The organism is Pseudomonas sp. D8002, from assembly GCF_013385695.1.
Lineage (GTDB): Bacteria > Pseudomonadota > Gammaproteobacteria > Pseudomonadales > Pseudomonadaceae > Aquipseudomonas.
This window is the reverse complement of the sequence record NZ_JACAPM010000006.1, coordinates 161,345-215,054: the sequence shown is the minus strand read 5'-3', so window position 1 is coordinate 215,054 and position 53,710 is coordinate 161,345. Positions and strand designations below refer to the sequence as shown.

The following is a 53,710-nucleotide window of genomic DNA, read 5'->3' as shown; positions in this document are numbered from 1 at the left end:
CGCGGAGCGTGGGAACGATCTATCTACAGCCGTTACATCGGCGGTGTCACGCCATCCTTACCCGCGGAAATCGCCTGGGCCGTCACGCTCCCGTCCGCGCCCTTCGCCGCAAACATCACCACCTTCACCCCAGGCTTCAGCAAGCTGCGATCACCCGGTTCCAGGTTGACGATCGGCACATCATCCGGCACCACGATCTTCTGCTCGCCGCCCTTGTACTTGACGGTCAACGTGCGGCCATCGCTCACCACCAGGTCACCCACGGTGCCGTTGGTCATGCTGCTGCCTTCCTTCAGGTCGAACGCACGGTGCCCATCGCCTGTACCGGCCATCGCCGGTGGGAATACATGCACTTCCAGCGCCGTCAGGGTGCCATCCGCGTTGGGCATGGCCGCCGAACCGATGTAACTGCCGGGCTTGATGTCTTCGATTTTTGCCAGGGTGACCGCACGCACCTGCGTGTCCTTGGTCAGGTGCACGGTGACGTCTTCACCGCTGTTGACCTTGACGTGCATCGCGTCGCCGTCCATCGCGGTAATCGCACCCCGCACGCCGACACGCGGGGCATCTGCGGCCTGGGCAACGCCCACGGTCATCAGCGCAGCCAGGCTGGAGGCCAGGAGCATCTTGTTGAATGTCGTCTTCATGGCAGTCGATTTCCTGTTTATGCAGTTGTGACTGAATGTATCATCGACCTTCAGCGCGAAAGTTAACGTTTCAGTCATTAATTCCCGGCATGAGTGTTATCACCACAGACAGGCTACTCGCGCCCGTGGCCAGTCTTTATCCTCGCTCGCCACAATCCTTCGCTTTTATGAGAACGCCATGAACGCCACGCCCCCCGCTACAAGCACGATGACCCGAGGCATGGTGATGCTGTTTGCGTTCTGTTGCGGCGCCATCGTCGCCAACATCTACTACGCGCAACCGATCATCGAGCTGATCGCCCCGGACATCGGCCTCACGCCGGCCATGGCCAGCCTGATCGTGTCCCTGACCCAGATCGGCTATGCCCTGGGCCTGTTCTTCCTGGTGCCGTTGGGCGACCTGCTGGAAAACCGCCGGCTGATGATCATCACCACCGTGGTGGCCATCGCCAGCCTGCTGGGTGCGGCGTTCACCGAACAGCCGAACCTGTTCCTGCTGGTGTCGCTGCTGATCGGCTTCAGCTCGGTGTCGGTACAGATCCTGATTCCGCTGGCGGCGCACCTGGCGCCGGCTGAATCCCGTGGCCGGGTGGTCGGCAGCATCATGGGCGGCTTGCTGCTGGGTATCCTGCTGGCGCGGCCAGTGTCCAGCGTGGTGGCTGACCATTTCGGCTGGCGCGCCATGTTCATGGCCGCTGCGGCACTGATGGCGTTTATCAGCGTGGTGCTGATGCTGACCATCCCCAAGCGCCAACCGGATCACGCGGCCAGCTATGGCCAGTTGCTCGCCTCGCTGGGCACCTTGCTGCGCCGCCAGCCGGTGCTGCGCCAGCGCGCGTTTTACCAGGGCTGCATGTTCGCCACCTTCAGTCTGTTCTGGACCGCCGCCCCGCTGGAACTGTCCCGCAACCACGGCCTGAGCCAAAGCCAGATCGCCCTGTTTGCCCTGGTCGGTGCCCTGGGCGCCATCGCAGCACCTATCGCCGGGCGCCTGGCGGACGCCGGCCACACCCACCGCGCTTCGCTGCTGGCGATGCTGTTTGCCGCACTGAGCTTCCTGCCGGCCTTCGTGCACCCGCTGTACAGCGTGATCGGCCTGGCGGTGACCGGCGTGGTCCTGGACTTCTGCGTGCAGATGAACATGGTCCTTGGCCAGCGCGCCATCTACGCCCTCGACGCCAACAGCCGTAGCCGACTGAACGCGCTGTACATGACCAGCATCTTCATCGGCGGCGCCTTCGGCTCGGCGATTGCCAGCAGCGTGTACGAACACGGCGGCTGGCTGGGGGTGATGCTGGTGGGCAGCGCATTCCCGCTGGTGGCGTTGCTGCGCTTCCTGAGCGCCTCGCGGCAAGGGGCGGTGGCGACTGCCTGACCCACCTTACAACCGCATCAACGGCTCCAACGCCGCATCCGCCAGAAATGACGAGTGACGAGGTCAAGGGCTTGCTGACTGATTGGGAATTACCGCCCAGGGATTTATGGGCGGTATCCCCTCCAGGAAGATGGCGAGCGCCCTGGCGCGTTGCTTTTCAGCGCAGGTGAGTAGACAGACCGATCACGTCCTCTGGCCGGATCAAGCGTGTGCTTTTAAGCAGGAAGTTTGTCTGACGCCGTCCCAGTAAGTCGATGCCCACAAAGTAACGCCCGCTCTGCTGGTTGTATTTGACGACGGTATCTCCAATACGGCCCGTGTAGCTATCCACCAGCCGCAAGGGCGTTCCGACTTCTGTCATTAAACCCGTCAGATCAATTGTGTCTTGGCCACTGGTGAAATCCATGATCAGGTCAGCGTCGTCATAGGCCGAGTCGCTGGCCTTCTCATACCTGAACGTGTTTCTACCGCCCACACCCCAGAGCGTATCTCCACCTGCCCCGCCGGTGAGAACGTTATCCACCGTATTGCCTATGAGCGTGTCACGGCCTGAGCCGCCAATCGCATTCTCCACGGTGACACCTTTGGCTATACCAACGTTATTGCGCAAGCCGCCTACGCTGGAGGCTGCGCCCTCGCGCAAGTCGATGGTCTGGTTCTGCCGGAAGCCCGAAAAGTCCAGGGTGTCATCGCCACCTTTGTCCCTCACCAGGAACCTGGGAGCGCCACTCTGGGAATGCAGGCTAAGGAAGGGATCACCGGTGTTGGAGTTGAAGCCATAGACAGTATCGTGCGGAGCAGGAAAAGGTTCCGGATTCGGGTCCGGTTGAGGTTCTGGCTTGGGCTCTGGTTGGGGCTCCGGCTTGGAAACTCCAGGTTCGTGTGCCCCGCCAGTGACTATGTCACTGGCCTGAATGCCACCCACGCTCTTAATCAGAAAATCCGCTTTGCCCCTGCCAGTGGTGTCGAGACCCAGACTACCGTTTCCGCTGCGCGGGTCATGGCTCAGGACAATCTCGCCAGCACGCCCCGTAAACCGCTCAACAATGTTGAAATGCTTGATTGAGGTATTTTTCAATAAGCCCGAAAGGTCGATCTTGTCTGTGCCGCTGGTGAAATCCAGGATTTCGTCAGGCCTGGTGAGTGTCGAGTCACTCGCTCTATCGTAAGCAAACACGTCCACGCCTGCGCCGCCTGTCAACCTGTCTGAACCCGCTCCACCCTTGAGCCGGTTGCCGGCCTCATTCCCTATGAGCTCATCGTCACCTGAGCCACCTGTGGCATTTTCAATGACAACGCCCTTGGCGATAGACACATTACCCTTCAAGCCACCCACATTGGAAAACGACTCCGCATTCAGGTTGATCTTCTGGTTCTGGGAAAATAGCGAAAAGTTCAGCGTGTCATTCCCGCCCCCGTCCCATACCGAAAATATCGGGGCGTCCTTCGAGGACTCAAGGCTGAAGTGGTCACGGTCAGTATTGGATTCAAAGCCATAAGTAGTATCGGTATTCCGAATATTGAGATTGGCCCCGTAGAGTTTCTGTACGGCAGCAATATCATCTTTCATTGGCGTTGAAGGTTCGCGCGATTTGAAGTCATGGCCCGTATGATTGGTTTCTCGCCAGTAACTCATCACGCTGTGGGCTCTGGTGTCCTGCGTGTATAGGGCATCTGCATAAGAGTGCACACTTTCACCATAGTCCCCAGGGTGGCCAAGCCCCAGGGCATGTCCCAACTCATGTATGGCCGTTGATAAAAAAACATCGCCATGCCGTGGGGCATCAGAAGCGCCTTTCGTTCCAACCGTAGTGCTCATATCACCGTACCAGCGATTAGGCAGCCCCGACACCCCGCCATTGTCATCGGGATTGGCCTTGATGGTTATTGAACCATCCGGACCTGTCGCCCCCTCCTTGAAGACAATATTTGTCACGTCCTGCCAAGACGTCAGGGCTTTGCGCAAGGACGCTTTCTGTTGCACAGAGAATTGATCGTCAAGGGTGAAGGAAAGCTCGATTTTGTTATCGCCATTACGATCGTAATGCCTCGAACCCTCTCGCAGGATCTGCTTTGCAGCATCATCCGTGGTGAAGGTTTTTTTTGAGGTTGCGCCATCACTGGTAGTGGCCGCATTCAACGTAGATAGCTCATGACTTGATACAGGCGGATTAACAAAAGAAGCAGTGACTCTCATAAAAACAACATCCTTTTAGTTGAGACTTTCATTCATCAGGAAACAGACTTTCAACGCGACTGTTTCACTTAACAGCCGCCTTAAAATCTCACATGAAAAAACCGAATGTCACCCCTATGAACGTTTCAATTTAAATATCCAAACAGCCAGAAACACATCGCCAATTTTTTAAGCGCACTATATTTATATTCAGAAGTTTCAGATCAGGCCAGCTCTGCATTCAATATGCGATACGAAGAAAACCGGAGACATATAAACCTACAATTACCCATCGCCCTAACCCGGGCATGAAAACAATCTGCTACACATCCGGCTGCTGCACCACGTGGTGCTGAGGGCTGAGAGCCAGGCACTGGAAACAGGGCCAGACTCTGCCTTCACTCTGGCGGTTACCCAGGGGCGCCCGGCTGTTGAAGCAGACCTTTCAATAGCTGCAGCAACGTCGACAATGTCTTGGCGATCATCTCGTTCAACACTGCAAGCGTGGTCGTTTTCGAATCAGGCGCAGGGGGCGGCGCCGGGGACGGCACTACATTTGGCATGGGTAATGGCACCGGCTTGAACCCAGGCGTCGCCCCCGCCCACTGCACATCCGTCGACTTGATCTGGCCAACACTGTTGATCAACAACTCGGCTTTGCCACTGCCGTTCAGGTCAACTTCAAGGCTTGACCGGCCCGTGGCGGCGTCGTACTTGAGCAAGGCCTCGCCAGCGCGCCCCGTGAATCGGTCCGTGAACACCAGGGTGCCCACGCCGGCTTCTTTCAATGCGCCCGACAGGTCGATCTTGTCGGTACCGCTGGTAAAGTCCTCGATCAAGTCAGGATCCTGGGGCGTGGAATCACTGGCCTTGTCGTAGATAAACATGTCCGCTCCGCCGCCACCGCGCAACGTATCAGCCCCTGCTCCACCTTTGAGTCGATTGCCCGCCTCGTTACCGATCAGGGTGTCGCGACCGGCCCCACCTGTTGCGTTTTCAATTGTGCACCCCTTGGCAATCGAGACATTGCCCTTCAAGCCGCCCACGTCAGAGAACGACTCGGCATTGAGGTTGATCTTCTGGTTCTGTGAGAACCCTGAAAAGTCCAACGTATCGTCACCGCCGCCGTCCCATACGCAAAAAACGGGTTTGTCCGTGGCGCTCTTGAGCGTCATCGCCTCCCGCTCGGTGTTGGAGTTGAAACCATACGTGGTGTCGGTATTGCGGGTTTGGTGATTGGCCCCATACAACCGCTGCGCTGCCGCGATGTCGTCCATCATTGGCGCGGATGGATTCGAAGACTGAAAGTCGTGGCCGGCCTGGTTTTTCTCCGACCAGTAGCTCATGACGCTGCGCGCCTTGGTATCCCCGGCATAGACCGCGCCACTGTTGTAGGCAGAGCCGCCACCATTGTAGTTGCCTGGATGCTGCAGGCCGATGGCGTGCCCGATTTCATGTACCGCGGTCACCGAAAAGTGGCTGCCCAGGCCAGGTCTGCTCCCTGCTTTCAGCGTGCCTATCGTCGCGGTCGTGCTGGTGTTGGAGCGTGTAGGTGATGTGGCAACACCACGGTCACCGCGAGGGTTGTTTTTAATGTTTACCGTGCCGTCTGCCCCATCTGCCTGCTCCTTGAGGTTAATGTTGGCAACATCCTGCCAGGACTGCACCGCTTGACGAACGCGTTGTTGCTGCTGCGCGGTGAAACTGGGGTCGACGGTGTAGGACAGATCAACTTTCTTGTCGCCGTTACGATCGTGAAACCGCAGGTTGTCCCGCGAGATCTGCTTGCCGGCCTGATCCGTGGTGTAGGTCGGCTTGGCTTTCGCGCCGAAGCCAGTCGGACCGGGGTCAGACTCCGGCAAGTTTTGAAGCATGGGCCTGATGGAGATCGCGTCAAAAACGTTCATGAGAAAGAGCACTCTTTATTAATTAATAGACGAGCCGGAACAATCGGCATCAGCCATTAAGCTCCCATGCATGGAAAGCACGGGACAGCGCTTATTTAGTTCTCATCGAAACACTTAAAAGCGATGAAACACCCGCTAAGAAACTCAATAAATTACTTGCAATTTAAACAACTGAACACACACCAGCCGTTGCGGCAGCGCCTTGGTTTATCAGAAAAAAAACAAAAACCTACACAATGCCGCCAATATGAATACTCCAAACCGGCATCAACAAAGATACATCCACTCAAACTTTTCATCCAAATCCACCAGCGATCAGGACCTCACCGCTTGACATAACTTCCCACGCTAAATCACCCGCCCATCCCAGCCCACCGTCACATGCCGCGGCAGCTCCCGCCGATGCTGCAACAACCACGCATCCAGCGTATGCCCCACATGGGTCAGCACCCCCAACTGCGCACCCACCTCTTCAATACATTGCAACGCCAGCGTCAGGTCATTGTGATTGCGCGGTGCCTGCGGTTGCGGCGGCATGGAGCAATCGAGTACCAGCACATCCAGCGGCTCGCGTTGCAGCCAATCGCGGGTGGCGGGTGGCAGGCCGACGGTGTCGGTAAGGTAGGCAATGCGCCGCCCTTCACCTTCCAGCAGATACCCCAGGGTGGGCTTGGAATGCAGCAGCGGTAACGCGGTGACGCTCAGTTCACCCAACCGGCGGGTTTCAAACTCGGCAAACGGCTGGCTGAAATCGAGGATGCCGGGGTGCTTGTACAGGTCGGACAACCCTTCCGGATCCACCGGCCCATGCACCGGAATCACCAGCCCCTGGCCCCAGCGCAGATGCAGCAGACCCTGGGCATGATCGGCATGGTAATGGGTCTGGAGAATCCCGTTGAAGCTGCGCGGCGGGAAGCGCTCGGTGAGGTCGGGCAACCCGCTGTCGATCAACCAGCGCTGGCCGCCACACTCGATCAATGCGCTGCATGGGCGGCGGCGCAGGCTCTGGTCATGGCGGGCCAGGCCACAGGCGGCGCACTCACAGCCATACACCGGGACTTGCCGCGCGTCGCCGGTGCCCAGCAGTGTCAGGCGCATGCAGGTTGCCCGTCGAGGCAGCCCAGCAAGCGCTCGACCGTGTGTTCCAGTTGGCCGGAATTGTCGAGCAGGAACACGTCTGCAGCAGCGCTCAATCCCTCGGCGAATCGCGCATTGCGCGCCAGGCGCAGATCAATATCCGCCAGGGATTCGCGACCCCGCGCCAGCAAGCGCTGGCGCAACACCCCTTGGTCTACCGTCAGCAGCACCACCAGCAGGTTCGGGTAACGCAGCCGGGTTTGCGCCAGGTGGCCGCGGGAGCCGTTGACCAGCACATCGTGCCCCGCCGCCAGCCACTCATCGATTTCCCGTGGGATGCCATAGGACAACCCGTTGGCGTGCCAGCTGAGGGCAAATGCGCCCTCGGCCTCCATTGCGGCAAACTGCGCCGGGCTCACACCCTGCGCCGCTTCGCCCACCGCTTCCGCCGAGCGGGTGATGACCCGCCGCACAATGCGACAACCACGCTCGGCCAGACGCGGTCGTGCGGCATCCAGCAGGCTGTCCTTGCCCGAACCCGATGGTCCGATGAGATAGATCAACCTGCCTGCCATCAAAACACCCTCTTCGCTTGTCGCCACACTTGTTGGACCACGGGCAGTCCGTCGCGGCTCCTGGCTTGCACCAGGTCGGCCCGCAGACCCGTGGCGATTTCGCCGCGATCGCTGAGGCCCGCCGCGTGCGCGGGCGCCAGACTGATCATCCTGATTGCCCGCGACAGATCGCCGCCATCCTGTTGATCGGCCAGCACGAACGCCGCCTGCAACAGGCTGGCCGGGTAGTAGTCACTGGAAAGTATATCCAGCAATCCTTCGGCGGCCAGGCCGGCGGCGGCCACATTACCCGAGTGGGACCCGCCACGCACCACGTTCGGCGCGCCCATCAGAACTTTCATGTTCAGTTGCCGGCAGCCACGGGCGGCTTCCAGGGTGGTGGGGAATTCGGCGATAGTCATGCCGTAGCGCGCCGACTCCTCGACGTGAGCCAGGGTCGCATCGTCATGGCTGGCCACCGACAGGCCGCGCGCCAGGCAATGCTCGACGATCGCGGCGCGGTAGCGGTCGCTGTACTCCCTGGAGTTGGCCATTTGCAGCTTGATGAACGCGTCCATGGTCTCGTCGTTCAGGTGGTACTTGCCCATGTAGTACTCACGGTACTTGGATTCAAGCACGAACTGGCGCTGGCCCGGCGAGTGGTCCATCACTGACACCAACTGCACCAACGGGTTTTCCACCAGGTCGCGGAACACGCTCAGGGTGTCGGGGTGGCACAGCTCGCAGCGCAGGTGCAGGTGGTGTTCGGCGCGGGTCAGGCCGGCGCTTTCTGCTGCCGCGATGGCGTTGAGCATCGCCGGCAGTTTCTGCATGCGGTTGCCCTTGGGATTCACATCGCCGATGGACACCGCGTCGAACACCGTGGTGATGCCGGCCGCGATGATCTGCGCATCATGGCTGAGCACCGCCGAGGTCGACGGCCAGTCCACGCCGGGGCGCGGGGTCATGTGTTTTTCCAGGTTGTCGGTGTGCAGTTCCACCAGGCCCGGCAACAGGAAATCCCCGTCAAGGTCCTGGGCCTGGGGCAGTTGGCTGCGGCCTTCGGCGATGTCGACGATCAGCCCGTCACGCAGCACGACGCTGCCAAGGAACATACGGTCAGCCGTCACCAGCCGGGCATTACTGAGGATCTGTTCAGCGGGCATGGGCGTATTCCTCTTGGGCAACAGGCGCGGGGGTCATGTCGAAATGGCGGTCGGCGACCGCTTCACGGGCGGCGCGGTCGTGGAAGATGCCGATCAAGGCCGCGCCGGCAGCCTTGGCTTCGTTCATCAGTTCCAGCACCACCTGCCGATTGCTGTCATCGAGGGACGCAGTGGGTTCGTCCAGCAGCATCACCGGCCAATCCACCATGAAGCCGCGGGCGATGTTGACCCGCTGTTGCTCGCCGCCGGAGAACGTACCGGGTGCCAGCTGCCACAGGCGTTGCGGGATATTCAGGCGGGTCAGCAGATGCTCGGCGCGCGACTGTGCATTGGCCTTCGACCAGCCACGGGCCAGGGCGGGCTCCATCACCACATCCAGGCAGGCCACCCGCGGGATCACCCGCAGAAACTGGCTGACGTAGCCCAGGGTCTGCTGGCGCACCTGCAACACCTCCCGAGGCTCGGCACCAACCAGCTCCAGCCATTCGCCAAGGTGCTGTACCCGGATGCTGCCGCCCGCCGGCAGATAGTTACCGTACAGGGTGCGCAGCAACGTGCTTTTACCGGCGCCGGACTGGCCATGCAGCACCAGGCACTCACCGCCTTTCACGCTGAACTCCACCCCGCGCAGCACGTTCAGCACCACGCCGTTCTGCTGGTGCAAGGTGAAGGTTTTCGAGAGGTCACGGACCTCGATCAAGGCATTCATCATGGCTGCAATACCGAAGACACCAGCAGTTGAGAGTAAGGGTGCTGTGGATCGTCGAGGATCTGGTCCGTCAGCCCGGTTTCCACCACGCGGGAACGGCGCATCACCATCAGGCGGTCGGCCAGCAGGCGCGCCACGGCGAGGTCGTGGGTCACGATCACCACCGCCAGATCCAGCTCGCGAACGAGGCCGCGCAGCAGGTCGAGCAAGCGCGCCTGTACCGACACGTCCAGGCCGCCGGTGGGTTCGTCCATAAACACAAGGCGCGGGCTGGAGACCAGGTTGCGGGCGATTTGCAGGCGTTGTTGCATGCCGCCGGAGAAGGTCCGGGGCAAGTCGTCGATACGCTGCGGGTCGATTTCCACCTGGCCCAGCCAGTCGAGGCCGGCGCCACGCAGTTGCTCATAGTTGCGCACGCCCTGGGCCATCAGGCGCTCGCCGATATTGGCGCCGGCAGACACGCCCATGCGCAAACCGTCCCGAGGGTTTTGCTCGACAAAGCCCCATTCGGTGCGCAGCAAGGTGCGGCGTTCGGCTTCGCTGGCGCTGTACAGATCCAGCCATTCACCGTCCTTGCCGCGATAGCCGATGTGACCGGCCTGCGGTGGCAGACGCCCGCTGAGCAGCGAGAGCAAGGTGGACTTGCCTGAGCCCGACTCACCAACAATCCCCAACACTTCACCGGGGTACAAATCGAAGCTGACGTCCTGGCAGCCCTTCTCTTCCCCGTACAACAACGACAGGTCACGCACTTGCAAAAGAGGCTGGCTCACTGGTTGTTCTCCTTGACCCGTTGGGCGCAATACCAGGTGTCGGAACACACAAAACTCTGGGTACCGGCGTCGTCGAGAATCAGCTCATCGAGGAACGATTCATGGCTGCCGCAGATCGCGCAGGTGTGTTCCCACTTCTGCACTTCGAACGGATGGTCTTCAAAGTCGAGGCTGGTGACCTGGGTGTACGGCGGCACCGCGTACAGGCGCTTTTCGCGACCGGCACCGAACAGCATCAGCGCCGGGCTCATGTCGAGTTTCGGGTTGTCGAATTTCGGGATCGGCGAGGGGTCCATCACGTAGCGCTCATCCACCATCACCGGGTAGGCGTAGCTGGTGGCGATATGGCCGAAGGTGGCGATGTCCTCGTAGAGCTTTACGTGCATCACCCCGTAGTCATTCAGGGCGTGCATGGTGCGGGTCTCGGTTTCCGACGGTTCGATAAAACGCAGCGGCTCCGGGATCGGCACCTGGTAGACCATGATCTGGTCGGCCTGCAACGGAGTTTCCGGGATGCGGTGGCGGGTCTGGATCACCGTCGCGTCCGGGGTGCTTTCGGTGGTGGCGACGCCCGCCGTACGGGCGAAGAAGCGGCGGATCGACACGGCGTTAGTGGTGTCGTCGGCGCCCTGGTCGATCACCTTGAGCACGTCGTCAGCCCCCAGGATCGCGGCGGTCAGTTGCATGCCGCCGGTGCCCCAACCGTAAGGCAGCGGCATCTCGCGGCCACCGAACGGCACCTGGTAACCGGGGATCGCCACGGCCTTGAGCAAGGCGCGGCGGATCATGCGTTTGGTCTGCTCGTCGAGGTAGGCGAAGTTGTACGCCGGGTCACGCGCAGGCGCTTGAGTCAGGTCATTCATGGCGGGTGCCCTCGGCCGGTTGGCGCAGTTTGCGGATCAGTTCCAGCTCGGACTGGAAGTCCACGTAGTGAGGCAATTTGAGGTGGGAAACGAAGCCCGCCGCCTCGACGTTGTCGCAGTGGGACAGCACGAATTCTTCCTGCTGGGCCGGCGAGACGATCTCTTCGTTGAACTCATTGGCCCGCAGCGAGCGGTCCACCAGGGCCATGCCCATCGCCTTGCGCTCGGCGTGCCCGAATGCCAGGCCGTAGCCCCGGGTGAACTGCGCCAGCTCGGTGGCCGAGCCGACGAATTGGTTGACCATCTCGCACTCGGTGACTTCGATGCTGCCCAGGCAGACCGGGAAACCCAGCTCTTCCGGGTCGATCCACACCTCCACATCGCCGATGCGAATCTCGCCGGCGAACGGGTGGTTGCGGCCGTAACCACGTTGGGTCGAGTAACCCAGTGCCAGCAGGAAACCTTCGTCGCCACGGGCCAGGGCTTGCAGGCGCTGGGCGCGGTTGGCCGGGTATTCCAGCGGGTCGCGGGTGATGTCGGCGACGCTGCCGGTGTCGTCGGATTCGTTCTTGATCAGCCCTTCCTTGGCCAGCAGGCCGAGTACCCGAGGGCACGCTTCCAGAGTGGCATCCGGCGTGGTTTGCGGGCCGGGGTATTCACCTTCGGCCAGCAGCGCAAAGTCCAGCAGGCGGTGGGTGTAATCGAAGGTCGGGCCCAGCAGTTGCCCGCCCGGCACGTCCTTGAAGGTGGCCGACAAACGCCGACTCAGTGACATCTGCGCGGTATCGATCGGCAGGCTCGGGCTGAAGCGCGGCAACGTGGTGCGGTAGGCCCGCAGCAGGAAGATCGCTTCCACCAGATCCCCCGCCGCTTGCTTGATCGCAAGTGCAGCCAACTCCGTGTCGTACAGCGAGCCTTCGCTCATCACTCGCGCGACCGCCAGCGGCAGTTGCTCGCGGATCTGCTCCACGCTCAATTCCGCAATGGAAGTATCGCCCCGGCGTTTTTTCGCCAGCAGGCGGTGGGCATTGTCGATGGCCTGTTCGCCACCCTTGACGGCTACGTACATCAGGCATGCTCCTGTGCAATTCGAGTGCTGCGTGGCAGGCCGATCAGGTGATGGCCGGCGGCGAACAACACGTCCAGGCCACGGGGAAAGGTTTCCCGGCGTTGGCGTTCCAGCCAGAATGCTTGAGGCACCGGCAGGTTGACCTGACGCTGGGTCTTGATCCCCGGACCGCGCCAGTTCAAGGCGCGACCGGCTTCCAGGTCGGTCAACTGGACCAGCAAGGTGCAGGACTGATCCGGGTAACGGTCGTTGCCGTGGTTGAAGCCGCTGAGGTCGAGCAGCTCCTGTTCACCGAGCAAGGCGAACGCGGCCTCTTCCCGGTTGGCGGTCAGCGGGCAGCCGCAGTGGAAGGCCAGGTTGGCGCGGATCAGCGGCGTGTCGAAGCACGGCGCCAGCCACAGCGGTGTGTCCATATCCAGCAGCGCCAGGCACAGCGCATAGGTAGCCGGCGCCAGGCCTTCAAGGCTGGGGGCCGCGGGCAAGGACTGGATCAGGCCGGGCTCGGCGAGGGCCTTGAGGGCCCCGCGAAAACCGCGCTGGGCGTCCAGCACCGGGTCTACAAAGGCCGGTTGCAAGCGTTGGGCATTCATCAGTTTTCTCCTCGAACCAGGGTGAAGAACTCGACCTTGGTGGCGGCGGTGTCGGCCTCTTTTTGCGCCCGGCGCTCGGCCTGGGCGTTGGCCAGTGCGCCGATCAGGTCGCTGAGCCAGGGGCTCGGGTGTGCACCCTGCAAATGCGCATCCGCCAGGGCCGCCAGTTCGGCGTGGACCTTGTCGCGCCCGGCCAGGTAGCTGTAGCCGGTGCGCCCGTCTGCCAGGCGCACCACGCAGCGGGTCACGCTCATTTCGCCGAGGTTGAACGGCGCGCCATTGCCGCCCATGCGGCCACGCACCAGGGTCATGCCGATTTCCGGGGCGCGGATCAGTTGGTAATCCACGTCGCGCAGGGCGTCTTCATGGGGCAGCAATTCACTGCGAAAGGCGCGGGCGAGCACGCCGATCCAGTGTTGACGCGGGGACAGGTTCATCGGGGTCTCCATCAGGTCACCACTTGGTACTGGAAGCGATCCGAACGGCTGGTGGACTGCGCCAGCTCCACCGGGCGGCCGTCGCGATCGCGGGAAAGGGTGAATACGGTGAGCGCCGGCAAGTGCCGGGGCATCATCAGCAGTGCGGCTTCGTCGCGGTTGGGCAAACGCGCGCCGATCAGGCTTTGGGTACGGGTCAACGGCATGTCGCGCTCACGCAGGTAGTGGCGCAGCGAGCCGCCGTTGTAGTCCGCCAGCAGCGGCGCATGGCTGGCGCAGTAACGGTGGCGGATCAGGCTGACCGGCTGGTGGTCGAGCTTGCGCAGGGTTTGCAGCTCGATCATCGGCGCCATCTCGGCGATGCCCAGTTGCTGGGCCTCTTCGCGGCTGGCAAAGCAGTAGCGGCGCTTGAGCAGCATCGCTTCCACGCCCACGCCTTGGGCCGACAAGGACTGGCTGTAGGAGGTCTCGGCGCCCATCGGGTAAATCAGCGGGCGGTCCAGCACCTGGGTGCCCTTGCCCTGGCGGCGCAACAGGCTGCCTTCGAACACCAGCTCGTCGATGGCGCGGCGCAGGGTGTGGCGGTTGACGCCGAAGCGTTCAGCCAGTTGCACCTCGCCCGGCAGGAATTCACCGGCCTGGTAGCTGCTCAGTTCGCGGCGCAGGATGTCGGCGAGTTCGCGGTACACCGGCTCATCTTGTCTAGACAACTGCATGCTTAAAAAAAGCGCCCTGGGGCACCCCTCCGACGTCAGATGAACTGCTTGCGCAGGCGTTGGGACAGCACGTCGATACAGCTCACCACCACGATGATCACCAGCAGCACCGCGCAGGTCTGCACGAACTGGAACGCGCGGATGTTCTCCCAGAGGATCACGCCGATCCCGCCGGCACCGACCATCCCCACCACCGTCGCCGAACGCACGTTGGCCTCGAAGCGGTAGAGCGCGTAGGACACCCACAGCGGCATCACTTGCGGGATCACGCCGTAGATCACTTCCTGCAAGGCACTGGCACCGGTGGCTCGCACACCTTCAACGGGGCCCGGGTCGATGGCTTCGACGGCTTCGGCAAACAGCTTGGCGAGGACCCCGGTGGTGCTGATCCACAAGGCCAGGACACCGGCAAAAGGACCGAGGCCGACGGCGACCACGAACAACATCGCGAACACCATTTCGTTGATCGAACGGAAGGCATCCATCACCCGGCGCAGCGGCTGGTGAATCCACCATGGGGTGATGTTGTCGGCGCACAGGATGCCCAGGGGCACCGAGCAGACGATCGCCAGCACCGTGCCCCAGAGGGCGATTTGCACGGTGACGATCATCTCCTTGAGGTAGGAGCGCCATTCGTGGAAGTCCGGCGGGAAGAAGTCGGCGGCGAAGGTCGCCATGTTTCCGGAGTCGCGGTACAGCGCCAGCGGGTTCATCTCGGCGCCGTGCCAGGCCCAGGCCAGCAGGACCAGGAACAGGCCCCAGCCCAGGTATTGCGGCCAAGTCCTTTTGCCCACTGCTTCAGCATGCAAGGTAGTCATGGGTCACTCTCGGTGTAGGGTTGGAACTGGGCTTAATGTGGGAGCGGGCTTGCTCGCGAATGCGGTGACTCAGTCGCCGGATGCGTTGAATGACACACCGTATTCGCGAGCAAGCCCGCTCCCACATGAACCCGATTCCTACAGGGGGTTAGCCGTTGGCTGCGGTCTTCTTGTCCAGTTCGGTGATGCGCTCTTGCAGCTTGGCCAGGTCGGCGTCGATGTCGGCGAGCTTCCTGGCCTTGTCAGCCGCTTCCAGCTTGTCGTCGGCGCTGATGGTGGTGCGCTGCTTGAACAGTTCCAGTTGGCGGATCGGCAACAACTGGTCGTCGCTGGACTTGAGGAACTTGCCCAGTTGCATGTTCTTCAGCACGGCCTTCTCTTCGTCGGTGTCACCGTAGTTGGCGAAGAAGTCGCGGATCTTGGTCTTCTCGCTGTCGCTCAGGGCCTTGCTCCACACCATCGGGTCGGCCGGGATCAGCGGCGACTTCCAGATCACCTTGAGCATGGCGGCCTTGTCCGGCTGGGTGACTTCCAGTCGGTCCCAGCTTTCGGTGTTGAAGGTGGCGACGTCCAACTGCCCCTTGGCCACGCTCAATGCGTTGACTTCATGGCTGGAGTTGAGGGTTCGCTTGAAGGCGGTGGCAGCGTCGACGTGGTTCTTGGCGAACACGTAGTAGCCGGGCACCAGGTAGCCCGAAGTGGAGTTCGGGTCACCGTTGCCGAAGGTCAGGTTCTTGGCGTTCTTGAGCATGTCATCGACGTTGTTGATCGGGCTGTCCTTGCGCACGATCAGCACGCTCCAGTAACCGGCAGCCCCGTTGGCGGCGGCGGTCTGGGCGAAGATTTCGCCGTTGGAACGGTCCACCGCTTCCATCGCGGCCTTGTTGCCCAGCCAGGCCACGTCGACCTTGTTGAAGCGCATGCCCTGGATCAGGCCGGCGTAGTCGGAAGCGAAGGTGGCGTTGATGGTGAGGCCGGTCTTCTTGTGCATGTCATCCAGGAAGGGCTGCCAGATGCTCTTGAGGTTCTGCGAAGACTCGGTGGACATGATGCCGAAATTGATCGCCTTGTCGGCGGCCTGGGCAGTGCCCATGGCCACGCTGGCAAGCAGCACGGCAGACAGAAACACATGACCGATACGGTTCAACATGGAGAGGATTCCTGTGGGTCGTTAGTAAGGTTTCAAGCGCGGGCCAGGGCCAACCGTGCGGGGACGACGGGTGTGCGGGTCTGGTCGGAAAACATCAGGCTGGTGTCCACATCGGCACCGTACAAATCGTTGAGGAACTGGCTGCTCAGCTCGCTGGCCTGGCCATCGAAGTGAATCCGCCCGCCCTTGAGCGCCACGGCTCGGGGGCAATAACGCATGGCGTAATCGACTTGGTGCAGGGTGACCACCACGGTCTTGCCGTCGCGGCCGTTGATGTCGGCGAGGATCTCCATGACCTTGCGCGCCGACTCCGGGTCCAGGGAGGCGATGGGTTCATCCGCCAGGATCACTTCGGCGCGTTGCGTCAAAGCGCGGGCGATTGCCACGCGTTGCTGCTGGCCGCCGGACAAGGTGGAGGCGCGCTGGCTGGCCAGGTCTGCCAGGCCGACGCGGGCCAGGGATTCCATGGCGAACTGTTTTTCCTCGGCATTGAACAACCCGAGGTTGCCGCGCCAGCGCGGCATGCGGCCCAGGCAACCGAGCAGTACGTTGTCGAGCACGCTCAGGCGGTTGACCAGGTTGAACTGCTGGAAGATGTAGCCGATGTCGGCGCGCAGGCGCCGCACCTTGCCATTCAACCGCCCGCTGGCCTGCACTTCCCGGCCCAGCACCTTGACGCTGCCGCCGTTGCTCTTGTCGCAACAGGCCAGGCCCGCGAGGTGGCGCAGCAAGGTGGACTTGCCGGAGCCGGAAGCGCCAATCAGCGCGACCATCTCACCGGTGGCAACGGTGAGTTCGAGGTCGACCAGCGCGGATTTCTTCGCAAAGGTCTTGTTCAGATGATCGACATGGATAGCTGGAGTCATGGGCTTCTCTGTCTGGTTGAACAGCCATCCGTGGCTGCGTTTGAGTTCAAACGACAGTAGGCGCGGGCTGTGTCAGCCCTATGACTTGCACATGACTGGAGTAAAACCGTTTGATGAAGGTTTGATGAAAGGTTGGAAGTAGCTGTAGGACGTTGATCGTTCCCAACGCTCTGCGTGGGAATACCGCCTCGGACGCTCTGCGTCCATTGAAGTCTTGCGCAGTGGTGACGCGGAGCGTCACGGGATGCATTCCCACGCAGAGCGTGGGAACGATCCATACCTAACCTGTGGCGAGGGAGCTTGCTCCCTCGCCACAAGGTCTTCGCCCGGCATTGGAAATGTGCCGGACTGTGGTGCAATAGCTGGCCGCCAATATGTGCAAAAGGACAACGTGATGGGAAAAGACAAGGCATGTCCGGTCATCCTGCGAACCCGCCAATCCCTGGAAATCCTCGCCTTCAAACACCCACTGGCAGGTCTTCAACTGGTCAAGGGCAGCGTGGAGCCTGGCGAAAGTACCGAGGTTGCGGCAGTTAGAGAGTTGCTTGAAGAGGCCGGGATAACCGGCAAGGTGATACGTGACCTGGGCACTTGGCACTCAGCGTCCACGGGGCATACATGGGCCTTTCATCAATGCCTGATCCCTGAAGACCTGCCAGATACCTGGACCCATTTTGCAGAGGATGATGGCGGCCACGAGTTCCAGTTCTTCTGGCACCCGCTGGCGAGCGAACCGTCAGAAGAGTGGCATCAGGTCTTTAAAGATGCCCTGGAGTTTCTAAAGCCGCGCCTTGCCGAAGTATCGCTTCAGGAATAATCAAGATCCCGGTAAATCGGTGATTTTTCCTACGATCTCTATGGCTTGCAGCAGCCTTAACTCGCCGCTAGCCTCTCCAAGTCGCTGCTCATCAGCGATCGGGTTTGGTCGCCCGGGTTAGAATGGCGCACAGTGCCGCGCAAGCGGCATTATCGTGTTCGCTTTATGGCGAGCTGTGCGTGGGAGGGCCCTGGCCCTGCCGGGTTTCCATTCCCTGGTCGACCAACCTGCGTACAGCTCGCCACCCACCTGCTTGGTCGCAGATGTGGTGAGCTCCCACTGAATGGAGAGTCATTGCATGTACAAGGTCACGCCTAATCCGCCAGAAACGTCTGGCTCCAAGTCTGAAAAAAACAAGCTTCAGGACGCCGCCCAGCGGGCCATCGATCACTACCTGAAACCCGCCGAAACCAAAGCGTCCACCAATGAAAAAAACCACTTCAGTCTGTTCACCGTATCAGCCAACGTTGAAACGGAAGCACTGCTGAGCAACGCCTACGAAACACTCCAGTCTGCCAATGCAATGGCGTTGGACCTTTCCGAAAACATTGATGGCAAAGACCGCAGCCTGGTATTGGCGATGCAACAACTGCTGGAGTTGGGATTGTTGTTGGTGGATAGAGCGCTGGATCGAGAGTGCCCGGTGGCCTGATCAAAACCGAAATCCAACTGGCAACATAAATCCAATGTGGGAGCGGGCTTGCTCGCGAATGCAGAGGGTCAGTCAATACATCGGGTGACTGATCCACCGCTTTCGCGAGCAAGCCCGCTCCCACATTTTGATTTTCATCAGGTTCAAACTGCCCGGTGTTATTGAGCGATGCGGGCGCGCAATCGCGGCATTACAAAATCCAGAAACGCCCGCAGCTTCAGCGGCAACGGCGACTGCCCTTTGTGCACCAGGCTAATGGGCAGCGGCGCCGACTCGAACGCCTCAAGCACCACCGCCAACGCCTCCTCCCGCACTGCATCCGCCACTTGATACGAGAGCACCCGAATCACCCCAACCCCCAACGTCGCCGCCGCAATCGCCGCTTCTGCGGTGTTCACCGACAACCGCGAATGCACCGGTACCGAGAGCCCGGTTTTACCCGCGCCAAATCCCCACGCCCCTTGGGACGCCAGCACTTCGAAGGTGATGCAGTCATGCCCCGCCAAGTCCTGGGGCTCAGCGGGTATGCCGCGAGCGGCCAGGTATGCCGGGCTGGCGCACACCACCCGCCGCACCGTGCCCACCTGCATGGCCTTGAGCGAGCTGTCGGGCAACTCGCCAATGCGCACCGCGACGTCGCAGTGTTCTTCCATCAGGTGCACGACGCGGTCGGTGAGGATCAGGTTGATGTCGATCTCCGGGTACTGCGCGAGGAATTCCGCCACCACCGGCACGATGTGCAGCCGCCCGAAGACCACTGGCGCGGTAACGACCAGTTCGCCCCGGGGCTGGGAATATTCGCCAGTGGCCGCGCGCTCGGCCTCGCTGATGTCTTCAAGAATGCGCCGGCACGCGTCGAGGTAAGAGGCGCCGGCATCGGTCAACGACAGCTGGCGCGTGGTGCGGTGCAGCAGGCGGGTTTTCAGGTGCGTCTCAAGTTCAGCCACCTTGCGGCTGACGCTGGCCAGCGGCATGTCGAGGCGCCGCGCCGCAGCGGTCAGGCTGCCTGCATCAACCACGGCAACGAAGATGGACATGGATTCAAGACGGTTCATGGCAACCTATCAAATTCTGGAAGGATGATTCCAAATCCTAGGGGATTATCCTGCCAAGCGCGAGTGCGTAACGTTGGCCACTCATCTCCTTCCCGGAGATCTGCATTGAAGGAGAGCGCCGTGAGTGGCCTGCCGATGACATCCCAACCTTCCACAGCGCCTGCGGTCGCGCCGCGCGGCAAGATCATCATGATGGCGGTGATCGCCGGCGCGGTGATTACCAATATTTACTGCACCCAGCCGATCCTGCCGCTGATCGCTTCGGACATGGGCGTAGACGTGACCACCGTGGATCTGGTGGCCGGTTCCGCCCTGCTGGGTTTTGCTACCGGGCTGGCGTTGCTGCTGCCGATGGGCGACCGTTTTGACCGCCGCAAGCTGGTGCTGGGGCAGATCACCCTGGCGTTCTGTTTCGCCCTGGCGGCGGCGTTTTCACCGGGCATCTGGGCGCTGATCGGGGCGTCTTTCGGCTTGGGGATTGTGAGCTGTGTGCCGCAGCAACTGGTGCCGTTCGCGGCGGTGATGTCGCAGCCCCACGAACGCGGGCGCAATGTGGGCACGGTGGTCAGCGGGATCATGGTCGGCATCCTGCTCGGGCGCACGATCGCCGGCGTAGTCGGTGAGGCTTATGGCTGGCGGGCGGTGTACGCGATGGAGGCGGCCTTCATGATCCCGGTGTGGATCGGTGCCGCCAGGCTGCTGCCACAAGGCGTGCCGAGCACCAACCTGTCCTACCCTCGCCTGCTGGCTTCGCTGTGGCCGCTGATGCGCGACAACAGCCCGATTCGCCAATCAATGATGGTGCAGGCGTTGTTGTGGGCTTGCTTCAATGCGTTTTGGGTGAATCTGGCAGCACTGTTGGCTCATGGGCCATGGCAATTGGGCAGTGCCTGGGCAGGTGGCTTCGGGATTATCGGTGCGGCGGGTGCGTTGGCGGCGTCGCTCGGTGGGCGGGCTTCCGACAGGCTGGGTTCGCGCAAGGTGATTGGGGCGAGTATCGGGATTGTGACCTTGGCGTTCCTGCTGCTGGCGGGTGCCGAGACTTCGATTATCTTGCTGGTGCTGGGGGTGATCGTGCTGGATATCGGCGTGCAGTCGGGCTTGGTTTCCAACCAGACCCGGGCGTTTGCGGTGGACCCGAAAGCCCAGGGCCGCATCAATAGTTTGTACATGACGGCGACGTTTTTTGGCGGTGCGGTGGGGGCGACAGTCAGCGGCTGGTTAATGGCGCGGTTGGGCTGGATGGGGATTGTGGAGTTTGGGGTGATGCTGGGGGTGATTGCCGGGGTGATCCACTGGACAAGCGCGCCCAGGCAGACTGAGGAGCTGACGTAATTTCAAATCAAACGAGATTCAAAATGTGGGAGCGGGCTTGCTCGCGAATACGGTATATCAGTGCCCGATTTGTTGGCTGACACGCCGTATTCGCGAGCAAGCCCGCTCCCACATTTGAGCTTTGTTGTTGGGTGGACTGTATTCCAAACCAGCCATGAAAAAGGCGACCCGAAGGTCGCCTTTTTTCATTGTGCGTACTGCTTGCTCAACCCCGGCGGTACGCCATGGACATCGGTCTCTTCCCAAGGCCCGTTGGGGCTGATGGACCGGCTCCAGCCGTTGCTCCAGCGGTAGTAGGTGCGCTGGCGGTAGAACGTATCCGGCTGTTCGTCCAGCACGTACACCTGCATCTTTCCGTCCCAGTGGCTGGCCGCACCCGGTGGCGGTGCGAAGGTCGGCGAGGAGCTAGGCACCGGCTTCGACGGTTTGATCACCGGGCTCGAGGGCTGTGTGCTCGGCTGGGTCGACGGCCCTGTCGGTGGAATAGTCGGCCCGGTAGGCGACGGAGGCCGATGGACCGCACAAGCACTCAACCCCAGTACCAGGCTGAGCAGGGTGATACGTGCGATAGCGGTCATGGGCATTTCCTCGAATTATTGGTCCGGACTGTCGATGGTCAGCTGCTGCAGCGCAGTGGTGCTGCTGGCCAGGGGTTGGCTGCGGCCGATCCACTCGCCAGCTGTGGGAACACCTGCCCGGGATATGCGCGCAACCAGTTGGACTTCGGGAAAGTTGGACAGTTTCAACTGCGGCATCATCGCGTCGCTGTCGCCCAGCTCGACGGTGATCGGCAGGTCGGCCACGGTCACGCGCTTGGCGGCCAGGGGCGCCGGCGGGCCTTTGACGGCGCGGGCGAAGATGAACACGCTGTCGGTCGGCAAGGCCTTGGCCTTCACATCGGCGGCCAGGTCCACCCGCACTTGCATCTGTTTTTCTGCCTTCACGGGCGCCACGCTGCCGCCGCTCTCCTTGAGCTTCTCGGCGGCCCGGTCGATCCCGCCTTGCAGCGCGGCACGGGAATTGTCGTCCGGTGGCAGTTGCGCCAGCAGGCGGTTCCAGTAGTCGATCGCTTCCTGGTAACGCTGGCCTTCAAAGGCGGCGATGCCCAGCAGGCCGAGGCTGGTGACTTCTTTCGGATCGAGTTTCAGTGCTTCGTCGGTCAGGGCCTGGACCTTGGGCGACCACTGTTTGTTGTCAGCAAAGTACTGGGCCTGGGCCCACTGGCCGAGCAACTCGGGCTGGCGACCGGCCAGGGCCACGGTGCGCTCGAAGATTTTCGCCGCATCGGCGGAACGGTCCTGGGCCATGTAGGCGCGACCGAGGAAGTACAGGCCTTCCGGCGAATCCGGCTGGGCCGCTGCGGCGCGCTCCAGGCGGCGGGTCATGTCTTCCATGGACACCGGCGGCTGGGAGAATTCGCGGGTCAGTTCGACCTTGTCGCTGGCACCGTAATGCAGGTACAGCGCCACCCCCAGCACCGGCACCAGAAACGCCGCGAGCAACGGCAACGGTTTGCCGAGGCGCGATTCCCGGGGCTTTTCCACACCCTCGGTATCCGCCAGCAACTCACGGGCCGCTTCAGCGCGCCCGCTGTCCAGCTGGGCCGCATCCAGCACGCCTTCGGTCTGCTGGGTTTGCAGTTCCGCCACGCGTTCCTGGTACAGCGCCACGTTCAATGCAGTGCGATCCTCTTCACGCTGGGCACGGCGGCCGCGTAACACCGGGATCAGCAGGAAACTCAAGGCAATCAGAAGCAGCAGACCTGCTGCGAGCCAGAAATCAATCATCAGTTTTTTTGTCCAGCAGTTGGTCGAGGCGTTGACGCTCATCGACGGAAAGCGAGTCCGAGCCATCGGCCGGGGCGACACGACGGCGGCGCACAATCACCGCCATAACGACTAAGCCTGTGAGCAACAACCCGGCGGGGCCGAACCACAGCAGCGCAGTCTTGCCGGTGAGCGCCGGCTTGTAGCGCACGAAGTCACCGTAGCGGTCCACCATGAAGTCGATGATCTGCTGATTGTCCTTGCCCTCGCCGAGCATGCGGAAAATCTCTTTGCGCAGGTCGGCGGCGATCGGTGCATTGGAGTCGGCGATGTCCTGGTTCTGGCACTTGGGGCAGCGCAGCTCCTTGGTCAGTTCGCGAAAACGCTCGCGGTCTCCGTCCTTGGCAAATTCGTAAGTGTCGATGGCGGCGTGGGCCACGCCGACCATGCTCAAGCCCAATACCGCGGCGGCTAACCAACGCTTCATGGCTTGGCCTCATCCACCAGCGCCTGGTACTTGGCGGCCAGTTGCTCGCGCCACACCACTTCGTCGATCACGCCCACGTACTTGTCGCGGATCACGCCCATGGCGTCGATGAAGAAGGTTTCCGGAGCGCCGTACACACCAAGGTTCAGCCCGAGATTGCCGTCTTCGTCGCGGATATCCAGTTGGTACGGGTTGTGGAATTCCGCCAGCCACTTCAGGGCGGCAGCATTGTCGTCCTTGTAGTTGATGCCGTAGATCACCACGCCCTTCTCCGCCAGCTTGTTCAGCACCGGATGCTCCACGCGGCAGGAAATGCACCAGGTGCCCCACACGTTGACCAGTGCCGGTTTGCCCAGCAAATCAGCCTGGGTCAGGGTCTTGTCGCCCTGCACCGTCGGCAGCGAGAACGCCGGGAATGGCTTGCCGATCATGGCCGACGGCAGCTCGGCCGGGTCCAGGTACAGCCCGCGATACAGGAACACCGCCACCACCAGGAACGCCGCCAGCGGTAACACCATCAACCAACGCTTCATACTGGCGCTCCTTGCAGGCCGAGGGCTTCACGCACCCGGCTCTTGACCTTGACCCGGTAGCGCCGGTCCATCGCTGCCAGCAAACCACCGAAGCCGGTGAGCAGGCCGCCGAACCAGATCCAGCGCACAAACGGTTTGACGTGGACCCGCACGGCCCACGCGCCATCGCCCAGCGGTTCACCCAGGGCGACGTAGAGGTCGCGGGTGAAACCGGCGTCGATCCCGGCTTCGGTCATCATCGAGCTTTGCACGGTGTACAGGCGTTTTTCCGGGTGCAGCACCGCCACTTCCTTGCCATTGCGCACCACACGTACGGTGCCTTTGTCGGAGGTGAAGTTCGGGCCTTCGAAGTGCTTGGCGCCTTCGAAAATGAAGTGGTACCCGGCCAGGTCCATGGACTCGCCCGGTGCCAGGCGCAGGTCGCGCTCGGCACTGTTCTGGCTGGACAACACGACGCCCAGGGCGCACACGGCGATGCCGATGTGGGCGACCTGCATGCCCCAGTAACTGCGGGTCATGGTCGGCAAGCCTTTGATCAAACCTTTGTGGCGGGTCTTGTCGATCAGGTCGCGTACACCGGCCAGCAATACCCAGGCCGCGAGCATGAAGGTGGCAAGCACGGCCCAGTTGAAGTCGCCGTAGGCAATACCGGCGATCACGGCCAGCGCGGCGCTGCCGAGCAGTACCGGGGTGAGCATGCCCACCAGCCATTTCACCGGGGTGTCTTTCCAGCGCACCAGTACGCCGACCGCCATCACCACCATCAGCAGCGCCATCAACGGGATGAACAGCGCGTTGAAGTACGGCGGGCCGACGGACAGCTTGGCGCCGCTCAGGGCATCCAGCACCAGCGGGTACAGGGTACCGAGCAGAATCATCGAGGCCGCCACCACCAGCACCAGGTTATTGCCCAGCAGCAGGGTTTCCCGGGACCAGAGGTTGAAGCCCACGTGGCTCTTGACCACTGGCGCACGCAGGGCGAACAGCGTCAGGGAGCCGCCGACCACGAACAGCAGGAAGATCAGGATGAACACGCCGCGCTCCGGGTCGGAGGCAAACGCGTGCACCGAGGTCAGTACGCCGGAACGCACCAGGAACGTACCCAGCAGGCTCAGGGAAAACGCGGCGATGGCCAGCAACACGGTCCAGCTTTTGAACACGCCGCGTTTTTCCGTGACTGCCAGCGAGTGAATCAGCGCGGTGCCCACCAGCCAGGGCATGAAGGAGGCGTTTTCCACCGGGTCCCAGAACCACCAGCCGCCCCAGCCGAGTTCGTAGTAGGCCCACCACGAGCCCAGGGTGATGCCGATGCCGAGGAATGCCCAGGCGACGATGGTCCACGGCCGCGACCAGCGCGCCCAGGCGGCATCGAGACGCCCGCCGAGCAAGGCGGCGATGGCGAAGGCGAAGGCGACCGAGAAACCGACGTAGCCCATGTAGAGCATCGGCGGGTGCACGATCAGGCCGATGTCTTGCAGCAGCGGGTTGAGGTCGTGCCCGTCGACCGGGATCTGCGGCAGGATGCGGGTGAACGGGTTGGAGGTCATGATCAGGAACAGCAGGAAGCCGATGCTGATCATGCCCATCACCGCCAGCACCCGGGCCAGCATCACCTGCGGCAGTTGGCGGGAGAAGATCGAGACGGCAAAGGTCCAGCCGCCGAGGATCAATGCCCACAGCAGCAACGAACCTTCGTGGGCGCCCCACACGGCGCTGAACTTGTAGTACCAGGGCAAGGCGCTGTTGGAGTTATTGGCGACGTAGGCGACAGAAAAGTCGTCGGTCATGAAGGCGTAGGTCAGGCAACCGAAGGCGAACACCAGAAAGGCGAACTGGCCCCAGGCAGCCGGCTGGGCCAGGCTCATCCACAGGCGGTCACCGCGCCAGGCGCCCAGCAACGGGACCACGGCCTGGACGATGGCAAAGCACAGGGCGAGGATCATCGCCAGCTGGCCCAACTCCGGAATAAACAGTGCGGACGTCATGACTTAGCCCTCCTTGGCAGGGGTCGGGGCGGATTGGCCGCTGTCTTTGAGGGCCTTGGTGACTTCCGGCGGCATGTATTTTTCATCGTGCTTGGCCAGCACTTCGTCGGCCACTACCACGCCGTCGGCGTTGAGCTTGCCGAGGGCGACGATGCCCTGCCCTTCGCGGAACAGGTCCGGGAGGATGCCGCGGTAGGTGATGGTCACGGATTTGTTGAAGTCGGTGACGATGAACTTGACGTCCAGGGAGTCGCCGGAGCGTTGCAACGAGCCTTTCTCGACCATGCCACCGGCACGGATTCGGGTGTCCAGCGGCGCTTCGCCGTTGGCGATCTGGGTCGGGGTATAGAACAGGTTGATGTTCTCCCGCAGGGCGCTCAGGGCCAGGGTCACGGCAATGCCGACACCGGCCATGATGGCCAGGATGATCAACAGACGCTTTCTACGCAGCGGATTCACTTTTCGGTCTCCCGGCGCAAACGACGCGCCTCTTGTTGCAGGTAACGCTTGCGGGCCAGGATCGGCGCGGCGACGTTGAGGGCCAGCACCGCCAGGCAAATGCCATAGGCCGTCCAGACGTACAGGGCGTGATGGCCCATGGCGAGAAAATCACTGAAAGAGTTGAAGCTCATCCACGGGCTCCCAGGCTGTTTTGCACTTCGGCCTTGACCCAACTGGTGCGGGCTTCACGCTTGAGCACTTCGAGGCGCATGCGCATCAGCAGCACGGCGCCAAAAAAACAGTAGAACCCCAGCACCATCAGCAGCAGCGGCGCCCACATTTCCACGGGCATTGCCGGCTTTTCGGTGAGGGTGAAGGTGGCGCCCTGGTGCAGGGTGTTCCACCACTCCACCGAGTATTTGATGATCGGGATGTTGATCACGCCGACAATCGCCAGCACCGCGCAGGCCTTGGCGGCGCTGTCACGGTTGCTGATGGCGTTGCCCAGGGCAATCAGGCCGAAGTACAGGAACAGCAGGATCAGCATCGAGGTGAGTCGCGCATCCCATACCCACCACGAACCCCAGGTCGGCTTGCCCCAGATCGCACCGGTGACCAGCGCCACGGCGGTCATCCAGGCACCGATGGGCGCGGCGCATTGCAGGGCGACGTCCGCCAGCTTCATCTTCCACACCAGGCCGACGATGCCGCACACCGCCAGCATCACGTAGCAGGACTGGGCCAGCATCGCGGCAGGCACGTGGATGTAGATGATGCGAAAGCTGTTGCCTTGCTGATAGTCCGGCGGCGCGAAGGCCAGGCCCCAGACCAGGCCGATGCCGATCAGCAATACCGCGGCGATGCTCAACCACGGCAGCAGTTTGCCACTGATGCCGTAAAACCATTTGGGCGAGCCGAGCTTGTGAAACCAGGTCCAGTTCATGCTGTTTCCATCACGGTTGCTTCTCGTCGTTGCGAGAAGCTTAGGGTCTTTACTGGTTAAGGTTCTATCGCTTAACCAGACCTCATTATTCGCCGACGCTGATCTTCAGGCCAGCCGCTATAGCAAAGGGTGTCAGGGTTACCGTCAGGGCGGCCAGGCTGCCAAGCCACAGGAGGTAACCGGTCGCCGGCATGCCCTGGAGCGCGGCTTGCAACGCGCCGCTGCCCAGGATCAACACCGGGATATACAAAGGCAAGATCAGCAGGGCCAACAACAGGCCACCGCGTTTCAAACCGACGGTCAGTGCCGCACCTACGGCGCCCAGTAGACTGAGAACCGGCGTGCCAAGCAACAAGGAAAGGAGCAACACCGGCAGGCATTCGGTGGGCAACCCCAGCATCATCGCCAGCAGCGGCGCGAGCAATACCAGCGCCAGGCCGGAAAACGCCCAGTGTGCCAGTACCTTGGCCAATACCAGAAGTGGCAGGGGGTGCGACGAAAGGACCCACTGTTCGAGGGAACCGTCTTCAAAATCACTGCGAAACAGCCCGTCCAGCGAGAGCAGGACTGACAAAAGCGCCGCCACCCAGACCAGTCCCGGAGACAAGGTTTGCAACAGTTTAGTCTCGGGGCCCACCGCCAACGGGAACAGCGCGATCACAATCGCGAAGAACACCAGCGGGTTGGCCAATTCGGCCGGACGGCGACAGAGTAACCGCGCTTCGCGGGCGACCAACAGGGCAAATACGCTCATACCGCCCACCGGCCCAGGTCGAGGTCGCGGTAACCGGCGGGCATGCGCGTCAAGGTGTGGTGAGTGGTCAGGACAACCATGCCGCCCTGCTCGCAGTGCGCGGCAAGGTGTTCTTCCAATTGGGCAACGCCTTGTTTGTCGAGGGCGGTGAAGGGTTCGTCGAGAATCCATAGCGGCGGGCCGTCCAGATACAAACGGGCCAGGGCCACGCGGCGCTGCTGGCCGGCGGACAGGGTGTGGCAGGGAACGTCTTCGAAACCCTTGAGGCCAACCGCGGCCAGCGCCTGCCAGATCGCCTCGCGGCTGGCGGGATGATGCAGGGCGCTGAGCCAACTGAGGTTTTCTTCAGCGGTAAGCACATCCTTGATTCCGGCGGCGTGGCCGATCCAGATCAGGTTGCGCGCCAGCTCGGTGCGCTGCTCGTGCAACGGTTTGCCGTTGAGCCGCACTTCCCCCGCCGTCGGCTGCATCAGACCGGCCAGCAGGCGTAACAGGCTGGTCTTGCCGCTGCCGTTGGGGCCGCTGACCTGCACCATGTCGCCGCCCGCCAGACGCAGTTCGAGGTGTTCGAACAGCATCCGCAGGTCACGTTCACAGGCGAGCGCTACGGCTTCTAGAAGAGGGCTGGTCAAGAGATCGCGGGCCTTTACGGTTCAAGTCGGCGGTGGAACGGCCGTTAAAGAGATGCACATTAACTGCTTTGGCGACCGTTTTTAGAGAGCTGGATCAATCAGTTGTGTTGTTTTTAACGCTCTCTTTGAAGACGGGCGGCATTATACATGTGATGCCCTACTCTAAAGAGGGCAATTTCCCCTGAGACGGCGCGCACGATGACCGGTGAGATCAATCTTCCCACGCTCCCCCCGACGCTTCCGGCCGGGCCTGCGCCCGCGCCTGCAGCGGGCGAGTTGCTGAAACTGCTGGAGCCGCAGACCGGCCTGATCGACCCCGGAAAAACCGTAAATGCCGAGGTGCTGGCACTGAAACAAGGCGGCGATGCATTTCAGTTGCTGCTCAAGCTGACCCTGGAAGGCGGCCGGCAAACCCTGGTGCAGGCCAGCAGCAGCCAGCCGCTGCCGCTGGGTACTCAGGTGGAAGTCAGCCAGACGCCGTCGGGCAATTTGTCCATCAGCCTGCAGCAGGCCCTGAGTTCCAGCGTCGCTGCGCTGACGCGTATCGACACCAGCCAGTTACCGGTGGGCACCCTGCTGCAAGGCAAGGTGCTGACCACCCAGGCGCTGCCACAGGGCGCCAACCAGCCGGTGGTGTATCGCTCACTGGTGTCGGTGCTCAATAACGTCCTCAGCGGCGCGACCCTGACCGTCGAAAGCCCGCAGCCCTTGCGCGTCGGCAGCCTGCTCAGCGCCGTGGTGCAAAGTGCGCAGACCTTGAGCTTTGTACCGCTGAGCGGGCGCCAGGACCAATTGGCCGTGGCCCAGCAACTCTCCACCCAGCAAAGCCGCCAGGGCTCGCTGGACGTGGTGTTCACCGCGCTGCAAAGCCTGCCGGCGACCAGCAGCGACAGCACCGGGGCCGACCTGCGCGCCGCCGCCGAGCGTTTGCTCGCCGGCCTGCCCGACCTGGCCCAGGCCAGCAACCCCAAGGTGCTGGCGCAACTGATCCAGAACAGCGGGACCTTCCTAGAAGCCAAGTTGCTGGCCGGGCAAAACCCGCAGATACCGCCGCTGGACATGAAAGGCGCGCTGCTGCGCTTCGTCGCCGACCTGCTGCCATCCCTGCCCGCCAGCACCAATCTGAATGCGATCCTCGCTGCCAACACCCTGGCGCAGTTGCTGCCCAGCTTCGTACGCAGCCCGCTGGGTACCCTCGGCCAGGTCGGCGCCAGGCAGGCGCCCGCGGGCTTTCCGCTGCCCGATCGGCTGATGCAACGCCTGGAAGGTGAAAGTGACCTGGAAAACCTGCTGCGCCTGGCCGCCGGGGCCATCTCCCGCCTGCAAAGCCATCAGCTGTCGAGCCTGGAGCAGACCGGTACCACCGCCGACGGCAAGCTCTTGACCACCTGGCAGCTGGAAATCCCCATGCGCACCTTGCAGGACATCGTGCCGTTGCAGGTCAAGTTCCAGCGGGAAGAACCGGCGCCCGACAAGGAACAGCCGGAACGCAAGGACAGCAAGGATCCCAAGCAAATGCTCTGGCGCGTGGAAATGGCGCTCGACATGGAGCCGCTCGGCCCGTTGCAGGTCCAGGGGCAACTGAGCCAGGGCAAACTGTCGAGCCAGTTGTGGGCGACCCGGCCCTTCACCGCCAGCCTGATCGAAAGCCACCTGGGCAGCCTGCGCGAGCGCCTGGTGTCGTCGGGACTCAACGTCGGCGACCTCGACTGCCACCTCGGTACCCCGCCACGGGGCCCGAAAACCGGGCTTGAACAACGCTGGGTGGATGAAACCGCATGAAAAACCCCAACCCGCCCCGCCAGGCCATCGCCCTCAAATACGACGGGCAACAAGCGCCGACCCTGACCGCCAAGGGCGACGATGCCCTGGCCGAAGCCATCCTCAAGCTGGCCCGGGAGAACGAAGTCCCGATTTACGAAAATGCCGAGCTGGTCAAATTACTGGCACGCATGGAGTTGGGCGACAGTATCCCGGAAGAGCTGTACCGCACCGTCGCCGAGATCATCGCGTTTGCCTGGACGCTGAAGGGCAAGTTCCCGGTGGGCTACGACCCGGACGCGGGGCCGGTGGAGCGGGATGTGACGGAAAGAGGCGACGATTATTAAGGTGGGAAGCCGGCTGATCGTTCCCACGCTCTGCGTGGGAACGCCGCCTCGGACGCTCCGCGTCCAACCGGCGCTGCAATGTTCAAGTCTTGCGCAGGGGTGACGCGGAGCGTCACGGGATGCATTCCCACGCAGAGCGTGGGAATGATCAGTTGCGGTGGGTGGTGTATAGCAATTATATCTTTCGAGGTATAGATTATCCCTAACCCGATAGTTCAGGATAAACCCATGAGCCCTACCCGCCCGATTCTCAGTCGAAAGCTACTCGCCGAAGCGCTCGCCCGTGATCTGGCAGGCGAGTCATTTGCCGACTACAGCTCCGGCATGTTCCTCGCGGCTCCGCGCCGTACCGGCAAGAGTACGTTCCTGCGCAACGACCTTATCCCCGAGTGCAAGGCCCGGGGCTGGCTGCCGGTGTACGTGGACCTGTGGATGAACCGCGAAGTCGACCCCGCCGAACTGATCTCCGGCGCTATCGGCAAAGCCCTGGGCGAGTTCGAAAGCGCAGTGAGCAAGGCGGCCAAGAAAGCCGGTATCGACAAGATCAGCCTGCTGCGCACCTTGAGTTGGGACTTCACCAAACCGCAATTGCCCGCCGGCACCACGCTCAGCCACGCCCTGGACGTGCTGCACCAGGTCTCGGGGCAAATGATCGTGCTGATCGTGGACGAGGCCCAGCACGCCCTCAACAGCGAAGGCGGGGTGAACGCCATGTTCGCCCTCAAGGCGGCACGGGATCATCTCAACGGCAGCAGCACGGCCGATGGCCTGCGCCTGGTCTTCACCGGCTCCAGCCGGGACAAACTGGCCAACCTGGTACTCAAGAGCAAACAACCGTTCTTCGGCGCCCACATCACACCGTTCCCGCTGTTGAGCCGGGATTTCGTCGAGTTCGTGACGGACCTCTGGAACCAGCGCCTGGCCGCGACCAACCAGTTCAACCTGGAGGACATGGACTATGCCTTCCAGCTCGTTGGCCGGCGCCCGGAAATGCTCAACACACTACTGACCGAAGTGAGCGTGGGTCTTGGCGAGGCCAGCAACCTTGGCGAGTTGCTGAGGACCGGGGCACTCAATCACCAGGCCGGCATCTGGAGCGACTACGAGAGCGCCTACAACGACCTCTCGCCGCTGCAACAGGCGGTACTTGAAGTGATGGGCGAACGAACCCTGGGCAAGCGGGCGTTCTCGCCTTTTGCGGAGAAAACCTTCCAGGATGTGAACCGCAAGCTGGAACAGGCCCAGGTCGAGCCGAACGCCAGCACACCAAACGTGCAGAAAGCACTGGAAGTGCTGCGGGAGAAGGAGTTGGTCTGGAAAGCCAACCGTGGTGAATATGCTTTGGAGGACTCGACCATGGCCGAATGGCTGAGCAACCGGCACCGGCTATAAGCTGCAAGCAATACCGCTTGCAGCTCGTAACCTTCAGTTGTCCTTGTGCAACCGGCTCATCAACTGCGCTTCAGCCTGGGTCAACCCGCAGGACTGGGTCAGCTCATCCACCGTGGCGCCCATGCCCACCAGCTTCGCCGCCTGGGCGAATGAGAGGCTCGACGGGTCACGCTGTTCGAGTGCCGACAGCTTGTCCGGCAACGGCGCCAGCACCGAACGCAGCTCGTGCACTTCATCACCCACACGCACCGCACTTTGCTGGAAGTGGTCGACCCGCTTGGCCAGCTCCAGGATCCGCCGGTCGCGCACAGCGTCGCGCTCGACTTGTCGAGTGGCCAATTCCCGTTGCTGGCGAACATAACGCAGCAGGAAGCCCAGGGTCCCGGCCCAAAGGATGGCCAGGACGATCACCGCTACCTCAAGAAACAATCAGATATTCTCCAGGTCCTGCCACTCTTCTTCGCTCATCATCTTGTCCAGCTCAACCAGAATCAGCAGTTCGCCGTTCTTGTTGCAGACACCCTGGATGAACTTGGCCGATTCTTCGTTGCCGACGTTCGGCGCAGTCTCGACTTCGGATTGGCGCAGGTAAACCACTTCCGCCACGCTGTCGACCATGATCCCGACCACTTGCTTGTCGGCTTCGATGATCACGATGCGGGTGTTGTCGTTGACTTCGGTCGGCACCAGGCCAAAACGCTGGCGGGTGTCGATCACGGTCACCACGTTGCCGCGCAGGTTGATGATGCCCAGCACATAGCTTGGGGCACCCGGAACCGGAGCGATTTCGGTGTAGCGCAGCACTTCCTGCACACGCATCACGTTGATGCCGTAGGACTCGTTGTCCAGCTTGAAGGTGACCCATTGCAGGATTGGATCATCCACCAGACCTTGTGCGGACACTGACTTGTTCATACTCCAGACCCCTTCAAATACCGTTGGTTACGGTGTGTGTTCTTGGGCAGCGCCTTAGCGCTGCTGCTTGTTATCAAGTGCGTTTGTTCAGCGGCATGGCTTTTACCGCGCCGCTGGCAATCAACTCCGCCAGTTCGGCGACATCCAGCAACGCGCACATGTGTTCGATCACAGTGCCCGCCAGCCATGGCCGCTGGCCACGGTGGCTGCGCCATTTGATTTCGTTCGGGTCCAGGCGCAATGAGCGGCTGACCTGATGCACCGCCAGCCCCCACTCGTAGCCCTGGACCGAAATAACGTATTGCAGGCCCTGGCGGAAGTCATCGCGGTAGCGGTCGGGCATCACCCAACGCGCGGTGTCCAATACCTTCAAGTTGCCCTGCTGGCTCGGCAGGATCCCGAGGAACCAATCCGGCTGGCCGAACAACGGCGTCAACTCCTGGCCTTCCAGGGAGTAGATCGACCCCAGGCACACCAGCGGCACCGCCAGGGTCAACCCGGCGACATCGAACAGCAAACATTCGAACGGCTCCGCAGCCCACACCGGGCGACCGTCGCCCTGTACCGGCGGCGGCGTGATGCTCGGCGGGAGGTGAACCTCAACCACCGGCTCCACCACTACAGGCGCAATCACCACAGGCTCGACGGGCACAGCAACCGGTACAGGAACGGCTACGGGAACCACCAACGCATCACGGGCCTGCTCTTCCAGGACCGCCAGCTGAAACTCGTCCAGGGCAGCAGGTTCAGGCTCGATGACTTCATCGAGGATCAGAATCGGCTCCGGCATGTCCTCGGTGGCGTCCTGGAGCAAGGCGTCCAGGTAGGACTCCAGCGCCAGCTGCGGCCGGGTCTTGAAATCAACGGGACGGTTCATCTGTATGCCCACGCGCAAGCCCCATCAACCCTGTATTCAGAGGTTATCGGCCTGTGAGTGTCCGGACTTGAATCGAGAGCCGGTTTGGTCAGGAAAACCGCGGCGTCTGCATCGCTGGCAAGCCAGGCTCCTACAGGGCTGTTTATGACCATCATGCCACCTGCGCCACAAGTTGCTGGGACAACAGGTGCTTGAGCAACGCCCGATACGCCAGCACCCCACGGCTCTTGCCGTCGAACTGCGACGGCGTCAGCCCTGCCCGGCTCGCATCTCGCAGGCGCGTGTCCACCGGGATGTAGCCTTGCCAGATGGTGTCCGGATAAGCATCGCGCAATACCCGCAAGGTGCCGAGGGACGCCTGGGTACGGCGGTCAAACAAGGTCGGCACGATGCTGAACGGCAGCGCTTGCTTGCGCGAGCGGTTGATCATCGCCAGGGTGCTGACCATGCGTTCCAGGCCCTTGACGGCCAGGTGCTCGGTCTGCACCGGGATCACCAGCTGTTGGCTGGCGGCCAGGGCGTTGACCATCAGCACGCCGAGCAACGGCGGGCTGTCGATGATCGCGTAGTCGAAGTCCTGCCACAGCTGCGCCAGGGTCTTGGCGATCACCAGGCCCAGGCCGCTCTGCCCCGGCGACTGGCGCTCAAGGGTGGCCAGGGCGGTGCTGGACGGCAACAGCGAGATCTTTTCATTGCTGGTAGGCAGCAACAGTTGCCCCGGCAAGTCGGCCGGCACGCTGCCCTTGTGCAGGAACAGGTCGTAGCAACTGTGTTCCAGGGCATCCGGGTCATAGCCGAAATAGCTGGTCATGGAGCCGTGGGGGTCCAGGTCGACCACGACCACACGCTTGCCGGCCTCGGCCAGCAAGCCGGCCAAGGCGATGGACGTGGTGGTTTTACCGACACCACCCTTTTGATTGGCAACTGCCCAGACTCTCATTCGGATTGTTCCTCCCGGCAGGCACAGGCTCGACCGAGAAATTGCATGGGGTTATAGAGCCGGTGACGGAGAATTGACGGCACTCCCGCGAACCGGCGCCTTTACGGGCGCTGGTGCAGTTTGTGTGCCAGCCCGCTTCAAGGCGGCATCCGGTGTTGCATTGGCAGTGCCGGTACCGGTCAGGCTGCGGCGTACGTCCAGGTTGCGCGACACCACCAGCACCACCCGACGGTTGCGCGCACGGCCTTCCGCCGTGGCGTTATTGGCCACCGGCTGGAACTCGCCGTAACCCACCGACGCCAGGCGCCCGGGGTTCACACCCTGCATCGCGAGCATTCGTACAATACTCGCCGCCCGGGCCGAAGACAGCTCCCAGTTGGTCGGGTACTGCGCGGTACTGATCGGCAGGTTATCGGTAAAGCCTTCAACGTGGACCGGGTTTTCAAACGGCTTCAGGATCGCCGCCACCTTGTCGATGATGGTAAACGCCTGGTCGCTGGGCATTGCATCGGCACTGGCGAACAGCAGGCTGGAATTGAGTTCGATCTCGACCCACAACTCATTGCCGCGCACGGTCATCTGGTTGGAGCTGATCAGGTCGCCAAAGGCCGCGCTGATGTTATCGGCGATGCTTTTCAGCGGGTCGCTGGTGCCAGCGATGCCGGCGGCGGTTTCATCGCTGTCGTTGACCAGCGGCTTGGCCGGGGTCACGGTCTTGGGGCGTTCTTCGCCAATGGGTATCGGCTTGAGGGCGCGGTCAGCGTCGTTGAACACGCCAATCAGCGCCTGGGAAATGACTTTGTACTTGCCTTCGTTGATCGAGGAAATGGAGTACATCACCACAAAAAACGCGAACAGCAACGTAATGAAGTCGGCGTAGGACACCAGCCAGCGTTCATGGTTGACGTGTTCTTCAGGCTCGCGGCGGCGACGGCTCACAACAAATACCTCCCATCAATCCATGAAGCCCTGGAGCTTCAATTCGATGGAGCGCGGGTTTTCACCCTCGGCAATCGAGAGGATGCCTTCGAGCAACATCTCGCGATAACGCGACTGGCGCAGGGCGATCGACTTGAGCTTGCTGGCCACCGGCAACAACACCAGGTTGGCACTGGCCACGCCGTAGATGGTGGCGACGAACGCCACGGCAATCCCGCTGCCCAGTTGCGACGGATCGGCCAGGTTGCCCATCACGTGGATCAAGCCCATCACCGCACCGATGATGCCGATGGTCGGCGCGTAGCCGCCCATGCTTTCAAAGACTTTGGCAGCGTTGATGTCGCGGCTTTCCTGGGTGTAGAAGTCCACTTCGAGGATGCTGCGAATCGCTTCCGGCTCGGCGCCGTCCACCAGCAGTTGCAGGCCTTTGCGGGCGTAGCTGTCGGGCTCGGCATCGGCCACGCCTTCCAGCCCGAGCAGGCCTTCCTTGCGCGCCGTGAGGCTCCAGTTGACCACGCGGTCGATGCCGCCCGGCAAGTCGACACGCGGCGGGAAGATGATCCAGATGAGGATCTGCATCGCGCGCTTGAACGAACTCATGGGCGACTGCAACAACGCCGCGCCCACGGTGCCGCCGATCACGATCAACGCTGCCGGGCCGTTGGCCAGGGCGCCCAGGTGGCCGCCTTCGAGGTAGTTGCCGCCGATAATCGCGACAAACGCCATGATGATGCCAATCAGGCTCAATACATCCATCAGAGGCAAGCCTCCACCAGGTGCTTGCCGATGTCGTCGAGGCTGTAGACGGCGTCGGCCAGGTCGGCCTTGACGATGGCCATGGGCATGCCATAGATCACGCAGCTGGCTTCATCCTGGGCCCAGATCGCGCTGCCGCCCTGCTTGAGCAGGCGCGCGCCTTCACGGCCGTCGGCGCCCATGCCGGTCAACACCACCGCCAAAACTTTGTCGCCGTAGGATTTGGCCGCAGACCCGAAGGTGATATCCACACACGGCTTGTAGTTCAGGCGTTCGTCACCCGGCAGGATTTTGATCGCACCACGGCCATCGACCATCATCTGCTTGCCACCAGGGGCCAGCAGCGCCAGACCCGGACGCAGGATGTCGCCATCCTCGGCTTCCTTGACGCTGATGCGGCACAGCTTGTCCAGGCGCTCGGCGAACGCCTTGGTGAACGCGGCCGGCATGTGCTGGATCAACACGATCGGCGCCGGGAAGTTCGCCGGCAATTGGGTCAACACCCGCTGCAAGGCCACCGGGCCGCCGGTGGACGTACCGATGGCCACCAGCTTGTAGGCCTTGCGCTTGGGCGCAGGTGAATGTGCGGCGGGCGCAGCCGTACGCACCGGGGCGGCGGCCGGGCGCGCAACCGGTGCCGGCGCCGGGCGACCAAAGGTGCTCGGGGCGGCCGGTGGCGGCGTAACGGGTGCGGGCGCCGGCGCACTGAACAGGCTGCGACGGTTACTGCGGGAGATGCTGTGCACCTTCTCGCAGAGCATCTGCTTGACCTTCTCGGGGTTGCGCGAGATGTCTTCGAAATTCTTCGGCAGGAAGTCCACCGCGCCGGCATCCAGCGCATCCAGGGTGACCCGGGCGCCTTCGTGGGTCAGCGAGGAGAACATCAACACCGGCGTCGGGCAGCGCTGCATGATGTGCCGCACCGCCGTGATGCCGTCCATCATCGGCATCTCGTAGTCCATGGTGATCACGTCCGGCTTGAGCGCCAGGGCCTGATCGATCGCCTCTTTGCCGTTGGTGGCCGTGCCGACCACCTGGATATTGGAATCCGATGAAAGAATTTCCGAGACGCGGCGGCGGAAGAAACCCGAATCGTCCACCACCAGGACCTTGACTACCATAAACACTCCGTTAGGCCGGGCGAGGGACAACCGCCCTGCCCGGGCCGAATCAAATACGCCGTGCGGCGTAACGCTTGAGCATGCTCGGAACATCCAGAATCAGCGCGATCCGACCGTCACCGGTAATGGTCGCACCCGACATGCCCGGGGTTCCCTGCAGCATTTTGCCCAAAGGCTTGATGACCACTTCTTCCTGGCCCACCAGTTGATCGACCACGAAGCCGATACGCTGGGTGCCCACGGAAAGAATCACCACATGGCCTTCGCGCTGCTCTTCATGCTTGGCCGAAGCCACCAGCCAGCGTTTGAGGTAGAACAGCGGCAACGCCTTGTCGCGCACGATCACCACTTCCTGGCCGTCCACCACGTTGGTGCGCGACAGGTCGAGGTGGAAGATTTCGTTGACGTTGACCAGCGGGAAGGCGAACGCCTGGTTGCCCAGCATCACCATCAGGGTCGGCATGATCGCCAGGGTCAACGGCACCTTGATGACGATCTTCGAGCCCTGGCCCTTGGTCGAGTAGATGTTGATCGAGCCGTTGAGCTGGCTGATCTTGGTCTTCACCACATCCATGCCCACGCCACGGCCCGACACGTCGGAAATCTCGGTCTTGGTGGAGAAGCCCGGGGCGAAGATCAGGTTGTAGCACTCGGTGTCGGTGAGGCGGTCGGCGGCGTCCTTGTCCATCACCCCACGCTTGACTGCAATGTTGCGCAGTACCGTGGGGTCCATGCCTTTGCCGTCATCGGTGATCGACAGCAGGATATGGTCGCCTTCCTGTTCGGCCGCCAGGATCACTTTGCCCTGGCGGTTCTTGCCCGAGGCTTCGCGCTCTTCCGGCGTCTCGACACCGTGGTCGACCGCGTTGCGCACCAAGTGGACCAGCGGGTCGGCCAGGGCCTCGACAAGGTTCTTGTCGAGGTCGGTTTCTTCACCCACCAGTTCCAGGTTGATCTCTTTCTTGAGCTGACGTGCCAGGTCGCGAACCAGGCGCGGGAAACGGCCGAAGACTTTCTTGATCGGCTGCATCCGGGTCTTCATGACGGCGGTCTGCAGGTCTGCGGTGACCACGTCGAGGTTCGACACGGCCTTTTGCATGGCCTCGTCGCCACTGTTCAGGCCCAGGCGCACCAGGCGGTTACGCACCAGCACCAGTTCACCGACCATGTTCATGATGTCGTCCAGGCGCGCGGTATCAACCCGCACGGTGGTTTCGGCTTCACTGGCCGGTTGCTTGTCCGGGGCCGGGGCAGCCGTGGCAGCCCGGGCCGGTGCTGGAGCCGGAGCCGGAGCCGCTTTCGCTGCGACAGGCGCGGCAGCCTTGGCGGCAGGAGCCGGTGTTGCGACAACTGCGGCAGCAGCCGGTGCAGCAGCGCCGACCACTTCGGTGAACTTGCCCTTGCCGTGCAGTTCATCCAGCAGGGCTTCGAATTCGTGATCGGAGATCAGTCCATCGGCGGCCGGCGCAGCAGCGGGTGCCGCAGGCGCGGCGGCCGTTGCGGCGACTTCCGGCAGAGCCTCGGCGGCAAACGAGCCTTTGCCGTGCAACTGGTCCAGCAGCGCTTCAAATTCGTCGTCGGTGATTTCATTGCTGACGGGCGCCGCGGCTTCCGTTGGCGCTGGCGCTGCGGCCACCGCGTCCGGGGCAAACTGGCCCTTGCCGTGCAACTGGTCGAGCAACGACTCGAACTCGGCGTCGGTAATGTCTTCGGTGGTCGGCACCATGGCCGGCGCACTGGCTGCCGGCGCTTCGGCTTCGGCCTTGACGGCGTTCAGCGAGTCCAGCAGTTGTTCAAATTCGCTGTCGGTCACGTCGCCCGCAGGCTCGGCAACCGGCTCAGCCACCGCTTCCACCACGGGAGCGTTGGCCGCAGGTTCCGCCAGGCGCGCCAGGGCGGCCAGCAGTTCCGGCGTGGCGGCAGTGATCGGTGCGCGCTCGCGCACTTCACTGAACATGCCGTTGACCGCGTCCAGTGCTTCCAGGATCACGTCCATCAGTTCCGAGTCGACGTGCCGCTCACCCTTGCGCAGGATGTCGAACACGTTCTCGGCGATGTGACAGCACTCCACCAGCTCGTGGAGCTGGAGGAAGCCGGCGCCCCCTTTTACAGTATGAAAACCGCGAAAAATTGCATTGAGCAGGTTCGCATCATCCGGTCGGCTTTCCAGCTCGACCAGTTGTTCGGACAGTTGCTCTAAAATTTCGCCGGCCTCTACAAGGAAATCCTGAAGGATTTCTTCATCGGCGCCGAAGCTCATGGGTGTGCTCCTTAGAAGCCTAAACTGGACAGCAAATCGTCTACGTCGTCTTGCCCGGATACAACGTCTTCACGTTTATCGGCATGAATCTGCGGACCTTCACCCTTGGCGAGGTGTTTTTGTGGATCTTTTTCAGAAAGGATCGCTGCGCGATCATGTTCGATGCCGGCAAACCGGTCGACCTGGCCCGCCATCAACACCAGTTTGAGCAGGTTGCTTTCCACTTCGGTGACCAGTTGGGTCACACGCTTGATCACCTGACCGGTGAGGTCCTGGTAATCCTGGGCCAGCAGAATGTCATTGAGGTTGCTGGAAACCGTGCGGTTTTCCTGCTCGCTGCGGGACAAAAAGCCCTCGACCCGACGCGCCAGCTCACGAAACTCCTCAGCGCCCACTTCCCGACGCATGAACCGGCCCCAGTCAGTGCTCAGGGCCTTGGCTTCACTGGCCATACCGTTGACCAGAGGCGTGGCGTTTTCCACCAGGTCCATGGTGCGGTTGGCCGCCGCCTCAGTCAGCCTGACCACGTAGGACAGGCGTTCGGTGGCATCCGTGATCTGCGAGATTTCCTCGGCCTGGGGCATGTGCGGGTCAATCTGAAAATTGACTATCGCACTGTGCAACTCACGGGTGAGCTTGCCCACTTCCTGGTACAGGCCGCGGTCACGGGTCTGGTTGAGCTCATGGATCAACTGCACCGCGTCGCCGAACTGGCCTCTTTCAAGGCTTTCGACGAGTTGATGAGCATGTTTTTTCAGGGTCGACTCAAAGTCGGCCTGCGATGATTCTTTATGCTCCATAGCTCCCCCGTGGCAGCATCAATGACCGATGCGTTCGAAGATCTTTTCGATCTTCTCTTTCAAGGCCAGTGCAGTGAATGGCTTGACCACGTAGCCGTTGACCCCGGCCTGGGCGGCTTCGATGATCTGTTCACGCTTGGCTTCAGCGGTCACCATCAGCACAGGCAGGCTGCGCAGTTTTTCATCAGCGCGCACGTGGCGCAGCAGATCGATACCGGTCATGCCCGGCATGTTCCAGTCCGTTACCAGAAAGTCGATGCTCCCGCTGTTGAGGATCGGAATCGCCGTAATACCGTCATCCGCCTCGACCGTGTTAGTGAACCCAAGGTCACGCAACAGGTTTTTTATGATCCGCCGCATCGTTGAGAAGTCATCAACGATGAGGATTTTCATGTTCTTGTCCAATTCGACCTCCAAGCAGTCTTAAACGCGCCCAGCACCTGGGCGCGCCATATCAATCAACAGGCGTTACACAAAAAGGACTACCGGGGGCGCACCACGGGCCAAGCCCGTCCGGGCGCAGGGCCTGGACGGTATCGTTCGCAGTGTCCCCACACTGCCTGTCAGCGCGCTCGCCACTCTCCCAAACGCCCCCGCAAGCGGGCCGCGCACTGGCTGTGTAACTGGCTGACCCGCGATTCGCTGACTCCCAGGACCTCACCGATTTCCTTGAGGTTCAGCTCTTCGTCGTAGTACAGCGCCAACACCAGTCGCTCACGCTCCGGCAAATTGGCTATCGCGTCCGCCAGCGCGCTCTGGAAGCGTTCATCTTCCAGGTCCCGTGACGGTTCGAGATGGGCACTCGCGCCGTCCTCGTGCAGCCCTTCATGTTCGCCATCCTGTAAAAGGTCGTCGAAACTGAACAGCCGGCTGCCCAAGGTATCGTTCAAAATCCCGTAGTAATCGTCGAGACTCAATTGGAGTTCGGCCGCAACTTCATGATCTTTAGCGTCGCGACCGGTTTTTGCTTCAATTGAGCGAATTGCGTCACTCACCATCCGCGTATTGCGGTGCACTGATCGCGGCGCCCAATCACCTTTACGCACTTCATCGAGCATGGCCCCACGGATACGGATACCCGCGTATGTCTCGAAACTCGCGCCCTTGCTCGCGTCGTACTTGGTCGACACTTCAAGCAGGCCGATCATCCCGGCCTGGATCAAGTCCTCGACCTGCACGCTGGCAGGCAAGCGCGCCAGCAGGTGATAGGCAATGCGCTTGACCAGGGGCGCATAGCGCTCGATCAATTCGACTTGACTGTCACGTGCCGACTTCTTGTAAAGGTTGTAGCCGCTGGCTGTCATAGCACCGGTCCTGCGCTCGTCTGATGCACCAATCGCTCGACGAAAAACTCCAGATGCCCCCGGGGATTGGCGGGCAACGGCCAGGTATCGACCTTCTGGGCAATAGCCTTGAACGCCAATGCGCACTTCGAACGAGGGAACGCTTCATAGACCGCACGCTGCTTTTGCACGGCCTTGCGCACACACTCGTCGTAAGGAACTGCGCCAACGTATTGTAAGGCGACATCGAGGAAGCGATCCGTGACCTTGGTCAACTTGGCGAACAGATTCCGCCCTTCCTGCGGGCTTTGGGCCATGTTGGCCAGCACGCGGAAGCGGTTCATGCCGTAGTCGCGGTTGAGCAGTTTGATCAGGGCGTAGGCGTCGGTGATCGAGGTGGGTTCGTCGCACACCACCAGCAACACTTCCTGGGCTGCGCGCACGAAACTGACCACCGACTCGCCGATCCCGGCGGCGGTGTCGATCACCAGTACGTCGAGGTTGTCGCCAATGTCGCTGAACGCCTGAATCAGGCCGGCATGTTGCGCCGGACTCAGGTGCACCATGCTCTGGGTGCCGGAAGCGGCCGGCACGATGCGAATCCCGCCGGGGCCTTGCAACAGTACGTCGCGCAGCTCACAGCGGCCTTCGATGACATCGGCCAGGGTATGTTTGGGCGTCAGTCCCAGCAGAACGTCGACGTTCGCCAGCCCCAGGTCAGCATCCAGCAGCATGACGCGACGGCCAAGCTCTGCCAGGGCCAGGGACAAATTCACTGACACGTTAGTTTTCCCGACGCCACCTTTGCCGCCGGTCACCGCGATCACCTGTACGGGATGCATGCTGCCCATTTTATTTCTTTACCTTGTCTTGCTTAGACGCAGGCTACATAAGTTGGCCGCGCGAACTGCTGGCAGGCCATCGATGTAGATACTTTTCACTGTCATTTTTAAATAGAAAGCCATGATGCCTCACCCAACTCGCTTGTTCGGGCTGTGGTAGAGGTCAGCAAACATGTCAGCCATAGCTTCCTCACTGGGTTCTTCCTGCATTTGCACGCTGACAGCCCGGCTGACCAACTGATGACGGCGCGGCAGATGCAGATCATCCGGGATCCGCGGCCCGTCGGTCAGGTAGGCGACCGGTAATTCATGACTGATTGCCAGGCTCAATACTTCGCCCAGGCTTGCCGTCTCATCCAGTTTAGTCAGGATGCAACCCGCCAGCCCGCAGCGCTTGTAGCTGTGGTAGGCGGCGGTCAATACCTGCTTCTGGCTGGTAGTGGCAAGCACCAAATAGTTTCTGGATTTGATCCCGCGCCCGGCCAGGCTTTCCAGCTGCATGCGCAGGGCCGGGTCGCTGGCTTGCAGGCCGGCGGTGTCGATCAGCACCACGCGCTTGCGCAGCAATGGGTCGAGGGCGTTGGCCAGGGACTGGCCCGGGTCGACGTGGGTCACCGGCACATTGAGGATGCGGCCCAGGGTCTTGAGTTGTTCCTGGGCGCCGATGCGGTAGCTGTCCATGCTCACCAGCGCGATGTTCTGGGCGCCGTACTTGAGCACGTAACGTGCGGCCAGCTTGGCCAGGGTGGTGGTCTTGCCCATGCCGGCCGGGCCGACCATGGCAATCACACCGCCTTCTTCCAGGGGTTCGATTTCCGGGGTGACGATCATCCGCGCCAGGTGGGCCAGGAGCATGCGCCAGGCCTGGCGAGGTTCTTCAATTTGCGTGGTCAGTTGCAGCAGGTCGCGGGACAACGGGCCGGACAGGCCAATGCGTTGCAGGCGACGCCACAGGTTGGCCTGTTGTGGCTGGCTGCCCTGCAACTGGTTCCAGGCCAGCGAACCCAGCTGCACTTCCAGCAGTTCACGCAGGCCGTTGAGTTCGAAGCGCATCGAGTCGAACACCCGCTGGTCTACCGCCGGCGCCGGGGCTGGCGCAGCAGGACGCGGTGGTTCAACAAAAGTCGGCTCTACCAGCGGCTCGGACGCGGTCAACGGCAGCCCGGCGAACAGCTGGCGATTGGTGGAGGCGTCGCTGTCGCCACGCATGCTCAGTTCAGCCTGGGCCGAGACAATGCGTGAAGCGGTCTTGCGCAGCTCGTCTTCCAGTTCCATGTTCGGCACGCGCGGCGCCAGGGCCGAGGGTTTGTAATCCAGGGCAGCCGTCAGCTCCACACCGCCGGCAATACGACGGTTACCGATAATCGCAGCGTCGGCGCCCAACTCATCACGTACCAGTTTCATGGCCTGACGCATATCGGCGGCGAAAAAACGCTTCACTTGCATATCCCACTACCTCAGCCGTTGGGCCCTACTGTCGCGACGATAGTCACTTGCTTATTGTCAGGAATTTCCTGGTAAGCCAATACGTGCAAATTCGGTATAGCCAGGCGTCCAAACCGCGACAACATCGCCCGGACGGGGCCAGCCACCAGCAGGATCACCGGATGGCCTTCCATTTCCTGGCGCTGCGCGGCCTCGATCAACGAACGTTGCAGCTTCTCTGCCATGCTTGGCTCCAGCAACACGCCCTCATCAGCGCCCTGCCCAGCCTTCTGAATACTATTGAGCAATATTTGTTCCAACCTTGGTTCCAAGGTGATAACAGGCAGCTCGGAGTCAAGCCCTACAATGCTTTGGACGATTGCACGCGACAATCCGACGCGCACTGCGGCCACCAGGGCGGCAGTATCTTGACTCTTGGCGGCATTGTTGGCGATAGCTTCGGCAATGCTGCGAATGTCCCGCACCGGCACCTGCTCGGCCAACAGCGCTTGCAGCACCTTGAGCAGTTGCGAGGTGGACAGCACACCCGGTACCAGCTCTTCGGCGAGTTTTGGCGAGGCCTTGGCCAGCAATTGCAAGAGTTGCTGGACTTCTTCGTGGCCAATCAGCTCGTGGGAGTGCTTGTACAGAATCTGGTTGAGGTGGGTGGCGACCACAGTGCTGGCGTCGACCACGGTGTAGCCCAGCGACTGCGCCTGGCTGCGCTGGCTGATTTCGATCCATACCGCTTCCAGGCCAAAAGCCGGATCTTTGGCGGTAATCCCGTTGAGGCTGCCAAACACCTGGCCCGGGTTGATCGCCAGTTCGCGGTCCGGGTAGATCTCGGCCTCGGCCAGAATCACCCCCATCAGGGTCAGGCGGTAGGCGCTCGGGGCCAGGTCGAGGTTGTCGCGAATGTGCACGGTGGGCATCAGGAAGCCCAGGTCCTGGGACAACTTCTTGCGCACACCCTTGATCCGCGCCAGCAATTGCCCGCCCTGGTTGCGATCCACCAGGGGAATCAGGCGGTAGCCGACTTCCAGGCCGATCATGTCGATCGGGGTCACGTCGTCCCAGCCCAGCTCCTTGGTTTCCAGGGCGCGGGCCGGCGATGGCAGCAGTTCCTGCTGGCGCGCCACTTCCTGCTGGGCAATCACCTTGATGTTGTTTTGTTTTTTCCAGAACAGGTAGGCACCGCCGGCGGCCATGGCGGCCATGCTCAGGAACGAGACATGGGGCATGCCCGGCACGATGCCCATGATCGCCATGATGCCTGCCGCCACCGCCAGCGCCTTGGGCGAGGCAAACATCTGCCGGCTGATCTGCTTGCCCATGTCTTCGGAGCCCGAAGCACGGGTCACCATGATCGCCGCAGCTGTAGATAACAACAGTGATGGCAATTGCGCCACTAAACCGTCACCGATGGTCAGCAGCGCGTAAACCTTGCCGGCGTCGCCGAAGGTCATGCCGTGCTGGAAGATGCCGACCGCCATGCCGCCGATCAGGTTGATAAACAGAATCAACAGGCCGGCGATGGCGTCGCCGCGCACGAATTTGCTGGCACCGTCCATGGAACCGTAGAACTCGGCTTCCTGGGCGACTTCAAGGCGACGGGCCTTGGCCTGGTTCTGGTCGATCAGGCCGGCGTTGAGGTCGGCGTCGATCGCCATCTGCTTGCCGGGCATCGCGTCGAGGGTAAAACGCGCGCTCACCTCGGAAATCCGCCCGGCGCCCTTGGTCACGACCACGAAGTTGATGATCATCAAGATCGCAAAAACCACGATACCGACCACGTAGTTACCGCCGATCACCACCTCGCCGAAGGCCTGGATCACCTTGCCCGCGGCGGCGTGGCCGTCCTGGCCGTGGAGCATCACCACCCGGGTGGAAGCCACGTTAAGCGCCAGCCGCAGCAGGGTGGCGATCAGCAGGATGGTCGGGAATACCGCGAAATCCAGCGGCCGCAGGGCGTATACGCACACCAGCAACACGACGACCGACAGCGCAATGTTGAAGGTGAAGAACACATCCAGCAGGAACGGCGGCATCGGCAACATCATCATTGCCAGCATCACCAGCAACAACAACGGCACACCCAGATTGCCTCGCGAGAGGTCAGTCAGGGTGCCACGGGCCGTGCTGAGCATTTGAGAGCGATCCACCGGTATTCCTCGTTTCCTTGAAGCAAACTTTTGACGCCGGGAAGCGTCCTGGAGGCGGTATTGCAAGAAGCCTTCCAACTTTTGCTTGAGGAAGCAGATCGGTCTCACGGACAGCGAAGGGCTACCGCCGTACACACATCACCTGTGGCGAGGGAGCTTGCTCCCGCTGGGCTGCGCAGCAGCCCCGGAACGGCTTGCGCGTTTTGCCTGAATCACCGCGGTAGCTTTATTGGGGGCGCTTCGCACCCCAGCGGGAGCAAGCTGATTGAGGTAGCGCCCTCGCCCGCGACTTACACGGTGCGAGATGCAATTGCGGGAACGCTCAGGGGGATTTCTGTTGTTTGGGCGGACGCCTTCGCGAGCAAGCCCGCTCCCACATTTGACCGCGTTTCTACAGGATATACACGGTCAAATGTGGGAGCGGGCTTGCTCGCGAAGAGGCCGGGAACGGCGCTACAAAATCAGGAATCCCGACGCAAATCCGGTGGAATCGGCAGGTCTTTGAGCGGATCTGGCCGCTTGCCCTTGCCCGCCCGGTACTGGCGGATCTGATACACGTACGCCAACACCTGAGCCACCGCCAGATACAACCCGGCCGGAATTTCCTGATCCAGGTCGGTGGAGTAGAAGATCGACCGCGCCAACTCCGGCGATTCCAGCAGCAGGATGTCATTGGCTACCGCAATCTCGCGGATTTTCAACGCCGTGAAATCACTGCCCTTGGCCAGCAACATCGGCGCCCCACCCTTCTCCGGGTCGTACTTGAGCGCCACGGCGTAGTGGGTCGGGTTGGTGATGACCACATCGGCATCGGGCACCGAGGCCATCATCTTGCGCTGGGACATCTCGCGCTGCAGCTGGCGAATCCGCTGCTTGACCTCGGGCCGGCCTTCCTGGTCCTTGTGCTCGTCGCGCACTTCCTGCTTGGTCATCAGCAGTTTCTTGTGGCTTTCCCACAGCTGGATCGGCGCATCCACCGCAGCAATGATGATCAGCCCGCAGGCCATCCACAGCGAACTCCAGCCCACCACTTGCACACTGTGGATGATCGCCAGCTCGATCGGCTCATGGGCGATGCGCAGCAGGTCGTCGATGTCGGACGACAACACCGTCAACGCCACAAACAGGATCAGGATGAACTTGGCCAAGGCCTTGAGCAGTTCCACCAGGGCCTTGGTGGAAAACATCCGCTTGAGCCCGGCCGCCGGGTTCATCCGGCTGAATTTGGGCGCCAGGCTGCCGGCGGCAAACAGCCAGCCGCCGAGGGAAATCGGGCCGATCAGGGCCGCCAGCAACAAGGTGATGAGGATCGGCTGCACCGCGAGGATCGCGATCTTGCCCGAGTGCAGCAGGTACAAACCCATGGCCCCCGGGCTCAGCAGCACGTCGCGGGGCAGGGAGAAATTCAGGCGCATCAACTCCATCAGGTCCAGGGCCAGGCCACCGCCGTAGATCAGCAGGCCGCCGGAACCGGCGAGCATGATCGCCAGGGTGTTGAGCTCTTTGGAGCGGGCAATCTCGCCCTTTTCCCGGGAGTCCTTTTTACGTTTCTCCGTGGGGTCTTCTGTCTTGTCCTGGCCACTCTCGCTCTCGGCCATGGCTTACCGCGCCCGCGCCAAGTCACGTAAAAACTGCAAGGCGTCGGTCGCCAGCGGTTGATACTGATTGAGAATGTCAGCCATGCCGACCCAGAAAATCCCCATGCCCAGCACCAGGGTCAACGGGAAACCGATGGAGAAGATGTTCAACTGCGGCGCCGCCCGGGTCATCACGCCAAAGGCGATGTTGACCACCAGCAGCGCAGTGATCGCCGGCAATACCAGCAGCAGGGATGCACCGAGCACCCAGCTCAAGCGCCCCACCAGCTCCCAGAAATGATTGACCACCAACCCGCTGCCCACCGGCAAGGTGGTGAAGCTTTCGGTCATCACCTCGAACACCACCAGGTGGCCGTTCATGGCCAGGAACAGCAAGGTCACCAGCATCGTCAGGAATTGCCCGATCACCGCCACCGAAACGCCGTTGGTAGGGTCGACCATGGACGCGAAGCCCATGCCCATCTGGATCGAGATGATCTGCCCGGCGATCACGAAGGCCTGGAAGAACAGCGTCAGGGAGAAGCCCAGCAAGGCGCCGATGATGATTTGCTCGGCGATCAGCATCATTGCACTGAGGTCCAGGGCATTCACCGGTGGCATCGGCGGCAAGCCCGGCACGATGACCACGGTGATCGCCACCGCGAAATACAGGCGGATGCGCCGTGGTACCAGGGTGGTGCCGAACACCGGCATGGTCATCAGCACGGCCGTGACCCGGAACAACGGCAGGATGAACGAGGCCACCCAGGTGCTGATCTGGGTGTCGGTCAAGGCCAGCATCGAATTCACGGGGTCAGCCGATCAACTGCGGAATACTGCCGTACAGCTGCAGGATGTATTCCATGAAGGTTTGCACCAGCCACGGGCCGGCGACGATCAGGGTGATCAGCATCACCAGCAGGCGCGGCAAAAAGCTCAGGGTCTGTTCGTTGATCTGGGTCGCGGCCTGGAACATCGCCACCAACAGGCCCACCAACAGGCTCGGCACCACCAGCACGGCGACCATCATGGTGGTCAGCCACAGGGCTTCGCGAAACAGGTCGACTGCTACTTCTGGCGTCATGGCCTACACCCCACCGAAACTGCCGGCCAGGGTGCCGATTATCAGCGCCCACCCGTCCACCAACACAAACAGCATGATCTTGAACGGCAACGAAATGATCAGCGGCGACAGCATCATCATACCCATGGCCATCAGCACACTCGCCACGACGAGGTCGATGATCAGGAACGGAATGAAGATCATGAAGCCGATCTGGAACGCGGTCTTCAACTCCGAGGTCACGAACGCCGGCACCAGGATGGTCAGCGGTGCCATGTCGGGGCTGGCGATGTCGGTACGCTTGGACAACCGCACAAACAACTCGAGGTCGCTGGAACGGGTCTGCGACAGCATGAAATCCTTGATCGGGCCCTGGGCCTTGTCGATCGCATCCTGGGCGGTCATTTTCTCCGCCAGGTACGGTTGCAGGGCTTGCTGGTTCACCTTGTCGAACACCGGCGCCATGATGAACAGCGTCAGGAACAGCGCCATGCCGGTGAGGATCTGGTTCGACGGCGTCTGTTGCAGGCCGAGGGCCTGACGCAGGATCGAGAACACGATGATGATGCGGGTGAAGCTGGTCATCAGCATCACGAACGCGGGGATGAAGCTCAGCGCGGTCATGATCAGCAGGATCTGCAGGCTGACCGAATACTCCTGCGCGCCCGCCGCGTTAGTGCCCAGGGTGATCGCCGGGATCGACAACGGGTCTGCTGCGTACGCCAGCGGCGCTGCCAGCAACAGCATGAGCGTCAATAAAACGCGCATTACTTCTTATCCTTCTGATCCTTGCCCAGCAACTCCATGAGGCGCTGGGCGAATTCCGGCGTGGCCGCCTGGGTCTGGGCCACTTCCACAGGCGACTTGAGCACGTGCAACGGGGTGATGCGACCGGGGGTGATGCCCAGCAGGATCTGCTCGTCGCCGACCTGCACCAGCACCAGCCTGTCCCGCGGGCCAAGGGCGCGTGAACCCACCAGCTCGATGACCTGGGCATTGCCCGGGCCGATGCGCTGCACGCGGCGCAACACCCAGGCGAGCACGAAGATCAGCCCCACCACCAGCAACAACCCCAGCACCAACTGGGTGAGTTGCCCGCCCACACCGCTGCCAAGCGCCGGCGCAGCCGCCTGGGCAACCGGTTCTGCTGCCATTACGCTCAAGGGCAGCGTCGATAACAGTCCTACCAATGAGCGCTTCATATCAACGCAACTTCTTGATGCGTTCGCTCGGGCTGATCACGTCGGTCAGGCGGATGCCGAACTTCTCGTTGACCACCACCACTTCGCCATGGGCGATCAGCGTGCCGTTGACCAGCACGTCCAGCGGCTCGCCGGCCAGGCGGTCCAGCTCGATCACCGACCCCTGGTTGAGCTGCAGCAGGTTGCGGATGTTGATTTCGGTGCTGCCGACTTCCATGGAGATCGACACGGGAATGTCGAGGATCACGTCCAGGTTCGGACCGTCGAGGGTCACCGGGTCATTGTTCTTCGGCACGCTGCCGAACTCTTCCATGGGAAGGCGGTTGCCAACCGGTGCAGTGGCCGCATCGGCCGCCAGCAGTGCATCGATATCGTCCTGGCCGACATCGCCGGTTTCTTCCAGGGCAGCCGCCCACTCGTCAGCCAGGGCCTGGTCTTCGGCGGAAGTGTTTTCGTGTTCGGTAGCCATTACATGTCCTCGGCGGAGCAGAAATTAAGGTGGATCAGCGACGGTTGATCGGTTCGATCACTTGCAACGCCAGGTTGCCTTTGTGAGAACCGAGCTTGACCTTGAACGACGGCACGCCGTTGGCGCGCATGATCAGTTCTTCCGGCAGATCGACGGGAATCACATCCCCCGGCTGCATGTGCAAAATATCCCGCAAACGCAGCTGGCGACGGGCCACGGTGGCGCTCAGGGGTACGTCGACATCCAGCAGGTCTTCGCGCAGGGCTTTCACCCAGCGTTCGTCCTGGTCGTCGAGGTCGGACTGGAAACCGGCATCGAGCATCTCGCGCACCGGCTCGATCATCGAGTACGGCATGGTCACGTGCAGGTCGCCGCCGCCGCCATCGAGTTCGATGTGGAAGGTGGAGACCACAATGGCTTCGCTGGGGCCGACGATGTTGGCCATGGCCGGGTTCACTTCCGAGTTGATGTACTCGAAATTGACTTCCATGATCGCCTGCCAGGCTTCCTTCAAGTCGATGAAGGCCTGCTCCAGCACCATGCGCACCACCCGCAACTCGGTCGGGGTGAATTCACGGCCTTCGATCTTGGCGTGACGGCCATCGCCGCCGAAGAAGTTGTCCACCAGCTTGAACACCAGCTTGGCGTCGAGGATGAACAGCGCGGTGCCGCGCAGCGGCTTGATCTTCACCAGGTTGAGGCTGGTGGGCACGTACAGCGAGTGCACGTACTCACCGAACTTCATCACCTGCACGCCGCCCACTGCCACGTCCGCCGAGCGGCGCAGCATGTTGAACATGCTGATACGGGTGTAACGGGCAAAACGCTCGTTGATCATTTCCAGGGTCGGCATGCGTCCACGGACGATGCGATCCTGGCTGGTCAGGTCGTAGCTTTTGACGCTGCCGGGCTCGGCAGCCATTTCGGTCTGTACCAGACCATCGTCGACGCCATGGAGCAGCGCATCGATTTCATCCTGGGACAGCAGGTCCTGCACGGCCATGTCGTGATCCTACTGCAATACGAAATTAGTGAAGAGCACCTGCTCGATCACCGGTTTGCCGACTTCCTTCTGGGCCACTTCCTGCACGCTGGCAGTGACCTTCTGGCGCAGCATTTCCTGGCCCACCGGGGTGGCGAGGGTGTCGAAGGGTTGGGCGGAAAACAGCATCACCAGGTTGTTGCGGATCACTGGCATGTGCACCTTGAGGGCATCCAGGTCTGCCTGGTTACGCGCCAGCAGGGTAATGCTCACCTGCAGGTAGCGTTGACGGCCGTTCTGATTGAAGTTGGCGACAAACGCCGGCAGCATCGGCTCGAAGATTGCCGGTTGCTTGACGTTGGGGTTGACCTCGGCCGTGGCGGCCGGTTTGCTCTGGGCACTGTGCATAAAGTACCAGGTAGCCCCCACGGACAGGCCGATCGCCAGCAACAAGGCCAGGACAATCAGCAGGATAAGCTTGAGCTTGCCCTTGCCTGCGGGTGCTTTTGCTGCGTCGTCGCTCTTCGCCATGCCAATAATCCGTCACTATTCTGGGATTCATAGTTCTGGGGAAAGGCAAGAGCAAGTGTTATGCCAGAGTTGTCAGTTCGGTCACGGTTTCGCCGACACTGCAAAACCAATGTGGGAGCGGGCTTGCTCGCGAAAGCGGTGGATCAGCACCTGTAACTGTGACTGACACTCCGTATTCGCGAGCAAGCCCGCTCCCACATTTTGATCATCGCCAGGCCTCGGATCAGGCGTAGTAGTCCACGGCACTGGAGCCAATCACCGACTGCACCACCGGCGCGGCCACTTCAGCCACCTCACCGATACCGCCGCCATCAACCCCATCACCCCGCCCGCCACTGCCGCTGACGCCGCGAGCCTGGTTCTGCTGTTGCTGGTCCTGGCCCTGCTGCCCCTGCCAGCCACGGGACTGGTCCGACACGTTAACGTCGACCTGGCCCATGCCCTGCTGGGCAAACATCTCCCGCAGGCGGCCCGACTGGCTTTCCAGGGCTTCACGCACCACCGCATGGCCGCTCATGAAGGTGACTTGCGCCTGCTGGTCGGCGGACATCTTCACGCTGATGTCCAGGCGACCCAGCTCAGCGGGCTGCAACTGGATCTCTGCCGACTTGAGGTTGGCGCTGGACAGGTACATGACCCGGTTCACCACCTCATCGGTCCAGCCACTCTGGTGCATGGCCAATGGCGCGTTGGCCACCGGCGGCAGGGCATTCGCAGTTTTCGGCGTGGCAGCCTGGGTCAGCGCGGCGAGGCGGTTGGCGAAGTCATCGACACGGGTGTCGCTGCTGGCGTCCTTCAAATCCTTGAGGCCGCCGTCGATCAGACCGGCAAAGGCTTTGTCGCCGCCCTGGTCGGTGCTGTCCTTGGACGCTTGCTGGTCGACCATATTGGCCAGGCCTGTGACGAAGTTTTGCGCGGCGGTCGGCTGATCCTGGGTCGGGGCCGGGGCGGTTTTTGCCGGGGCCTGGCTGCTGGCGGACACGTGTCCACCCTGTTCCATGGCCAGGCGCACGGCGGGCATTGCATCCAGCGGATCGGCCTCGGGGTCGAAGGCGGGCTTGGCGTCGTCGGTCGCGGCAATCGGTGGCGCCACGACTGGCTGGTTTTTGTCATCCTTCGCGGTGGTCGGCGTCGGGGTCTCGACGGGCGCCGGCGTAGCGGGGACGGGGACAGGGACTACCGCGGCTATCAGCGCCGGGTCTACGGCGGGGTCGACCGGAGGTTGCTGGGCCAGGGACGGATCGTCTGCCGGGGCATCGTCGTCTGACTTGGCGGTGGTGTCCGGGGTGTCCGCCTTGGCCGGCGGGTTGGCAGGCAAAGTCTTGCCGTTATCGGCAACCGATGGGGTACCGGCGGCAGGCTTGTCGTTGTTGGCGGCGGGCTTGGGGCTGTTGTCCGCAGGCTTGTCGCGGGTGGATTTGATGGGGGTGTCGACAGGTTTTGCCGCAGGCGCAGGGGCCTGGTTGGCGAACACCTGAGCGAAGCCCGGGGCCTTGTCCCGCGGGTTCGCAGCCACTGCCGGTGGATTGGCAGCGGGCGCTTGAGGCTTGGCCGCAAGGGCTGCCTGAAGGAGCGAATTCGGGGTGATTGCCATAGTCAAGAGTCTCCGCCGCACAGGGGTCGAGGGTGCGGTAACAGGAGGTAGAGCAAGAGTTGGGCCAGGTTTTGGTTTAAGGGTGCATATCCGTTATTTGGGTGATGGCTTGTATGGGGTCTTGAGTGTTGAAGAGCAAAAGCAACAGCCAAATCAGAAGCGGGCACGGTCCAAATGTG

The 53,710-nt window shown here is 61.9% G+C and carries 57 protein-coding genes; 7 read left to right on the top strand and 50 right to left on the bottom strand.

The genetic code is table 11. The annotated features are described in order from the left end of the window. Nucleotides 1-32: 32 nt before the first annotated feature. Complete coding sequence (locus tag HX807_RS04380) at nt 33-647, bottom strand: DUF5666 domain-containing protein (RefSeq protein ID WP_003210601.1); 615 nt, start codon at nt 645-647, stop codon at nt 33-35. A 178-nt stretch (nt 648-825) separates the two neighbouring features. Here HX807_RS04380 and HX807_RS04375 point away from each other — a divergent pair, with 178 nt between their 5' ends. Beyond that, the gene (locus HX807_RS04375; RefSeq protein WP_032899318.1) at nt 826-2,022 is read left to right on the top strand and encodes an MFS transporter; all 1,197 of its coding nucleotides are present in this window, start codon (nt 826-828) and stop codon (nt 2,020-2,022) included. Nucleotides 2,023-2,179: 157 nt separating this feature from the next. Here HX807_RS04375 and HX807_RS04370 read toward each other — a convergent pair whose 3' ends face one another. From HX807_RS04370 to phnC, 15 genes are all read right to left on the bottom strand, one after another. Then, nucleotides 2,180-4,219 (bottom strand): M10 family metallopeptidase C-terminal domain-containing protein, encoded by a 2,040-nt coding sequence (locus tag HX807_RS04370; RefSeq protein ID WP_177049326.1) that lies wholly within the window; start codon nt 4,217-4,219, stop codon nt 2,180-2,182. 389 nt (nt 4,220-4,608) lie between these two features. Then, the gene (locus HX807_RS04365; protein WP_177049324.1) at nt 4,609-6,105 is read right to left on the bottom strand and encodes a M10 family metallopeptidase C-terminal domain-containing protein; all 1,497 of its coding nucleotides are present in this window, start codon (nt 6,103-6,105) and stop codon (nt 4,609-4,611) included. Nucleotides 6,106-6,453: 348 nt separating this feature from the next. Further along, nucleotides 6,454-7,203, bottom strand: coding sequence for a phosphonate metabolism protein PhnP (gene phnP / locus HX807_RS04360; protein WP_177035116.1), 750 nt, complete (start codon nt 7,201-7,203; stop codon nt 6,454-6,456). Continuing rightward, a complete protein-coding gene (gene phnN / locus HX807_RS04355) occupies nt 7,194-7,757 on the bottom strand; it encodes a phosphonate metabolism protein/1,5-bisphosphokinase (PRPP-forming) PhnN (RefSeq protein ID WP_087694466.1) in 564 nt (187 codons plus the stop codon). Before phnN ends, phnP begins: the two co-directional genes overlap by 10 nt. Further along, entirely contained in the window at nt 7,757-8,902 is a 1,146-nt protein-coding gene (locus HX807_RS04350) for an alpha-D-ribose 1-methylphosphonate 5-triphosphate diphosphatase (protein WP_177049322.1), read from the bottom strand. Before HX807_RS04350 ends, phnN begins: the two co-directional genes overlap by 1 nt. Next, on the bottom strand, nt 8,892-9,611 hold the full coding sequence (gene phnL, locus HX807_RS04345; RefSeq protein WP_008434762.1) for a phosphonate C-P lyase system protein PhnL: 720 nt from the start codon (nt 9,609-9,611) through the stop codon (nt 8,892-8,894). Before phnL ends, HX807_RS04350 begins: the two co-directional genes overlap by 11 nt. Then, a complete protein-coding gene (gene phnK, locus HX807_RS04340) occupies nt 9,611-10,420 on the bottom strand; it encodes a phosphonate C-P lyase system protein PhnK (protein WP_085984643.1) in 810 nt (269 codons plus the stop codon). Before phnK ends, phnL begins: the two co-directional genes overlap by 1 nt. Beyond that, the gene (locus HX807_RS04335) at nt 10,381-11,247 is read right to left on the bottom strand and encodes an alpha-D-ribose 1-methylphosphonate 5-phosphate C-P-lyase PhnJ (RefSeq protein WP_008434764.1); all 867 of its coding nucleotides are present in this window, start codon (nt 11,245-11,247) and stop codon (nt 10,381-10,383) included. Before HX807_RS04335 ends, phnK begins: the two co-directional genes overlap by 40 nt. After that, on the bottom strand, nt 11,240-12,316 hold the full coding sequence (locus tag HX807_RS04330) for a carbon-phosphorus lyase complex subunit PhnI (protein WP_177049320.1): 1,077 nt from the start codon (nt 12,314-12,316) through the stop codon (nt 11,240-11,242). Before HX807_RS04330 ends, HX807_RS04335 begins: the two co-directional genes overlap by 8 nt. Continuing rightward, nucleotides 12,316-12,906 (bottom strand): phosphonate C-P lyase system protein PhnH, encoded by a 591-nt coding sequence (phnH, locus tag HX807_RS04325; RefSeq protein WP_177023213.1) that lies wholly within the window; start codon nt 12,904-12,906, stop codon nt 12,316-12,318. The genes HX807_RS04330 and phnH overlap by 1 nt, the downstream gene beginning before the upstream one ends. Continuing rightward, the gene (gene phnG, locus HX807_RS04320; RefSeq protein WP_003210619.1) at nt 12,906-13,343 is read right to left on the bottom strand and encodes a phosphonate C-P lyase system protein PhnG; all 438 of its coding nucleotides are present in this window, start codon (nt 13,341-13,343) and stop codon (nt 12,906-12,908) included. The genes phnH and phnG overlap by 1 nt, the downstream gene beginning before the upstream one ends. An 11-nt stretch (nt 13,344-13,354) precedes the next feature. Beyond that, nucleotides 13,355-14,059, bottom strand: a complete 705-nt coding sequence (gene phnF, locus HX807_RS04315) for a phosphonate metabolism transcriptional regulator PhnF (protein WP_023659262.1) — start codon at nt 14,057-14,059, stop codon at nt 13,355-13,357. 35 nt (nt 14,060-14,094) lie between these two features. Continuing rightward, nucleotides 14,095-14,877: a phosphonate ABC transporter, permease protein PhnE gene (phnE, locus tag HX807_RS04310; protein WP_033897602.1), complete on the bottom strand. Its 783-nt coding sequence runs from the start codon at nt 14,875-14,877 to the stop codon at nt 14,095-14,097. A gap of 148 nt (nt 14,878-15,025) precedes the next feature. Continuing rightward, nucleotides 15,026-16,027, bottom strand: coding sequence for a phosphonate ABC transporter substrate-binding protein (gene phnD, locus HX807_RS04305; protein WP_003210622.1), 1,002 nt, complete (start codon nt 16,025-16,027; stop codon nt 15,026-15,028). 32 nt (nt 16,028-16,059) lie between these two features. After that, the gene (phnC, locus tag HX807_RS04300) at nt 16,060-16,893 is read right to left on the bottom strand and encodes a phosphonate ABC transporter ATP-binding protein (RefSeq protein ID WP_003210623.1); all 834 of its coding nucleotides are present in this window, start codon (nt 16,891-16,893) and stop codon (nt 16,060-16,062) included. 394 nt (nt 16,894-17,287) lie between these two features. On the opposite strand from phnC, the gene HX807_RS04295 reads away from it, so the two are divergent. Both HX807_RS04295 and HX807_RS04290 read left to right on the top strand, forming a co-directional pair. Next, the gene (locus tag HX807_RS04295) at nt 17,288-17,710 is read left to right on the top strand and encodes an NUDIX domain-containing protein (protein ID WP_177049318.1); all 423 of its coding nucleotides are present in this window, start codon (nt 17,288-17,290) and stop codon (nt 17,708-17,710) included. Between the two features lie 298 nt (nt 17,711-18,008). Then, nucleotides 18,009-18,362: a DUF6124 family protein gene (locus HX807_RS04290; protein WP_087694315.1), complete on the top strand. Its 354-nt coding sequence runs from the start codon at nt 18,009-18,011 to the stop codon at nt 18,360-18,362. A 158-nt stretch (nt 18,363-18,520) separates the two neighbouring features. On the opposite strand, the gene HX807_RS04285 is transcribed toward HX807_RS04290, so the two are convergent. Further along, nucleotides 18,521-19,417 (bottom strand): LysR family transcriptional regulator, encoded by an 897-nt coding sequence (locus HX807_RS04285; protein WP_177041446.1) that lies wholly within the window; start codon nt 19,415-19,417, stop codon nt 18,521-18,523. Nucleotides 19,418-19,552: 135 nt separating this feature from the next. On the opposite strand from HX807_RS04285, the gene HX807_RS04280 reads away from it, so the two are divergent. After that, on the top strand, nt 19,553-20,752 hold the full coding sequence (locus HX807_RS04280; RefSeq protein ID WP_177049366.1) for an MFS transporter: 1,200 nt from the start codon (nt 19,553-19,555) through the stop codon (nt 20,750-20,752). A 185-nt stretch (nt 20,753-20,937) separates the two neighbouring features. On the opposite strand, the gene HX807_RS04275 is transcribed toward HX807_RS04280, so the two are convergent. From HX807_RS04275 to ccmA, 10 genes are all read right to left on the bottom strand, one after another. Continuing rightward, nucleotides 20,938-21,330, bottom strand: a complete 393-nt coding sequence (locus HX807_RS04275) for a hypothetical protein (RefSeq protein ID WP_008434777.1) — start codon at nt 21,328-21,330, stop codon at nt 20,938-20,940. Nucleotides 21,331-21,345: 15 nt separating this feature from the next. Next, the gene (ccmI, locus tag HX807_RS04270; RefSeq protein ID WP_177023215.1) at nt 21,346-22,539 is read right to left on the bottom strand and encodes a c-type cytochrome biogenesis protein CcmI; all 1,194 of its coding nucleotides are present in this window, start codon (nt 22,537-22,539) and stop codon (nt 21,346-21,348) included. After that, on the bottom strand, nt 22,532-23,005 hold the full coding sequence (locus HX807_RS04265) for a cytochrome c-type biogenesis protein (RefSeq protein ID WP_003210629.1): 474 nt from the start codon (nt 23,003-23,005) through the stop codon (nt 22,532-22,534). The genes ccmI and HX807_RS04265 overlap by 8 nt, the downstream gene beginning before the upstream one ends. Continuing rightward, nucleotides 23,002-23,538: a DsbE family thiol:disulfide interchange protein gene (locus HX807_RS04260; protein WP_177049316.1), complete on the bottom strand. Its 537-nt coding sequence runs from the start codon at nt 23,536-23,538 to the stop codon at nt 23,002-23,004. The genes HX807_RS04265 and HX807_RS04260 overlap by 4 nt, the downstream gene beginning before the upstream one ends. Then, a complete protein-coding gene (locus HX807_RS04255) occupies nt 23,535-25,523 on the bottom strand; it encodes a heme lyase CcmF/NrfE family subunit (RefSeq protein WP_008434784.1) in 1,989 nt (662 codons plus the stop codon). The genes HX807_RS04260 and HX807_RS04255 overlap by 4 nt, the downstream gene beginning before the upstream one ends. A 3-nt stretch (nt 25,524-25,526) precedes the next feature. Beyond that, nucleotides 25,527-25,982 (bottom strand): cytochrome c maturation protein CcmE, encoded by a 456-nt coding sequence (ccmE, locus tag HX807_RS04250; RefSeq protein ID WP_008434786.1) that lies wholly within the window; start codon nt 25,980-25,982, stop codon nt 25,527-25,529. Then, nucleotides 25,979-26,155, bottom strand: a complete 177-nt coding sequence (gene ccmD / locus HX807_RS04245; protein WP_008434788.1) for a heme exporter protein CcmD — start codon at nt 26,153-26,155, stop codon at nt 25,979-25,981. Before ccmD ends, ccmE begins: the two co-directional genes overlap by 4 nt. Next, entirely contained in the window at nt 26,152-26,907 is a 756-nt protein-coding gene (locus HX807_RS04240; RefSeq protein WP_008434790.1) for a heme ABC transporter permease, read from the bottom strand. The genes ccmD and HX807_RS04240 overlap by 4 nt, the downstream gene beginning before the upstream one ends. Nucleotides 26,908-26,992: 85 nt before the next feature. After that, complete coding sequence (gene ccmB, locus HX807_RS04235) at nt 26,993-27,661, bottom strand: heme exporter protein CcmB (protein ID WP_177049314.1); 669 nt, start codon at nt 27,659-27,661, stop codon at nt 26,993-26,995. Next, nucleotides 27,658-28,239 carry a cytochrome c biogenesis heme-transporting ATPase CcmA gene (gene ccmA, locus HX807_RS04230; RefSeq protein ID WP_003210636.1) on the bottom strand — a complete coding sequence of 194 codons (582 nt, stop codon included), beginning with the start codon at nt 28,237-28,239 and terminating at the stop codon, nt 27,658-27,660. Before ccmA ends, ccmB begins: the two co-directional genes overlap by 4 nt. A gap of 252 nt (nt 28,240-28,491) precedes the next feature. Between ccmA and HX807_RS04225 the strand changes: the two genes are divergently transcribed. The 3 genes from HX807_RS04225 to HX807_RS04215 all read left to right on the top strand — a co-directional run bounded on the left by HX807_RS04225 (nt 28,492) and on the right by HX807_RS04215 (nt 31,793). Continuing rightward, nucleotides 28,492-30,075 (top strand): flagellar hook-length control protein FliK, encoded by a 1,584-nt coding sequence (locus tag HX807_RS04225; protein ID WP_177049312.1) that lies wholly within the window; start codon nt 28,492-28,494, stop codon nt 30,073-30,075. Further along, nucleotides 30,072-30,401, top strand: coding sequence for an EscU/YscU/HrcU family type III secretion system export apparatus switch protein (locus HX807_RS04220; protein WP_003210638.1), 330 nt, complete (start codon nt 30,072-30,074; stop codon nt 30,399-30,401). Before HX807_RS04225 ends, HX807_RS04220 begins: the two co-directional genes overlap by 4 nt. 228 nt (nt 30,402-30,629) lie before the next feature. Further along, nucleotides 30,630-31,793 (top strand): hypothetical protein, encoded by a 1,164-nt coding sequence (locus HX807_RS04215; RefSeq protein WP_177049310.1) that lies wholly within the window; start codon nt 30,630-30,632, stop codon nt 31,791-31,793. A 33-nt stretch (nt 31,794-31,826) separates the two neighbouring features. Here the strand turns inward: HX807_RS04215 and HX807_RS04210 are convergent, their stop codons facing one another. The 23 genes from HX807_RS04210 to HX807_RS04100 form a co-directional block, all read right to left on the bottom strand. Further along, nucleotides 31,827-32,222 (bottom strand): DUF2802 domain-containing protein, encoded by a 396-nt coding sequence (locus HX807_RS04210; protein ID WP_008434800.1) that lies wholly within the window; start codon nt 32,220-32,222, stop codon nt 31,827-31,829. Next, nucleotides 32,223-32,708 (bottom strand): chemotaxis protein CheW, encoded by a 486-nt coding sequence (locus HX807_RS04205; protein WP_003210641.1) that lies wholly within the window; start codon nt 32,706-32,708, stop codon nt 32,223-32,225. Between the two features lie 73 nt (nt 32,709-32,781). Next, nucleotides 32,782-33,585 carry a CheW domain-containing protein gene (locus tag HX807_RS04200; protein ID WP_003210642.1) on the bottom strand — a complete coding sequence of 268 codons (804 nt, stop codon included), beginning with the start codon at nt 33,583-33,585 and terminating at the stop codon, nt 32,782-32,784. Nucleotides 33,586-33,736: 151 nt separating this feature from the next. Then, the gene (locus tag HX807_RS04195) at nt 33,737-34,525 is read right to left on the bottom strand and encodes a ParA family protein (RefSeq protein WP_003210643.1); all 789 of its coding nucleotides are present in this window, start codon (nt 34,523-34,525) and stop codon (nt 33,737-33,739) included. Between the two features lie 51 nt (nt 34,526-34,576). Then, nucleotides 34,577-35,464, bottom strand: a complete 888-nt coding sequence (motD, locus tag HX807_RS04190) for a flagellar motor protein MotD (RefSeq protein WP_008434806.1) — start codon at nt 35,462-35,464, stop codon at nt 34,577-34,579. 15 nt (nt 35,465-35,479) lie between these two features. Continuing rightward, nucleotides 35,480-36,220 carry a flagellar motor protein gene (locus HX807_RS04185; RefSeq protein WP_003210645.1) on the bottom strand — a complete coding sequence of 247 codons (741 nt, stop codon included), beginning with the start codon at nt 36,218-36,220 and terminating at the stop codon, nt 35,480-35,482. Beyond that, a complete protein-coding gene (locus HX807_RS04180; protein WP_008434810.1) occupies nt 36,220-37,341 on the bottom strand; it encodes a chemotaxis response regulator protein-glutamate methylesterase in 1,122 nt (373 codons plus the stop codon). The genes HX807_RS04185 and HX807_RS04180 overlap by 1 nt, the downstream gene beginning before the upstream one ends. 49 nt (nt 37,342-37,390) lie before the next feature. Then, nucleotides 37,391-39,601, bottom strand: coding sequence for a chemotaxis protein CheA (locus HX807_RS04175; protein WP_177049308.1), 2,211 nt, complete (start codon nt 39,599-39,601; stop codon nt 37,391-37,393). 11 nt (nt 39,602-39,612) lie between these two features. Beyond that, a complete protein-coding gene (locus tag HX807_RS04170; protein WP_003214538.1) occupies nt 39,613-40,401 on the bottom strand; it encodes a protein phosphatase CheZ in 789 nt (262 codons plus the stop codon). A gap of 18 nt (nt 40,402-40,419) precedes the next feature. Next, complete coding sequence (locus tag HX807_RS04165) at nt 40,420-40,794, bottom strand: chemotaxis response regulator CheY (protein ID WP_005790040.1); 375 nt, start codon at nt 40,792-40,794, stop codon at nt 40,420-40,422. A 170-nt stretch (nt 40,795-40,964) separates the two neighbouring features. Continuing rightward, nucleotides 40,965-41,705, bottom strand: a complete 741-nt coding sequence (gene fliA / locus HX807_RS04160; RefSeq protein WP_008434817.1) for an RNA polymerase sigma factor FliA — start codon at nt 41,703-41,705, stop codon at nt 40,965-40,967. Continuing rightward, the gene (gene fleN, locus HX807_RS04155) at nt 41,702-42,535 is read right to left on the bottom strand and encodes a flagellar synthesis regulator FleN (protein ID WP_003192912.1); all 834 of its coding nucleotides are present in this window, start codon (nt 42,533-42,535) and stop codon (nt 41,702-41,704) included. Before fleN ends, fliA begins: the two co-directional genes overlap by 4 nt. A gap of 120 nt (nt 42,536-42,655) precedes the next feature. Next, nucleotides 42,656-43,972: a flagellar biosynthesis protein FlhF gene (gene flhF, locus HX807_RS04150; protein ID WP_003214543.1), complete on the bottom strand. Its 1,317-nt coding sequence runs from the start codon at nt 43,970-43,972 to the stop codon at nt 42,656-42,658. A gap of 11 nt (nt 43,973-43,983) precedes the next feature. Further along, nucleotides 43,984-46,098 (bottom strand): flagellar biosynthesis protein FlhA, encoded by a 2,115-nt coding sequence (flhA, locus tag HX807_RS04145; protein ID WP_023659255.1) that lies wholly within the window; start codon nt 46,096-46,098, stop codon nt 43,984-43,986. Between the two features lie 476 nt (nt 46,099-46,574). Beyond that, nucleotides 46,575-47,711 (bottom strand): flagellar biosynthesis protein FlhB, encoded by a 1,137-nt coding sequence (flhB, locus tag HX807_RS04140; RefSeq protein WP_008430191.1) that lies wholly within the window; start codon nt 47,709-47,711, stop codon nt 46,575-46,577. Between the two features lie 3 nt (nt 47,712-47,714). Then, nucleotides 47,715-48,491, bottom strand: a complete 777-nt coding sequence (gene fliR, locus HX807_RS04135; RefSeq protein WP_003214551.1) for a flagellar biosynthetic protein FliR — start codon at nt 48,489-48,491, stop codon at nt 47,715-47,717. A 13-nt stretch (nt 48,492-48,504) separates the two neighbouring features. Then, nucleotides 48,505-48,774 carry a flagellar biosynthesis protein FliQ gene (gene fliQ / locus HX807_RS04130; RefSeq protein ID WP_003214552.1) on the bottom strand — a complete coding sequence of 90 codons (270 nt, stop codon included), beginning with the start codon at nt 48,772-48,774 and terminating at the stop codon, nt 48,505-48,507. Nucleotides 48,775-48,777: 3 nt separating this feature from the next. Next, on the bottom strand, nt 48,778-49,521 hold the full coding sequence (gene fliP, locus HX807_RS04125; protein ID WP_003214554.1) for a flagellar type III secretion system pore protein FliP: 744 nt from the start codon (nt 49,519-49,521) through the stop codon (nt 48,778-48,780). Beyond that, nucleotides 49,521-49,955 carry a flagellar biosynthetic protein FliO gene (fliO, locus tag HX807_RS04120; RefSeq protein ID WP_023659254.1) on the bottom strand — a complete coding sequence of 145 codons (435 nt, stop codon included), beginning with the start codon at nt 49,953-49,955 and terminating at the stop codon, nt 49,521-49,523. Before fliO ends, fliP begins: the two co-directional genes overlap by 1 nt. Before the next feature lies 1 nt (nt 49,956). Then, nucleotides 49,957-50,424, bottom strand: coding sequence for a flagellar motor switch protein FliN (gene fliN / locus HX807_RS04115; protein WP_003214557.1), 468 nt, complete (start codon nt 50,422-50,424; stop codon nt 49,957-49,959). Nucleotides 50,425-50,458: 34 nt separating this feature from the next. Then, complete coding sequence (gene fliM, locus HX807_RS04110; protein WP_003214559.1) at nt 50,459-51,427, bottom strand: flagellar motor switch protein FliM; 969 nt, start codon at nt 51,425-51,427, stop codon at nt 50,459-50,461. A 9-nt stretch (nt 51,428-51,436) separates the two neighbouring features. Further along, entirely contained in the window at nt 51,437-51,937 is a 501-nt protein-coding gene (gene fliL / locus HX807_RS04105; RefSeq protein WP_003214560.1) for a flagellar basal body-associated protein FliL, read from the bottom strand. Between the two features lie 223 nt (nt 51,938-52,160). After that, nucleotides 52,161-53,531: a flagellar hook-length control protein FliK gene (locus HX807_RS04100; protein ID WP_008430189.1), complete on the bottom strand. Its 1,371-nt coding sequence runs from the start codon at nt 53,529-53,531 to the stop codon at nt 52,161-52,163. Between the last annotated feature and the right edge of the window lie 179 nt (nt 53,532-53,710).

What these genes read in the sequence shown, in the direction of transcription:
- HX807_RS04380 (WP_003210601.1), bottom strand. Translation starts at nt 647, where the DNA reads ATGAAGACGACATTCAACAAGATGCTCCTGGCCTCCAGCCTGGCTGCG.
- HX807_RS04375 (WP_032899318.1), top strand. Translation starts at nt 826, where the DNA reads ATGAACGCCACGCCCCCCGCTACAAGCACGATGACCCGAGGCATGGTG.
- HX807_RS04370 (WP_177049326.1), bottom strand. Translation starts at nt 4,219, where the DNA reads ATGAGAGTCACTGCTTCTTTTGTTAATCCGCCTGTATCAAGTCATGAG.
- HX807_RS04365 (WP_177049324.1), bottom strand. Translation starts at nt 6,105, where the DNA reads ATGAACGTTTTTGACGCGATCTCCATCAGGCCCATGCTTCAAAACTTG.
- phnP (WP_177035116.1), bottom strand. Translation starts at nt 7,203, where the DNA reads ATGCGCCTGACACTGCTGGGCACCGGCGACGCGCGGCAAGTCCCGGTG.
- phnN (WP_087694466.1), bottom strand. Translation starts at nt 7,757, where the DNA reads ATGGCAGGCAGGTTGATCTATCTCATCGGACCATCGGGTTCGGGCAAG.
- HX807_RS04350 (WP_177049322.1), bottom strand. Translation starts at nt 8,902, where the DNA reads ATGCCCGCTGAACAGATCCTCAGTAATGCCCGGCTGGTGACGGCTGAC.
- phnL (WP_008434762.1), bottom strand. Translation starts at nt 9,611, where the DNA reads ATGAATGCCTTGATCGAGGTCCGTGACCTCTCGAAAACCTTCACCTTG.
- HX807_RS04335 (WP_008434764.1), bottom strand. Translation starts at nt 11,247, where the DNA reads ATGAATGACCTGACTCAAGCGCCTGCGCGTGACCCGGCGTACAACTTC.
- HX807_RS04330 (WP_177049320.1), bottom strand. Translation starts at nt 12,316, where the DNA reads ATGTACGTAGCCGTCAAGGGTGGCGAACAGGCCATCGACAATGCCCAC.
- phnH (WP_177023213.1), bottom strand. Translation starts at nt 12,906, where the DNA reads ATGAATGCCCAACGCTTGCAACCGGCCTTTGTAGACCCGGTGCTGGAC.
- phnG (WP_003210619.1), bottom strand. Translation starts at nt 13,343, where the DNA reads ATGAACCTGTCCCCGCGTCAACACTGGATCGGCGTGCTCGCCCGCGCC.
- phnF (WP_023659262.1), bottom strand. Translation starts at nt 14,059, where the DNA reads ATGCAGTTGTCTAGACAAGATGAGCCGGTGTACCGCGAACTCGCCGAC.
- phnE (WP_033897602.1), bottom strand. Translation starts at nt 14,877, where the DNA reads ATGACTACCTTGCATGCTGAAGCAGTGGGCAAAAGGACTTGGCCGCAA.
- phnD (WP_003210622.1), bottom strand. Translation starts at nt 16,027, where the DNA reads ATGTTGAACCGTATCGGTCATGTGTTTCTGTCTGCCGTGCTGCTTGCC.
- phnC (WP_003210623.1), bottom strand. Translation starts at nt 16,893, where the DNA reads ATGACTCCAGCTATCCATGTCGATCATCTGAACAAGACCTTTGCGAAG.
- HX807_RS04295 (WP_177049318.1), top strand. Translation starts at nt 17,288, where the DNA reads ATGGGAAAAGACAAGGCATGTCCGGTCATCCTGCGAACCCGCCAATCC.
- HX807_RS04290 (WP_087694315.1), top strand. Translation starts at nt 18,009, where the DNA reads ATGTACAAGGTCACGCCTAATCCGCCAGAAACGTCTGGCTCCAAGTCT.
- HX807_RS04285 (WP_177041446.1), bottom strand. Translation starts at nt 19,417, where the DNA reads ATGAACCGTCTTGAATCCATGTCCATCTTCGTTGCCGTGGTTGATGCA.
- HX807_RS04280 (WP_177049366.1), top strand. Translation starts at nt 19,553, where the DNA reads ATGACATCCCAACCTTCCACAGCGCCTGCGGTCGCGCCGCGCGGCAAG.
- HX807_RS04275 (WP_008434777.1), bottom strand. Translation starts at nt 21,330, where the DNA reads ATGACCGCTATCGCACGTATCACCCTGCTCAGCCTGGTACTGGGGTTG.
- ccmI (WP_177023215.1), bottom strand. Translation starts at nt 22,539, where the DNA reads ATGATTGATTTCTGGCTCGCAGCAGGTCTGCTGCTTCTGATTGCCTTG.
- HX807_RS04265 (WP_003210629.1), bottom strand. Translation starts at nt 23,005, where the DNA reads ATGAAGCGTTGGTTAGCCGCCGCGGTATTGGGCTTGAGCATGGTCGGC.
- HX807_RS04260 (WP_177049316.1), bottom strand. Translation starts at nt 23,538, where the DNA reads ATGAAGCGTTGGTTGATGGTGTTACCGCTGGCGGCGTTCCTGGTGGTG.
- HX807_RS04255 (WP_008434784.1), bottom strand. Translation starts at nt 25,523, where the DNA reads ATGACGTCCGCACTGTTTATTCCGGAGTTGGGCCAGCTGGCGATGATC.
- ccmD (WP_008434788.1), bottom strand. Translation starts at nt 26,155, where the DNA reads ATGAGCTTCAACTCTTTCAGTGATTTTCTCGCCATGGGCCATCACGCC.
- HX807_RS04240 (WP_008434790.1), bottom strand. Translation starts at nt 26,907, where the DNA reads ATGAACTGGACCTGGTTTCACAAGCTCGGCTCGCCCAAATGGTTTTAC.
- ccmB (WP_177049314.1), bottom strand. Translation starts at nt 27,661, where the DNA reads ATGAGCGTATTTGCCCTGTTGGTCGCCCGCGAAGCGCGGTTACTCTGT.
- ccmA (WP_003210636.1), bottom strand. Translation starts at nt 28,239, where the DNA reads ATGCTGTTCGAACACCTCGAACTGCGTCTGGCGGGCGGCGACATGGTG.
- HX807_RS04225 (WP_177049312.1), top strand. Translation starts at nt 28,492, where the DNA reads ATGACCGGTGAGATCAATCTTCCCACGCTCCCCCCGACGCTTCCGGCC.
- HX807_RS04220 (WP_003210638.1), top strand. Translation starts at nt 30,072, where the DNA reads ATGAAAAACCCCAACCCGCCCCGCCAGGCCATCGCCCTCAAATACGAC.
- HX807_RS04215 (WP_177049310.1), top strand. Translation starts at nt 30,630, where the DNA reads ATGAGCCCTACCCGCCCGATTCTCAGTCGAAAGCTACTCGCCGAAGCG.
- HX807_RS04205 (WP_003210641.1), bottom strand. Translation starts at nt 32,708, where the DNA reads ATGAACAAGTCAGTGTCCGCACAAGGTCTGGTGGATGATCCAATCCTG.
- HX807_RS04200 (WP_003210642.1), bottom strand. Translation starts at nt 33,585, where the DNA reads ATGAACCGTCCCGTTGATTTCAAGACCCGGCCGCAGCTGGCGCTGGAG.
- HX807_RS04195 (WP_003210643.1), bottom strand. Translation starts at nt 34,525, where the DNA reads ATGAGAGTCTGGGCAGTTGCCAATCAAAAGGGTGGTGTCGGTAAAACC.
- HX807_RS04185 (WP_003210645.1), bottom strand. Translation starts at nt 36,220, where the DNA reads ATGGATGTATTGAGCCTGATTGGCATCATCATGGCGTTTGTCGCGATT.
- HX807_RS04180 (WP_008434810.1), bottom strand. Translation starts at nt 37,341, where the DNA reads ATGGTAGTCAAGGTCCTGGTGGTGGACGATTCGGGTTTCTTCCGCCGC.
- HX807_RS04175 (WP_177049308.1), bottom strand. Translation starts at nt 39,601, where the DNA reads ATGAGCTTCGGCGCCGATGAAGAAATCCTTCAGGATTTCCTTGTAGAG.
- HX807_RS04170 (WP_003214538.1), bottom strand. Translation starts at nt 40,401, where the DNA reads ATGGAGCATAAAGAATCATCGCAGGCCGACTTTGAGTCGACCCTGAAA.
- HX807_RS04165 (WP_005790040.1), bottom strand. Translation starts at nt 40,794, where the DNA reads ATGAAAATCCTCATCGTTGATGACTTCTCAACGATGCGGCGGATCATA.
- fliA (WP_008434817.1), bottom strand. Translation starts at nt 41,705, where the DNA reads ATGACAGCCAGCGGCTACAACCTTTACAAGAAGTCGGCACGTGACAGT.
- fleN (WP_003192912.1), bottom strand. Translation starts at nt 42,535, where the DNA reads ATGGGCAGCATGCATCCCGTACAGGTGATCGCGGTGACCGGCGGCAAA.
- flhF (WP_003214543.1), bottom strand. Translation starts at nt 43,972, where the DNA reads ATGCAAGTGAAGCGTTTTTTCGCCGCCGATATGCGTCAGGCCATGAAA.
- flhA (WP_023659255.1), bottom strand. Translation starts at nt 46,098, where the DNA reads ATGCTCAGCACGGCCCGTGGCACCCTGACTGACCTCTCGCGAGGCAAT.
- flhB (WP_008430191.1), bottom strand. Translation starts at nt 47,711, where the DNA reads ATGGCCGAGAGCGAGAGTGGCCAGGACAAGACAGAAGACCCCACGGAG.
- fliR (WP_003214551.1), bottom strand. Translation starts at nt 48,491, where the DNA reads ATGCTGGCCTTGACCGACACCCAGATCAGCACCTGGGTGGCCTCGTTC.
- fliQ (WP_003214552.1), bottom strand. Translation starts at nt 48,774, where the DNA reads ATGACGCCAGAAGTAGCAGTCGACCTGTTTCGCGAAGCCCTGTGGCTG.
- fliP (WP_003214554.1), bottom strand. Translation starts at nt 49,521, where the DNA reads ATGCGCGTTTTATTGACGCTCATGCTGTTGCTGGCAGCGCCGCTGGCG.
- fliO (WP_023659254.1), bottom strand. Translation starts at nt 49,955, where the DNA reads ATGAAGCGCTCATTGGTAGGACTGTTATCGACGCTGCCCTTGAGCGTA.
- fliN (WP_003214557.1), bottom strand. Translation starts at nt 50,424, where the DNA reads ATGGCTACCGAACACGAAAACACTTCCGCCGAAGACCAGGCCCTGGCT.
- fliM (WP_003214559.1), bottom strand. Translation starts at nt 51,427, where the DNA reads ATGGCCGTGCAGGACCTGCTGTCCCAGGATGAAATCGATGCGCTGCTC.
- fliL (WP_003214560.1), bottom strand. Translation starts at nt 51,937, where the DNA reads ATGGCGAAGAGCGACGACGCAGCAAAAGCACCCGCAGGCAAGGGCAAG.
- HX807_RS04100 (WP_008430189.1), bottom strand. Translation starts at nt 53,531, where the DNA reads ATGGCAATCACCCCGAATTCGCTCCTTCAGGCAGCCCTTGCGGCCAAG.